The sequence below is a fragment of the Streptomyces sp. NPDC053673 genome, from assembly GCF_055585225.1.
Genome location: NZ_JBVJKN010000043.1, coordinates 1 through 50057, shown reverse-complemented (window position 1 = coordinate 50057; position 50057 = coordinate 1). Strand labels below are relative to the sequence as shown.

Annotated in this window: 40 protein-coding genes and 1 tRNA gene; 18 read left to right on the top strand and 23 right to left on the bottom strand. The window is 70.4% G+C overall.

Annotated elements, in window-relative coordinates:
- Positions 1-134: 134 nt before the first annotated feature.
- The 6 genes from ACZ6ZQ_RS34650 to ACZ6ZQ_RS34625 all read right to left on the bottom strand — a co-directional run bounded on the left by ACZ6ZQ_RS34650 (position 135) and on the right by ACZ6ZQ_RS34625 (position 8312).
- Positions 135-761 carry a chaplin gene (locus ACZ6ZQ_RS34650; protein WP_469772490.1) on the bottom strand — a complete coding sequence of 209 codons (627 nt, stop codon included), beginning with the start codon at positions 759-761 and terminating at the stop codon, positions 135-137.
- Positions 762-901: 140 nt separating this feature from the next.
- On the bottom strand, positions 902-2338 hold the full coding sequence (locus ACZ6ZQ_RS34645) for an amidohydrolase (protein WP_469772489.1): 1437 nt from the start codon (positions 2336-2338) through the stop codon (positions 902-904).
- Positions 2322-2762 (bottom strand): hypothetical protein, encoded by a 441-nt coding sequence (locus ACZ6ZQ_RS34640; protein ID WP_469772488.1) that lies wholly within the window; start codon positions 2760-2762, stop codon positions 2322-2324. Before ACZ6ZQ_RS34640 ends, ACZ6ZQ_RS34645 begins: the two co-directional genes overlap by 17 nt.
- A 56-nt stretch (positions 2763-2818) precedes the next feature.
- Positions 2819-4180: an SWIM zinc finger family protein gene (locus tag ACZ6ZQ_RS34635; protein WP_469772487.1), complete on the bottom strand. Its 1362-nt coding sequence runs from the start codon at positions 4178-4180 to the stop codon at positions 2819-2821.
- Positions 4177-7254, bottom strand: coding sequence for a DEAD/DEAH box helicase (locus tag ACZ6ZQ_RS34630; RefSeq protein WP_469772486.1), 3078 nt, complete (start codon positions 7252-7254; stop codon positions 4177-4179). Before ACZ6ZQ_RS34630 ends, ACZ6ZQ_RS34635 begins: the two co-directional genes overlap by 4 nt.
- Positions 7255-7307: 53 nt before the next feature.
- Entirely contained in the window at positions 7308-8312 is a 1005-nt protein-coding gene (locus ACZ6ZQ_RS34625) for a slipin family protein (protein WP_469772485.1), read from the bottom strand.
- A 165-nt stretch (positions 8313-8477) separates the two neighbouring features.
- Here ACZ6ZQ_RS34625 and ACZ6ZQ_RS34620 point away from each other — a divergent pair, with 165 nt between their 5' ends.
- Positions 8478-8813: a hypothetical protein gene (locus ACZ6ZQ_RS34620; protein ID WP_469772484.1), complete on the top strand. Its 336-nt coding sequence runs from the start codon at positions 8478-8480 to the stop codon at positions 8811-8813.
- 54 nt (positions 8814-8867) lie between these two features.
- Here the strand turns inward: ACZ6ZQ_RS34620 and ACZ6ZQ_RS34615 are convergent, their stop codons facing one another.
- Positions 8868-9299, bottom strand: coding sequence for a DoxX family protein (locus tag ACZ6ZQ_RS34615; RefSeq protein WP_469772483.1), 432 nt, complete (start codon positions 9297-9299; stop codon positions 8868-8870).
- A 241-nt stretch (positions 9300-9540) separates the two neighbouring features.
- Between ACZ6ZQ_RS34615 and ACZ6ZQ_RS34610 the strand changes: the two genes are divergently transcribed.
- Both ACZ6ZQ_RS34610 and ACZ6ZQ_RS34605 read left to right on the top strand, forming a co-directional pair.
- Positions 9541-9816: a DUF6343 family protein gene (locus ACZ6ZQ_RS34610; protein ID WP_469772482.1), complete on the top strand. Its 276-nt coding sequence runs from the start codon at positions 9541-9543 to the stop codon at positions 9814-9816.
- Positions 9817-9976: 160 nt separating this feature from the next.
- Positions 9977-11065 carry a MerR family transcriptional regulator gene (locus ACZ6ZQ_RS34605; RefSeq protein WP_469772492.1) on the top strand — a complete coding sequence of 363 codons (1089 nt, stop codon included), beginning with the start codon at positions 9977-9979 and terminating at the stop codon, positions 11063-11065.
- A 76-nt stretch (positions 11066-11141) separates the two neighbouring features.
- On the opposite strand, the gene ACZ6ZQ_RS34600 is transcribed toward ACZ6ZQ_RS34605, so the two are convergent.
- From ACZ6ZQ_RS34600 to rpsA, 4 genes are all read right to left on the bottom strand, one after another.
- Positions 11142-11504, bottom strand: a complete 363-nt coding sequence (locus tag ACZ6ZQ_RS34600; RefSeq protein ID WP_453658730.1) for a tetratricopeptide repeat protein — start codon at positions 11502-11504, stop codon at positions 11142-11144.
- Between the two features lie 198 nt (positions 11505-11702).
- Positions 11703-12305 (bottom strand): dephospho-CoA kinase, encoded by a 603-nt coding sequence (gene coaE / locus ACZ6ZQ_RS34595; protein WP_469772481.1) that lies wholly within the window; start codon positions 12303-12305, stop codon positions 11703-11705.
- 219 nt (positions 12306-12524) lie between these two features.
- A complete protein-coding gene (locus ACZ6ZQ_RS34590) occupies positions 12525-13463 on the bottom strand; it encodes a PAC2 family protein (protein WP_469772480.1) in 939 nt (312 codons plus the stop codon).
- A 269-nt stretch (positions 13464-13732) separates the two neighbouring features.
- On the bottom strand, positions 13733-15229 hold the full coding sequence (gene rpsA, locus ACZ6ZQ_RS34585) for a 30S ribosomal protein S1 (RefSeq protein ID WP_453658727.1): 1497 nt from the start codon (positions 15227-15229) through the stop codon (positions 13733-13735).
- 371 nt (positions 15230-15600) lie between these two features.
- Between rpsA and ACZ6ZQ_RS34580 the strand changes: the two genes are divergently transcribed.
- Together ACZ6ZQ_RS34580 and ACZ6ZQ_RS34575 are read left to right on the top strand one after the other, a co-directional pair.
- Positions 15601-16407 carry a class I SAM-dependent methyltransferase gene (locus ACZ6ZQ_RS34580; protein WP_469772479.1) on the top strand — a complete coding sequence of 269 codons (807 nt, stop codon included), beginning with the start codon at positions 15601-15603 and terminating at the stop codon, positions 16405-16407.
- Between the two features lie 4 nt (positions 16408-16411).
- On the top strand, positions 16412-19006 hold the full coding sequence (locus ACZ6ZQ_RS34575) for an ATP-dependent RNA helicase (protein WP_469772478.1): 2595 nt from the start codon (positions 16412-16414) through the stop codon (positions 19004-19006).
- Between the two features lie 66 nt (positions 19007-19072).
- On the opposite strand, the gene pgfA is transcribed toward ACZ6ZQ_RS34575, so the two are convergent.
- The 3 genes from pgfA to ACZ6ZQ_RS34560 form a co-directional block, all read right to left on the bottom strand.
- The gene (pgfA, locus tag ACZ6ZQ_RS34570; RefSeq protein ID WP_469772477.1) at positions 19073-20065 is read right to left on the bottom strand and encodes a cell envelope lipid trafficking protein PgfA; all 993 of its coding nucleotides are present in this window, start codon (positions 20063-20065) and stop codon (positions 19073-19075) included.
- A 17-nt stretch (positions 20066-20082) separates the two neighbouring features.
- Complete coding sequence (locus ACZ6ZQ_RS34565) at positions 20083-20220, bottom strand: SPW_0924 family protein (protein ID WP_469772476.1); 138 nt, start codon at positions 20218-20220, stop codon at positions 20083-20085.
- Between the two features lie 229 nt (positions 20221-20449).
- Positions 20450-22147, bottom strand: coding sequence for a lytic transglycosylase domain-containing protein (locus tag ACZ6ZQ_RS34560; RefSeq protein ID WP_469772475.1), 1698 nt, complete (start codon positions 22145-22147; stop codon positions 20450-20452).
- Positions 22148-22371: 224 nt separating this feature from the next.
- On the opposite strand from ACZ6ZQ_RS34560, the gene ACZ6ZQ_RS34555 reads away from it, so the two are divergent.
- Complete coding sequence (locus ACZ6ZQ_RS34555) at positions 22372-23220, top strand: DUF4184 family protein (RefSeq protein ID WP_469772474.1); 849 nt, start codon at positions 22372-22374, stop codon at positions 23218-23220.
- Positions 23221-23443: 223 nt separating this feature from the next.
- On the opposite strand, the gene polA is transcribed toward ACZ6ZQ_RS34555, so the two are convergent.
- Positions 23444-26101 carry a DNA polymerase I gene (gene polA / locus ACZ6ZQ_RS34550; protein ID WP_469772491.1) on the bottom strand — a complete coding sequence of 886 codons (2658 nt, stop codon included), beginning with the start codon at positions 26099-26101 and terminating at the stop codon, positions 23444-23446.
- 180 nt (positions 26102-26281) lie between these two features.
- Between polA and ACZ6ZQ_RS34545 the strand changes: the two genes are divergently transcribed.
- Together ACZ6ZQ_RS34545 and ACZ6ZQ_RS34540 are read left to right on the top strand one after the other, a co-directional pair.
- Complete coding sequence (locus ACZ6ZQ_RS34545; RefSeq protein ID WP_469772473.1) at positions 26282-28603, top strand: FdhF/YdeP family oxidoreductase; 2322 nt, start codon at positions 26282-26284, stop codon at positions 28601-28603.
- A gap of 85 nt (positions 28604-28688) precedes the next feature.
- Complete coding sequence (locus tag ACZ6ZQ_RS34540; RefSeq protein ID WP_469772472.1) at positions 28689-29180, top strand: PaaI family thioesterase; 492 nt, start codon at positions 28689-28691, stop codon at positions 29178-29180.
- Between the two features lie 4 nt (positions 29181-29184).
- On the opposite strand, the gene ACZ6ZQ_RS34535 is transcribed toward ACZ6ZQ_RS34540, so the two are convergent.
- Positions 29185-31134, bottom strand: a complete 1950-nt coding sequence (locus ACZ6ZQ_RS34535; RefSeq protein WP_469772471.1) for a Xaa-Pro dipeptidyl-peptidase — start codon at positions 31132-31134, stop codon at positions 29185-29187.
- A 159-nt stretch (positions 31135-31293) separates the two neighbouring features.
- On the opposite strand from ACZ6ZQ_RS34535, the gene ACZ6ZQ_RS34530 reads away from it, so the two are divergent.
- From ACZ6ZQ_RS34530 to ACZ6ZQ_RS34500, 7 genes are all read left to right on the top strand, one after another.
- Positions 31294-31701 (top strand): hypothetical protein, encoded by a 408-nt coding sequence (locus ACZ6ZQ_RS34530; RefSeq protein WP_469772470.1) that lies wholly within the window; start codon positions 31294-31296, stop codon positions 31699-31701.
- Positions 31698-32303, top strand: coding sequence for a Tat pathway signal sequence domain protein (locus ACZ6ZQ_RS34525; RefSeq protein ID WP_469772469.1), 606 nt, complete (start codon positions 31698-31700; stop codon positions 32301-32303). Before ACZ6ZQ_RS34530 ends, ACZ6ZQ_RS34525 begins: the two co-directional genes overlap by 4 nt.
- A 213-nt stretch (positions 32304-32516) precedes the next feature.
- A complete protein-coding gene (locus ACZ6ZQ_RS34520) occupies positions 32517-33755 on the top strand; it encodes a branched-chain amino acid ABC transporter substrate-binding protein (protein WP_469772468.1) in 1239 nt (412 codons plus the stop codon).
- A 103-nt stretch (positions 33756-33858) separates the two neighbouring features.
- Entirely contained in the window at positions 33859-34788 is a 930-nt protein-coding gene (locus ACZ6ZQ_RS34515; RefSeq protein ID WP_469772467.1) for a branched-chain amino acid ABC transporter permease, read from the top strand.
- A gap of 5 nt (positions 34789-34793) precedes the next feature.
- Positions 34794-36620: a branched-chain amino acid ABC transporter permease gene (locus ACZ6ZQ_RS34510; RefSeq protein ID WP_469772466.1), complete on the top strand. Its 1827-nt coding sequence runs from the start codon at positions 34794-34796 to the stop codon at positions 36618-36620.
- Positions 36621-36622: 2 nt separating this feature from the next.
- Complete coding sequence (locus ACZ6ZQ_RS34505; RefSeq protein WP_469772465.1) at positions 36623-37633, top strand: ABC transporter ATP-binding protein; 1011 nt, start codon at positions 36623-36625, stop codon at positions 37631-37633.
- A complete protein-coding gene (locus tag ACZ6ZQ_RS34500; RefSeq protein ID WP_453658711.1) occupies positions 37630-38346 on the top strand; it encodes an ABC transporter ATP-binding protein in 717 nt (238 codons plus the stop codon). The genes ACZ6ZQ_RS34505 and ACZ6ZQ_RS34500 overlap by 4 nt, the downstream gene beginning before the upstream one ends.
- 109 nt (positions 38347-38455) lie before the next feature.
- On the opposite strand, the gene ACZ6ZQ_RS34495 is transcribed toward ACZ6ZQ_RS34500, so the two are convergent.
- Positions 38456-39121: an ANTAR domain-containing response regulator gene (locus ACZ6ZQ_RS34495; protein WP_469772464.1), complete on the bottom strand. Its 666-nt coding sequence runs from the start codon at positions 39119-39121 to the stop codon at positions 38456-38458.
- Positions 39122-39212: 91 nt separating this feature from the next.
- On the opposite strand from ACZ6ZQ_RS34495, the gene ACZ6ZQ_RS34490 reads away from it, so the two are divergent.
- Positions 39213-39298, top strand: a tRNA-Leu gene (locus ACZ6ZQ_RS34490).
- 82 nt (positions 39299-39380) lie between these two features.
- Entirely contained in the window at positions 39381-40169 is a 789-nt protein-coding gene (locus ACZ6ZQ_RS34485; protein ID WP_469772463.1) for a helix-turn-helix domain-containing protein, read from the top strand.
- 14 nt (positions 40170-40183) lie between these two features.
- Here ACZ6ZQ_RS34485 and pyk read toward each other — a convergent pair whose 3' ends face one another.
- Together pyk and ACZ6ZQ_RS34475 are read right to left on the bottom strand one after the other, a co-directional pair.
- Positions 40184-41617, bottom strand: a complete 1434-nt coding sequence (gene pyk, locus ACZ6ZQ_RS34480) for a pyruvate kinase (RefSeq protein WP_469772462.1) — start codon at positions 41615-41617, stop codon at positions 40184-40186.
- A 139-nt stretch (positions 41618-41756) separates the two neighbouring features.
- Positions 41757-42464 carry an SIMPL domain-containing protein gene (locus ACZ6ZQ_RS34475; RefSeq protein WP_469772461.1) on the bottom strand — a complete coding sequence of 236 codons (708 nt, stop codon included), beginning with the start codon at positions 42462-42464 and terminating at the stop codon, positions 41757-41759.
- Positions 42465-42574: 110 nt separating this feature from the next.
- Between ACZ6ZQ_RS34475 and ACZ6ZQ_RS34470 the strand changes: the two genes are divergently transcribed.
- On the top strand, positions 42575-44368 hold the full coding sequence (locus tag ACZ6ZQ_RS34470) for a bifunctional metallophosphatase/5'-nucleotidase (RefSeq protein ID WP_469772460.1): 1794 nt from the start codon (positions 42575-42577) through the stop codon (positions 44366-44368).
- 26 nt (positions 44369-44394) lie between these two features.
- Here the strand turns inward: ACZ6ZQ_RS34470 and ACZ6ZQ_RS34465 are convergent, their stop codons facing one another.
- The 4 genes from ACZ6ZQ_RS34465 to ACZ6ZQ_RS34450 form a co-directional block, all read right to left on the bottom strand.
- Entirely contained in the window at positions 44395-45831 is a 1437-nt protein-coding gene (locus ACZ6ZQ_RS34465) for a lysine N(6)-hydroxylase/L-ornithine N(5)-oxygenase family protein (protein ID WP_469772459.1), read from the bottom strand.
- The gene (locus ACZ6ZQ_RS34460) at positions 45828-47210 is read right to left on the bottom strand and encodes a pyridoxal phosphate-dependent decarboxylase family protein (RefSeq protein ID WP_469772458.1); all 1383 of its coding nucleotides are present in this window, start codon (positions 47208-47210) and stop codon (positions 45828-45830) included. The genes ACZ6ZQ_RS34465 and ACZ6ZQ_RS34460 overlap by 4 nt, the downstream gene beginning before the upstream one ends.
- A 51-nt stretch (positions 47211-47261) precedes the next feature.
- A complete protein-coding gene (gene pepN, locus ACZ6ZQ_RS34455) occupies positions 47262-49769 on the bottom strand; it encodes an aminopeptidase N (RefSeq protein WP_469772457.1) in 2508 nt (835 codons plus the stop codon).
- 79 nt (positions 49770-49848) lie between these two features.
- Positions 49849-50057: hypothetical protein (locus ACZ6ZQ_RS34450; protein ID WP_469772456.1), on the bottom strand; the 209-nt coding region annotated here is incomplete at its 5' end.

Below are 50057 nucleotides of genomic sequence, written 5' to 3'. Positions count from 1 at the left end.
ACCGCCTTGCGATGCGTCCCCTCGGCCCTCCGGGCCTGGGGAGACCCCATGCATCTGACGCCGCGGCCTGGTCCTCGAAGATCGCCCGGACAGGAGCTAGTGCCGCGACAGGGCAAAGCTTGCCGGGAGGGGCACTAGACGTCGTCGGCCGTGCCTCGGAAGCGGCGGTAGAGGATCGCGCCGCCCAGGATCAGGGCCGCGCCGACCGGGGCCGTGAGGCCGACGACGGACGGAGCACCGGTCTCTGCCAGTTCGACCGGGCTCCGGGGCACGTGATGAACCGGTGCTGCCGGTCTCGCCTTCGGCGGGGTCGCCGGCCTCGGCGCGGCCGGGGGCTTCCCGGACGAGTTCGAGGACGAGTTGCCGACGGCCGCGTTGCCGACGCCGACGACGTTGACGGAGTTACCGGTGACATTCACCGGCACATCGACGGGAATCTGGATCCCGTTGCCCGAGAGCACACCGGGAGAATCCTTTCCGCTCCCCTTGGCGACGGCGCCGCCGCCGTTTCCTTCGTTCTCGCAGCTGTTGCCGACCGCCGGGTTCAGCAGGCCGATCACATTCACGGTGTTGCCGCACACATTGACCGGGACGTGCACCGGGAGCTGCACCGTGTTCCCGGAGATCAGTCCCGCCGACCCGGCCGCGCGCCCGTGCGCGTCCGAGTCGGCACGGGCCGCCCCGGCCCCTGCCCCGGCCGCGGCGAGGGCGCCGCCCGTGACCATCGCTGCGATCAGACCTGTTCGGCGAATCTGCCTCATGGGTTCCTGCCTTCCGGAGGATGAACACGGGTGCTCACCCGCACCGGAAATAACGCGATGGAGCCATTCGGGTTATGGCCGACAATCGTTTCACCCCATCGAGTGGAGTGATGTCGAACTGTCCTACACCGTCCGGGCGTTCATGACCCGGCGTCGTAATCCTGAATACGCCGCCCATGATCCCGGTCCGTCAGATCAGTCAGTCGCGCTTCGAGTTCGACCGCGATCTCGTCCACGTCGAGCGTCAGAAGTCTCCGGTCACGCATCAGAACCCGGCCGTCGACGATCGTGGTCAGGACATCCGCCGACCGTGCGCTGAAGACGAGAGAAGCGGCCATGTCGTGTATCGGGCGCACATGGGGTCCGGTCAGGTCCACCAGGATCAGATCGGCGCGCCGCCCCGGGGCAAGCGCGCCTACCGTCGTCCGGCCCTCGGCCGGGGGGACCACCGTTTCGTGTCGCTCGCCCAGTCCGACGACCTGCGCGCTCTGCGTGGTCGCGTGATCCAGCGCCTGGTCTGCCGTCAGCCAGCGCGGGTCCCTCTCCGCCGACTTCTGGACGAGCGCGGTGAGCGCCATGCTCTCCCACACGTCGAGCGTGTTGTTGGACGCCGCTCCGTCCGTGGCCAGGCCGACCGGGATGCCGATCTCACGCAGCGATCTGATGGGCGTCGTGTCCCAGCCGAACTTGAGGTAGCCCTTGGGCGCCGTCGCAACCCCGACCCGGCCGGTGGCCCGCGCGAGGACCGGAAGGTCGCTCTCGACGATGCCGGTGCCGTGCGCCACGAGGAGGTCCACATCGAGCAGTCCGGCACGCTGCAGAGTCTCGACGGGCGTACGGCCATACCGCTCAAGGCTGCTGTCCGTCTGCGCCCGGTTCTCGGCGGCATGGATGTGGACGGGCAGCCCGTGCTCACGCGCCAGCTCTGCCGCGGTCGCCAGATCCGCGTCATCGACGGTGTACGGGGCATGCGGCGCCAGCGAGGTGGTGATCCGGCCGCCTGCGTCACCGTTCCGGCGCAGCGCGAAGCCCAGGGAACGCTCACGCCCGTCCGCCCCCTGACTGGAGAAGTACGCCCAGCCGAGGTTGGCGCGCAGCCCGCTCCGTACGACGGCGTCGGCGACGCGGTCCATCGAGAAGTAGTGGTCGGCGAAGGTCGTGACCCCGCCCCGGATCATCTCCGCGCAGGCGAGCAGCGCTCCGAGCTCCACGACCTCATCGGTGAGGTTGCTCTCGATGGGCCAGACCCAGTCGTTGAACCACTCCTCTACGGGAACGTCCTCCGCGATGCCGCGCAGGGCCACCATCGAGGCGTGGGTGTGGCAGTTGATCAGCCCCGGCATGGCCAACTGGCCGCGGGCGTCGATCCGTTCGCGGGCGGGCAGTGCGGCCACGGCGCCGGAGGAGGTGACGTCCGCGATGACTCCGTCACGTACGACGACGGCCCGGTCCTCCTCGAACCGGATCGCGCCTTCCGCACCGTGCAGGAGCGCGGTGCACCCCTCGATGACGAGATCCGCGGGGCCGTCCGCCTGCTCCGTTCCCGCCGTGTTCGAGAGGTCACCGGCTCCGGTCAACGCCGTCCCCGCGATTGACGTTCAGGCCTCCGACCGGGCCCGTTTGCAGCATGACGCCGTGCTGGACACTCCTGCTCATGACGTTGTGCACTGTTGTGTGAGGCGCGGCCGGGGGCTCGGGCGTCAGCTCGTCGAGAAGCGCACGAAGTTCGGCCGCGCTCTCGGGGTCCGCCCGCAGGGTGCGGCGCATGCGGTTGCGCCACTCGGCGGTGATGTCGGCCGCCGTCTGCTCCTCGGCCCCCTCCTCGACCAGTTCGGCGTGGGCGAGGTCGAGGTCCGCCGCGACGCTCTCCTCGTCCGCGGTGCCGTGCCGGGCGAAGAACGCGACCATCCGCTCCTTGGCCCGCGTCCATCCGTCGGTCGTCATCTGCTGGACGAGCGCGGTCGCTCCCGCTGTCGCCAGCGCCACCAACTCCGCTTCCATCAGGCTCCCTTCAGCGGCTCCCCCGCCCGTCGGACGAGCTTTTCCGAGCGTACCCGTCAGCGGCCGAGCAGCGTGGTGAGCGCCCCGACCGGGTCCTGGTCGGGTATGCCGCGGGGCCACCAGTCCTCGCGGCCGGGGTCCGATTCGTACCCGTACCAGAGGCCGTCCCGTCCGAGGCGCAGCTGCAGGGAGGTGGTGGAGAGGCGGTTGTGCCGGGGGCGGAAGTGCGGAAAGTCCGCGGCGGTCAGGGCGGGGCGGGCCCGGTCGAAGGGTCCGGCCGGCGGGTCCCACTCCTCCTCCAGGACCGCCAGCCCCGCGAGGCCTCCCTGCCGCCAGGCAGCCACGGCACGGGCGAGGTCGGTGACGGTGCGGTCGGTGGCCCGGGCGAGCGCGGTGTACAGGGCGCGGGTGGAGGCGGTGAGGCCGGAGCCGGGGTGCGCGGCTGCGAGCCGGACGGCGTCCTGCCAGAGGGTGAGGCCGGCGACGGGATCCCGGCCGGTCTGGAGGGTGGCGAGTGCGCGGGCCGCGGCCTCGGTGGCGAGGAGGTCGAGGGCGAGCGCATCGAGACGGTGGTGACCCCGGCCGAAGGCTGAGGGAGCATCCGGGGATCCGGCGGCCTGCGGGTAGACCGGCGGGCGTCCGGGGTGCGGGGGCACCGGCAATGGGGCCGGAAGGGGTGGCAGCGTGCGCGGGGCGAGAGCCTCGCGCGCGGTGACCGTCGCAAGGACCGGGGTGGTGCCGTGCCCCTGCTCCGTGGTCCGCTCGTCCGACGCCGAGAGGGTCGCGTTGCGCCGGGTGAGCTCGGCGAGGATCTCCTGCTCGCCGAGCCCGCGCATCAGGAACAGTACGAACGGGTCCTCGTCGAGGATCCGTGCCGTCTGGTAGCACAGGGCGGCCGCATGCTTGCAGGGGAAGCCGTCGTCGGGGCAGGAGCAGTCGGGAATCAGATCTCCGGGAGCCGGCAGCAGGTCGGCGGCGTCCGCGAGGGCGTGCGGGACGTCCTTGTCGAGCAGGGCGGCGATGTGGTCGGGCCGGGCGGCCGCCAGGCCGAGCAGCCGGTCCCAGTCGGCGTCGTCGAGGGTGCGCAGCCGGATCTCCGTACGGTACGGGCGCGGCCGGGTGCCGTGGACGTACGCCGTGACCCGACCGGGCATGACGGTGATCGCGTCGACCTGGCCGCGTCCGGCATAGGCGCGGCCACGGGCGAGACGGGCCGGGTCGAGGGCGGTGTCCTCCAGCGCGTCCACCCAGGCGTTGCCCCACCAGGAAGCGGCGAAGGTCTGCTCGCCGGAGCGCGGGGCGAGCACCGGGAACGTGCGCCGACGGTCGTCCGGCCGGCGCAGGGCGTCCCGGCGGAGCCCCGCCCTGCGGCGAGGGTCCTGCGCACCACGGGGGCGACCGGGCAGGGCGGGGCTCATGACGGCCTCCTCAGGGAGACGAGATCGGCCAGCTCCCGGTCGCTGAGCTCGGTCAGCGCCGCCTCCCCGGAGCCGAGCACCGCGTCCGCCAACGCCCGTTTGGAGAGCAGCATTTCGGCGATGCGGTCCTCGACCGTGCCCTCCGCGATGAGGCGGTGGACCTGGACGGGCTGGGTCTGGCCGATTCGGTAGGCCCGGTCGGTGGCCTGGTCCTCCACCGCCGGGTTCCACCAGCGGTCGTAGTGGACGACATGGCCGGCACGGGTCAGATTCAGTCCGGTGCCGGCGGCCTTGAGCGAGAGGACGAAGACGGGGATCTCGCCGGACTGGAACCGGTCCACCATCCGGTCCCGGTCCGCCACCGGGGTGGCGCCGTGCAGCAGCTGGGACGGGATCGCCCGGGCCGCGAGGTGTGCGGAGATGAGCCGCGCCATCGTCACGTACTGGGTGAAGACCAGCACCGAACCGTCCTCCGCGAGGATCGTGTCGAGCAGCTCGTCGAGGAGCGCGAGCTTCCCCGAGCGGGCGGTGAGGCGGGCGGTGTCCTCCTTCAGGTACTGCGCCGGGTGATTGCAGATCTGTTTGAGCGAGGTGAGCAGCTTCATGACGAGGCCGCGGCGCGCCATGCCCTCGGCGCTCTCGATCTGTGCCATGGTCTCGCGCACGACCGCCTCGTACAGCGATGCCTGCTCCCGGGTGAGTGGCACGGGATGGTCGGACTCCGTCTTGGGCGGCAGCTCGGGCACGATGCCGGGATCGCTCTTCTTCCGGCGCAGCAGGAAGGGACGGACGAGGCGGGCGAGACGCTCCACGGCCGCCTCGTTCTCGATGTGCTCCTGGTTCTCGACGGCGCGGGCGTGGCGGGCCCGGAAGGACTTCAGCGGGCCGAGCAGCCCGGGTGTGGTCCAGTCGAGGAGGGCCCAGAGCTCGGAGAGATTGTTCTCCACCGGGGTGCCGGTCAGGGCGACTCTCGCCGGGGCGGGGATGGTGCGCAGCGCCCTGGCCGTCGCGGAGAAGGGGTTCTTGACGTGCTGCGCCTCGTCCGCGACGACCATGCCCCACTCCCGGTCGGCCAACTCGGCTGCGCTCGTGCGCATCGTGCCGTAGGTGGTGAGGACGAAGCCGTCAGGGCCGACGTCGAGGCTGCGCTCCTGACCGTGGAAACGGCGCACGGGCACGCCCGGCGCGAATCGGGCGATCTCCCGCTGCCAGTTGCCGAGCAGCGAAGCCGGGCAGACGACGAGCGTGGGCGCGCTGCGGTCGCGGTGCCCGGCACGCTGCTCGGCACCGGGTCGGACGTCCTGCTCGGCGCAGTGCTGGACAGCCTGCACGGCACCAGGTCGGACAGCCTGCTCGGCACCGTGTCGGGCACGCTGCTCGGCGCGGTGGAGATGGAGTGCGATCACCGTGACCGTCTTGCCGAGGCCCATGTCGTCGGCGAGGCAGCCGCCGAGTCCGAGCGAGGTCATCAGATCCAGCCAGGCGAGGCCGCGGAGCTGGTAGTCGCGCAGGGTGGCGTCGAGGCCCGTCGGCTGGGCGAGGGCGGCGGGGCCCTCGGTGAGGCGGTCGCGCAGAGCGGCCAGCGCACCTTCCGGAACGGCTTCGACCGTCTCGCCGTCCACCTCGGCGGTACCGGTGAGCGCCACGGCCAGCGCGTCCACGGGCTCCAGCAGCCCCAGCTCCCGTTTGCGCGCCTTGCGCACGAGGTCGGGGTCGACGACGACCCACTGGTCGCGCAGCCGGACGATGGGGCGGTGCGCCTCGGCGAGCGCGTCCATCTCGCGCTCGGTCAGCGGGTCCCCGTCGAGCGCGAGCTGCCAGTTGAACCTGAGGAGCTGCTCGCTGTCGAAGAACGGGGTGCCGTCGGTGGCGGAGCCGGGAGCGGGCGGCCGGACGACGGCGGCCGCGCTGAGTGTCCGGGCCAGCTCCTTGGGCCAGTGGACGGCCACTCCGGCGGCGACGAGGCGGGCCGTGGCCTCGCCCAGCAGTTCGTACAGCTCGTCCTCGGTGAGCGGCAGCACGTCGGGGACCTCGCGCTCCATGAGCCGGCCGAGCGGTGGCCACACACGGGCCGCCCGGCGCACGGCGAGCACGGCGTCGATACGGGCGCGCGGTCCGAAGTGCTCGTCGCCGTCGCCCGCCCAGAGCCGGGCGGCGTCGAGGACGAGCGTCGGATCGGCGAGGCTGTGCACCTGGAGGAGAGCGGCGCCAGCCTGCCGCTCGTCACCGCCTTCCTCGGCCAGGTCGAACAGTTCGTAGGCCGACAGGTCGAGGCGGAGCGAGATCCGTACGCCCGCGTCCATCCCGGCCGCGACCTCCGCCGCCCAGTCACGGGCGTCCGGCAGGTGCTGCGGCGCCATGGCGGCGAACGGCCGGCCGGCCGCGTGCTCGGCGGCCGGGGTACGGGGCAGGGTGTCCGCGACCGCGTCCAGGAACGACCTGATCAGGGCTTCGGGGTCGGGCAGCTGAAGGGGGCGCAGGTCCGGCAGCGGGGTGGCGTGCGCCTCGGGAGGCATGGCGGCGGCGATCGCCCTGAGCTGGGCGATGTCCTCCGCGTCCAGCGGGCCCGCCCGCCAGGCGTCGTGGTCGTCGGGGGTCAGACCGGGCAGCAGCCGGCCACGCGCGGCCAGCTGCAGGGCGTGCAGGGCGGCGGCTCCCCAGCATGCCGCGGCGGGGTGGGCCGCCGCGTCGTGCCGGGCGCGGACAAGCACCGGTACGGCGTCGGCGACGCGGAGCAGCACGGCGGGGACGGTGCGGCTGCGGACGCTCTTTCCGTGCGGCCGTACGACCGTCAGCTCGCCGGACTCGCCGGCACCTCTGTGCCCGGCGGACTCACGGGCACCTCTGTACCCTCCGGACTCGGGGGCGCCCCCGTACCCGCCGGCACTCCCGGCCTCGCCGGCCACCCCGAGAGCACCGGACTCGACCGGAAGCGCGCCTCCGTCCGGTCTCCAGAAGGCGACCCGCCCTTCTCGCGGCAGCACGGCCGGCACGAACACCGCGGCACAGGTGTGCAACACGTGCGGGGCACCTCCCCTCCCACTCACTGGTCGAGTCCTTGGAACCACGACCATACGGGCGGGGTCTGACAATGCCCCTCACCGGCCTGCGGCCTGCGCGGTGACGATCACCTGGGCCTGTCGACCGCGTCCTGAGGGTCCACCTCACGCTCCAGCGACGTATCCGATGCCTCCTCCGACGCCTCCGGCAGTTCCGACACCGGCAGATCCAGGCTCGCCAGCGCCGCCAGCCCCTCCAGAGCCGCAGGCTGCTGCTCGTCCAGTTCGTTCGACGTGGCGGGCTCGTTCGACGTGACCGGCTCGTTCGACGAGTCGGCCTGCGCCGGGGCCTTTGGCGCGGCCTCCGGGGCGACCTGCGAGCCGCGCTCCAGGAACCGCAACAGCTCCACCGGAATGGGCAGCACCAGCGTGGAGTTCTTCTCGGCGGCCACGGCCATCACCGTCTGAAGCAGCCGCAGCTGCAGCGCCGAGGGCGCGTCGGCCATCTGGTGCGCCGCCTCGGCCAGCTTCTTCGATGCCTGGAGTTCCGCGTCGGCGTTGATGACCCGGGCCCGGCGCTCCCGGTCGGCCTCCGCCTGCCGTGCCATCGAGCGCTTCATCGTCTCCGGCAGCGACACGTCCTTGATCTCCACCCGGTCGACGCTCACTCCCCAGCCGAGTGCCGGGCTGTCGATCATCAGCTCCAGGCCCTGGTTGAGCTTCTCCCGGTTGGACAGCAGATCGTCCAGTTCGCTCTTTCCGATGATCGAGCGCAGCGACGTCTGAGCCATCTGCGAGACGGCGAAGCGGTAGTCCTCGACGCTGATGATCGCGTCGGCCGCGTCCACCACCTTGAAGTACACGACGGCATCCACCCGGACCGTGACGTTGTCGCGCGTGATGCCCTCCTGGGCGGGCACCGGCATGGTCACGATCTGCATGTTCACCTTGTGCAGCCGGTCCACGATCGGAATGATCATGGTGAATCCCGGGTCGCGCACACGGCTGCGGAGCCGCCCGAGACGGAGCACCACGCCCCGTTCGTACTGCTTGACGACCTTGGCCGCGGCCAGTCCGTACACCAGGAGGGCGGATCCAGCCGCCACACCCGCCGCCACCAGCTCTTCGACCATTACGGCACCCCCTGCCGTCCGCTCGGTCCCCGCTTCAACGGTATTCCTGTCGTGACCCCCGGTCGAGCGTCCGGATCCCCTGTGCGGCTGCACCTGGGGTGCCGCCGTGCCGGTTGTCCGGCAGGGTGGCGAGCACGAGTCCGGCACCACAGACGAGGACCAGCCATGTCCGATCACCGGCGTCCCGGCATCGCCGCCGGGGCAGTGCTCCTGACCCTCGCCGTCGCGGGCTGTTCCGGCCTTGGCCGGACCGCGTTGGGCACCGTCAACTACCAGACCGAGGGGGGCCAGGCCGTCACAGTGTCGAATCCCGAGGTCGACGGGTGCCACGAACTCTCGGCGGGCGGTGCCTTCCGGATCGAGAACGCCACCCTGGTCGACCTCGTCGCTTATCCGACGCCGGACTGCAAGGGCGGCAACTCGGCGTACATCCCGACGACGCTGTTCGACAACATCGTTCCCGGTACGCCGCCCTGGCGCAGCTACGGCTTCGTCCACTGAGCCAGGGACAGCGAGGGGGTACGGGGCGTAGGGACGGGGAGGGGCACGGCCGGGCTACGCCCGCCGGCGGACGAGCGCGACGAGCTCGGCGTTGTGCTGCCGCCTGACCCAGGCGATGACGACGAGCGGCACCGCCACCAGCACCGGAGTGATCGCGTACTGCCCGTCGAAAACGGTCAGCTGGGTCACGAACGCGCCGATCATCAGCCCGATCAGCGCCAGCGCGGAGATCCCGGAGAGGATCGGAATCACCAGGGCCACCGCACCGGCCAGCTCCAGAGCGCCGGTGGTGTACATGAACCAGTCGCCGAAGCCGATCTTGTCGAAGGCCTCCGTGGCGGAGGAGTGAGCGATCAGCTTCGGCACAGCGCTGGGGATCGCGAGGAACAGGGCGAGAACGATCTGCAGCGTGCGGACGGTGAGGTGCGTGCGGCGGCTGATCCCGGCGGTCCCGACGGAGGCGGGCGCGGAGGTGGCGGCGGACATGGAGATCTCCCTCGGACGAGCGTTCTGTGTGGGCGTCGCGTGCCGACGATCCGTGCACGCACCGCGCGCAGGCACTGCGCGCACAAACCGCGTGCACGCGTTCCGTGCGAGCACTCGGTTTCGCTTTCACAGAGTCAGACCGGGAGCGCCCTCCGAACTCATCGCTGTTCGCACCATCGTCCGGACTTCCGCGTGCGGCCGGGCCCTCCGGGTACATCCTGGAGTGGGAGAGGCGATTGCCATGCGCACTGGGAGTGAACCCACGACCGCACGCAGTCCCCTGCGGATGCGGTTCTGGCTGAGTGTATGGGGCCTGATCTGGGCCGTCGTGGGCCTGGGTACCTTCGCGGTCACGGAGCACCCCGGCTGGGCGATCACCTGTGCGGTGCTCTGCGTGATCATCATGGCCGATCTGCTGATGGTGGTGCACCGTCTCCACCAGGGGCCGCACTACCAGCCCGGCCCGGACATCCCTCCGTACGAACCTGACCGCGGCGGTCCACGAGCACGCGGCTAGGCCGTGTTTTTGGCCTAGGGCGTATTGCAACTGTCGCCCTGAAGCTACTGGCCGGCGCGGCGGTGGAGCCGCGCGCGGTACCAGGAGCGAAGCGCTTGACCCTCACGTGGCGTCATGCCGCATTGTCGGTGGCGTGGAGGAACTCCTGACCGTGGGACGCGTGGCCGAGCTGGCCGGCGTGAGCGTCCGCACACTGCATCACTACGACGAGATCGGCCTCGTGCAGCCATCCGCGCGGACCTCGGCCGGATACCGGGCCTACTCGGCGGCCGACGTGGAGCGACTGCGGGAGGTGCTCGCCTACCGGCGGCTGGGCTTCGGATTGCGCGAAATCGCGGATCTCGTCGACGACCCGGCCACCGACGCGGTCGCGCACCTGCACCGGCTGCGCGGCCTGCTGCTGGACCAGCGCGACCGCGCTGCTGCCATGGTGACGGCCATAGACCGGGAGCTGGAGGCACGGGCAATGGGGATCAGGACGACGCCGGAGGAACAACTGAAAGTATTCGGCGCGCAGTTGTACGAAGCCATCGGGTCGGCTTATCCGGCGACGCGCCGCACCGAGCCGCGGATCGCCGCGAGGATCTGGGATGCGCTCGAAGACGCACGGACGGTACTGAACGTGGGCGCCGGCACCGGCTCCTACGAACCCCCGGACCGCGACGTGACCGCGGTGGAACCGTCGGCGGTCATGCGGGCGCAGCGTCCCGCGAGTGCGGCGCCGTGCGTGGCCGCCGTCGCGGAGAGCCTCCCGTTCGAGGACCAGTCCTTCGACGCCGCGATGGCCTTCAGCACCGTTCATCACTGGCAGGACCCGATCGGCGGGCTGCGCGAGATGCGGCGGGTGGCGCGGCGCGTGGTGGTGTTCACGCACGACGCCAGTGACACCGGCTGGCGTCACCGGTTCTGGCTCACCCGCGACTACCTGCCTGAGGTCGCCGGCCTGGTCGCCGGCCGGCCCTCGGTGGACCAGCTGGCCGGCGCGATCGGGGCCCGTATGGAGCCGGTGCTCATCCCGTGGGACTGCGCTGACGGCTTCTTCGAGGCCTACTGGCGCCGGCCCGAGGCGTACCTGGACGAACATGCGCGCCGCGCGGTATCGGTATGGACCAGAGTCGGGCCGGAGGCCGAGCAGCGGGCGGTGAACAGCCTTCGCGACGACCTTTCCTCAGGCCGGTGGGCCGAGCGCAACCGCGACCTCGTCGCCCTCGACGCGGCCGAGCTCGGCCTCCGCCTCCTCGTAGCCTGAAGCAACGTGCGCGAGAACGCCGAAAGGCGCTGCTGAAACCTGCCGCGCCGCGGTTACGCCTCGAAGCGCGCCGCGGTTACGCCTCGAAGCGCGCCGCTGCCACGTATTCGGGCTTGGGGTCGAGCGCCGCCGCCAGCCGGAAGTGGCGCAGGGCCTCGTCCGGCCGGCTGGTGCGTTCGAGGGTGCGGGCGAGCGCGAAGTGGGCGTAGGCGTTGTCCGGTTCGCGCTCCACGATCAGGCGGAACTCACGCTCGGCGGAGCGGAGCATGGCCGCCGCGAAGTACGCACGGGCCCTCAGGAGGCGGGCCGCAAAGCTCTCGGGATGGGCCGCGATCACCGAGTCGAGCAGCTTCACCGCACCGCGCGGGTCCCGCGCCGCCAGCAGTTGCTCGGCCGCGCGGAAGTCGATGACGTGAGTCTCCGGGTTCGTCTCGGGCACGCTCGCATCCTTCCCAACGCTTCGCGGATTCAACATTCCGCGCGACATCGGTATTCCGATGATCACAGCAGTGGTCCGGCGATCACGAAACCCCGGTCGATGCGGGGGCGCCCATGGCCGGGCAGGAGGACCTCGCGCGGGTCGCCGCGGTCGTACGAGTCCCGGCCGTGGAGCCGCGGACGGAGCCGGGGCTCAGCGTCAGCTGCGACGCGCGCGCTCGGTCAGGTCCCCCCAGACCTTCCGTACCTGAGGTTCCAGCGCTTCGAGCGGCCCGTCATTGTCGATGACGAGGTCGGCGATGGCGCGCCGCTGCTCACGCGTGGCCTGCGAGGCCATCCGCGCCCGTGCCTCGGACTCGGTCATGCCACGGAGCCGTACGAGCCGGTCCAGCTGGGTCTCCGGCGCCGCGTCCACGACGACGACCAGGTCGTAGAGGGGGGCCAGAGCGTTCTCGGTGAGCAGCGGTACGTCGTGGATCACCACCGAATCCGGTCCCGCCGCGGCCTCCAGCTCCGCAGACCGCGCGCCGACGAGCGGGTGCACGATCGCGTTGAGCTGCGCCAGCCGGTCGGTGTCCGCGAACACGATCGAGCCGAGCTTCGGACGGTCCAGGGTCCCGTCGGCGGCGAGGATCTCCGGCCCGAACGCCTCCACGACGGCCGCGAGCCCGGGCGTCCCGGGCTCGACCACCTCGCGAGCGATCTTGTCGGCGTCGATCAGCACGGCTCCGTACGAGACGAGGAGCCGGGACACTTCACTCTTGCCGGCGCCGATCCCGCCGGTCAGGCCCACCTTCAGCATGAGCGGAAGCTTAGGGGTGCCGCTGCCGAGCTAGGGTCTGTCCGGCGGATCTTGCTGGGCTCGCGACGCCCTGCGACTCCGTCTCCTGCGTTGTCCTCAGTCGGCATGGCTCCGCCATGACTCTCCCCCTGCCTTCGGCGGGGGGACCCCCATCCTCCGCCTTGGATCCGAAGCCCCATGACGCCGCTCGCTGATCCAGCCCGATCCACCGGACAGACCCTAGGAGTCGCCCTCCCGCTCGGCCAGGAACCGCTCGAACTCGCGGCCGATCTCGTCCGCGGAAGGCAGATCAACCGGCTCCGCGACCAGGCTCCCGCGCGACTCGACGCCGGCGATGGCGTCGTACTGGTGCTCAAGCCCCTGCACCAGGGCAACCAGCTCTTCGTCACCCTCGCCGATCTGCCGGTCGATCTCGGTCTGGGTGCGCTGTGCCTGCGTGCGCAGGGAGTGTGCGACACCCGGCAGGACCAGTCCGGTGGCGGCGGTGATCGCCTCCAGGGCGGTGAGCGCGGCATCGGGGTAGGAGGAGCGGGCGACGTAGTGAGGTACGTGCGCGGCGACACCGAGGACATCGTGCCCGGACTGCATCAGCCGGTACTCGACGAGCGACTCGGCGCTGCCCGGCACCTGGGCTTCGTCGAAGGGGCTGCGGTGGCCCGGCATGAGATCCGTGCGGTTGCCGTGCGGCGTGATGCCGACCGGGCGGGTGTGCGGCACCCCCATGGGGATCCCGTGGAAGTTCACCGAGAGGCGTACGCCCAGACGCTCGACGATCTGCCGGACGGCGACGGCGAACCGCTCCCACTCGACATCGGGTTCGGGTCCGGAGAGCAGCAGGAAGGGTGCGCCGGTGGCGTCCTGGACCAGCCGGACCTCCAGGGCCGGGGTCTCGTAGTCCGTCCAGCGGTCGCGCCGGAAGGTCAGCAGCGGGCGGCGCGCCCGGTAGTCCACGAGCCTGTCGTGGTCGAAGCGGGCGACGACTTGGTGCGGAAGCGAGTCCAGCAGCGTCTCGGCGATCTGTTCGCCGGTCTCTCCCGCGTCGATGTATCCGTCGAAGTGGTACAGCATGACCAGCCCGGCCGACTCCTGCGCGAGGGCCACGTCGACGACTGCCAGGCCCTTCTGATCCCACTCGTACAAACCCTGCGGATCAAGCACGATTACCGCCCCTCCTCCATGTCACATCTGCCAACATCACGGCGGGTGCGGTCATTCCCGGAGCGCGCATCCGATCCGTCGTCGTCGGGCTGGACGAACCGGCTGGGTGCGAATCCTTGAGTGCGAATCCTTGAGTGCGAGTCCTTGAACGGGAGTCCTTGAACGGGAGTCCATGAGCACGAGTGAGGCCCGCTCCCCTGAGGGGAACGGGCCTCATTCAGCTGCTGTCAGCCGTGCGGCGAGCGCTGGAAGCGCTCGGCGTCAGAGCGTCAGCTCTGGCCGCCCGCCAGCTTCTCGCGCAGGGCAGCCAGGGCCTCGTCGGAGGCCAGGGCGCCGGAGGTGTCGTCCGACTCCGAGGAGTACGAACCACCCGTGGCACCGGCAGCGGCCGGAGCGGCCTGGCCACCCTCGGCAGCGGCGGCCTCGTCGGCCTCGCGGCTCTTGATGACCTGCGCCTGGTGCTGCTCGAAGCGCTGCTGCGCCTCGGCGTACTGGCGCTCCCACTCCTCGCGCTGCTTCTCGAAGCCCTCGAGCCAGTCGTTGGTCTCCGGGTCGAAGCCCTCGGGGTAGATGTAGTTGCCCTGGTCGTCGTAGGACGCGGCCATGCCGTACAGGGTCGGGTCGAACTCGACCGACGCCGGGTCGGCACCGAAGGACTCGTTGGCCTGCTTCAGGGACAGCGAGATCCGGCGACGCTCGAGGTCGATGTCGATGACCTTGACGAAGATCTCGTCGTTGACCTGGACGACCTGCTCCGGGATCTCCACGTGGCGCTCGGCCAGCTCGGAGATGTGGACCAGACCCTCGATGCCCTCGTCCACGCGGACGAACGCACCGAACGGAACCAGCTTCGTGACCTTGCCCGGGACGACCTGGCCGATCTGGTGGGTGCGGGCGAACTGCTGCCACGGGTCTTCCTGCGTCGCCTTCAGCGACAGGGAGACACGCTCGCGGTCCATGTCGACGTCGAGAACCTCGACGGTGACTTCCTGGCCGACCTCGACAACCTCGGACGGGTGGTCGATGTGCTTCCAGGACAGCTCGGAGACGTGGACGAGACCGTCGACGCCACCCAGGTCCACGAAGGCACCGAAGTTGACGATCGAGGAGACGACGCCGGAACGGACCTGACCCTTCTGCAGGGTGGTGAGGAACGTCTGGCGGACCTCGGACTGGGTCTGCTCGAGCCAGGCGCGGCGGGACAGGACCACGTTGTTGCGGTTCTTGTCCAGCTCGATGATCTTCGCCTCGAGCTCCTTGCCGACGTACGGCTGGAGGTCGCGGACGCGCCGCATCTCCACGAGGGAGGCGGGGAGGAAGCCGCGGAGGCCGATGTCGAGGATGAGACCACCCTTGACGACCTCGATGACGGTACCGGTGACGATGCCGTCCTCTTCCTTGATCTTCTCGATGGTGCCCCAGGCACGCTCGTACTGCGCGCGCTTCTTCGAGAGGATCAGGCGGCCTTCCTTGTCCTCCTTCTGGAGGACCAGGGCCTCGATCTCGTCGCCGACGGCCACGACCTCGTTCGGGTCGACGTCGTGCTTGATCGAGAGCTCGCGGCTCGGGATGACACCTTCGGTCTTGTAACCGATGTCGAGCAGGACCTCGTCCCGGTCGACCTTCACGATGACGCCGTCGACGATGTCGCCGTCGTTGAAGTACTTGATCGTCTCGTCGATCGCGGCGAGGAAGGCTTCCTCGTTACCGATGTCGTTGACCGCAACCTGCGGGGTGGTGGCGGTGGTCTCGGTGCTGCTCGTCATGTGGGAAAGGGCTCCGGTACGGACATTGAAGTCGTAGGTACTGCTACGCCGAGAGCCCGTATCGCAGCTGAAGAAGCCGGACAGCCAAGGAAGCGCCAACCCGAGAGGAAAGGCGCCTCGAAAACCGAGGGGACATACAACAGATGCGAGCGCGGCCTGCTCCGTCTGAGGCGCGCAAGCCCGCAGCGCAACCTTTAGCATAAGGGCGCGGCAGGGCACGGTCAATGCGCGAAGGCCCCCACCCGGGGCGGATCGTCGCATACCCGGCACAACTAAGGTTTGCCGAGGCCACGATGGCCACGCCTCGCTCATCCGCGACACGTCCGCGGCGCTTACCGGCGAGGTCTCAGCAACGTACAACGACGGGCGAGATGATCCAAGAGTACGAACCGGAAGCGACCCGGCGTGACGCCGGTGACGCGGAGAGCAGCCGGGCGAGTCGTGGCTGGTGGGACCGGAACGCGGATGAGTACCAGAGCGAGCACGGGACGTTCCTGGGCGACGACCGGTTCGTCTGGGGTCCGGAGGGGCTGGACGAGGCGGACGCGGCGCTGCTGGGTCCCGCGGAGTCCCTCAGAGGGCTGGATGTCCTGGAGATCGGTGCGGGCGCGGCGCAGTGCTCGCGCTGGCTGGCGGCACAGGGCGCGCGGCCGGTGGCCCTGGACCTCTCGCACCGCCAGCTCCAGCACGCACTGAGGATCGGCGCCGACGGCGTGTCGCTCGTGGAGGCGGACGCGGGGGCGCTGCCGTTCGCCGACGCCTCCTTCGACCTGGCGTGCTCGGCGTACGGGGCCGTGCCGTTCGTCTCCGACCCGGTGAAGGTGTTCCGTGAGGTGCGGCGTGTCCTGCGGCCGGGCGGACGGTGGGTCTTCTCGGTCACGCATCCGATCCGCTGGGCGTTCCCCGACGAGCCGGGCCCCGAGGGGCTGAGTGTGGCCGCCTCCTACTTCGACCGCACGCCCTACGTCGAGCAGGACGAGCAGGGCCGTGCCGTGTACGTGGAGCACCACAGGACGATCGGCGACCGGGTGCGGGACGTGGTGGCCGGGGGCTTCCGGCTGGTGGACCTGGTCGAGCCGGAGTGGCCTGCCTGGAACAGCCAGGAGTGGGGTGGCTGGTCGCCGCTGCGCGGGAATCTGATCCCGGGAACGGCGATCTTCGTCTGCGTACGGGACTGAGTGCGTGATCCGCGAAGACGCCCTGGCTCAGCTGCCTGTCCGTACGGTCCTGCCCGCTCTGGAGCGGGCACTCGACACGCACGGGACCGCCGTGCTGTGCGCGCCGCCCGGGACGGGCAAGACGACCCTCGTACCGCTCGCGCTGGCCGGGCTGTCGGGTGGCGCGGCGAACAGCGCTTCGAGCAGGGCCGGCGGCCGGGTCGTGGTCGCGGAGCCGCGGCGGATCGCGGCACGGGCGGCGGCGAAGCGGATGGCGTGGCTGCTGGGTGAGAAGGCCGGCGGCCGGGTCGGGTTCACCGTGCGCGGCGAGCGGGTCGTCGGGCGGGACACGCGGGTGGAGGTCGTCACCACGGGTGTGCTGCTGCAGCGGCTGCAGCGGGACCAGGAGCTGGCCGGCGTCGATGCGGTGATCCTCGACGAGTGCCACGAGCGGCATCTGGACGCGGACACGGTGGCGGCGTTCCTGCTGGACGTACGGGCGGCGCTGCGGCCGGAGCTGCGGCTCGTGGCGGCCTCGGCGACCACGGACGCCCAGGGGTGGGCGCGGCTGCTCGGAGACGCGCCGGTCGTGGCGGCCGAGGGCGTCGCGCATCCCGTGGAGGTGGTGTGGGCTCCCCCGGCCCGGCCGGTGCGGCCGCCGCACGGGATGAGGGTGGATCCGGCACTGCTGGCGCACGTGGCGTCGGTGGTCCTGCGGGCGCTGACCGAGCGCTCGGGCGATGTGCTGTGTTTCCTGCCCGGTGTCGGGGAGATCGCACGGGTCGCCGGACTGCTGTCGGACGTGGACGCCGAGGTGCTGCAGGTGCACGGGCGGGCGCCGGCGGCGGTGCAGGACGCGGTGCTGGCCGGCTCCGCCGCCGGCCGCCGGGTCGTGCTGGCGACGTCGGTGGCCGAGTCGTCGCTGACCGTGCCGGGAGTGCGGGTCGTGGTGGACTCGGGCCTTGCCCGGGAGCCGCGTACCGACCATGCGCGGGGCATCGGCTCGCTGACGACGGTACGGGCCTCGCAGGCTGCGGCCCGCCAGCGCGCGGGCCGGGCGGGCCGCGAGGCGCCGGGCGCGGTGTACCGCTGCTGGTCCGAGGCGGAGGACGTCCGGCTGCCCCGCTTCCCCGCGCCGGAGATCCAGGTCGCGGACCTGACCGCGTTCGCCCTGCAGGCGGCCTGCTGGGGCGACCCGGACGCCTCCGGTCTCGCCCTGCTGGACCCGCCGCCGGCCGGCGCGATGGCCGCGGCCCGCTCGGTCCTCTCCGCGATCGGTGCCGTCGGACCGTCGGGCACCGCCACGGACCGCGGCGTGCGCATGTCCCGCCTCGGTCTCCACCCCCGCCTCGCCAGGGCGCTGCTGGACGGCACGCCCGAGGTCGGTGCCCGCCGCGCCGCCGAAGTGGTGGCGCTGCTGAGCGAGGAGCCGCCACGGGAGTACGGCGACGACCTCGCTGCGGCCTGGCGCACGGCCCGCCGCGGCGGCGACGCGTACACCGCGCGCTGGCGCGCGGAGGTGCGGCGGCTCGCGGGTGCGGCCGGGGAGTCCTCCCCCGCCCTCCCCCTCGCTCCGCCGGGGGGACCCCGCGTTCCGCGTCCGGCCCCCGGCGCGTCCGGCGCGGGGGCACCCTCGGTCGCCGGGCGGGCCGCACATCCGGCCCCGCCGGGGGAGGGGCACCTCGCCGACGACACCGTCGCCGGGTTCGTCACCGCGCTCGCCTTTCCCGAGCGGGTCGCGCGGGCGCGCGGCGAAGCGGCGTACCTGATGGCGTCCGGGACCGGTACGGAGCTCGGGGAGGGGTCGCGGCTGCGGAGTGCGCCGTGGCTGGCGGTGGCCGTGGCGGACCGGGCCGCGCAGGCCGCGTCCGCGCGGGTGCGGCTCGCCGCCGTCGTGGACGAGGGCACCGCGCGCACTGCGGCGTCCCATCTGCTCGCCGAGGGCGAGGAGGTGCATTGGGAGGACGGCGACGTCGTCGCCCGGCGCGTGGAGCGGCTGGGTGCGGTGGAGCTGTCCGTACGGCCGCTGAAGGAGCCGGACCCCGGGCTCGTACGGGAGGCGCTGCTGGAGGGTCTGCGGCGCGAGGGGCTCGGGCTGCTCATGTGGTCCAGGGACGCCGGGGCCCTGCGGCAGCGGCTCGCGTTTCTTCACCGGGTACTGGGCGCGCCCTGGCCAGATGTGTCGGACGCCGCCCTGCTGGACCGCACGGACGAATGGCTGGAGCCGGAGCTGTCCCGGGCGAGCCGCCGGGCGGGCCTGGCCCGTATCGACGCCGGACAGGCGCTGCAGCGGCTGCTCCCCTGGGCGACCGGCGACGCGGTGCGCCTGGACGAGCTCGCTCCGGAACGGATCGAGGTGCCGAGCGGATCTCGCATCCGGGTCGACTATGGCGGTGAGCAGCCCGTGCTGGCCGTGAAGCTCCAGGAGCTGTTCGGCCTTCAGGAGACTCCGCGTCTCGCCGGAGTACCCGTACTCGTCCATCTCCTCTCCCCCGCCGGGCGCCCGGCGGCCGTCACCGCCGATCTGGCCTCGTTCTGGCGCGACGGATACCGCGCGGTGCGGGCCGAGTTGCGCGGGCGCTACCCGAAGCATGCCTGGCCCGAGGACCCTCCCTCATAGCCTTCGGCCTGGGAGACCCCACCTCGCTCCGCTTGCGGCGGAGCCTCCCGTGGGGTCGGCCGCGGGTCAGGCGTTGACCGGCTCCGGCTGTCGCCGCTCCGCAGCAGGCCCCTCCGGCCGGCGCGACCGTGCCTCCAGGTACAGGGAGAGCGCCAGCAGGCCCACGCCGAGGGTCAGGAATCCCCACGGCAGGTACGAGACGAGCAGCAGCACCGTCGTACGGTTCGAGGACACCAGGTCGACGGTGTAGTCGACGTAGTCCTCGCGCATCTTCACGTGCCCGGAGAACACGGTGACCTTGTCCCGGCCGCCGAGCAGCGAACCGCCGCGCAGCTCCTCGGTGTGGATCTCCTCGCCGTTGACGGGCGCGCCGGTGACCGGCTCGACCCAGAACATCCGCTTGGTCGTGTACCAGCGGGTGGTGCCGGTCGTCTTCTCCAGGGTGCTCGCGTCGATGCCCGGCATCGGCATCGTCTTCGGGTACGGCACCTTGGTCCACGGAATCGTCTGCTCGAAGTAGTAGACCTCCAGGCCCCGGAAGGTCCTCGTCCCCTTGTAGTGGATGGGCGCCGAGGTCCGGGGCTGGGCGTCGAAGTACTCGTAGTCGCGCTTCTCCGTCAGGAAGGGCCACTTGAACTCGATGCCCTCGCGCCGCACGGGGTCCCCGTCGACCGATTCGCCGGTGGCGTGCACGGGCGCCTGGGTGTGGGCGTCGAAGATGTAGCGCTCGGGGATCTGGGAGACCATCTTGCCGTCGGGGCCCTGGATGTACGACAGCCCGTCCCAGACGACGACATCACGGCCGGCGTCCCGTTCGATCCTCTCGGACTCCTCCACATTGCCCTTGAGGGTCTGGACGATGGTGACCTTCTCGACCTGCTTCGCCTGCATCGTGTCGTACTGCAGCAGGGTCGCGGGCTTCGCCTCCAGCACCATCTCCTGGTACTGGCTGGGCGGTATCTTCGCGAGCCGCGGGAAGGCGTACCAGCGCAGAACGGGTGCGAGGGCGGCGAAGAAGACGGCGAAAGCCAGGAGCACAAGGCTGGCTCTGCGGCGCATGGCGGCTGGTCCTCCCGCTACTGCTTGGGGCCGGGGACGGTGGTGTACAGGGGCTTGGGTGAGGTCTCCCCGGGCGGTACCTCGAGGACCGCGATGAGCAGGACGACGAGGAGCGCAGAGGCCAGCCCGATGGCGGCGGCGACGAGGGCGCGCATGGTCGGCCTCCCGGGTGCGCGGATCTGATACAGCGTCAGGACGGCAGGGCTGGGGCACCGTAGCAACGCGGCCGTGAGATGAGAACACGTTGCACCGCAAACGACACCGCCCCTTCGCCGTGCTGCGGCGAAGGGGCGGTGTGCGTACGGGAAGGGACCAGGTTCTGGCCCTTGTCCCGGCCTGGGCGAGGAACCAGAGCCCGGGCCTGGGCCGCGCCTGGGCCCGGGGCTAGGCCGGGGCGGCCACCTTCAGTTCGACGGTGAGCGTCCCGCCGCCCGGTGCGGTGAGGCGCAGCAGGAACGTGCCGGTCTGGTCGTCGGCGAAGATCTTCGGGAGGACGAGCGCGCCGTTGGCGTCGGTCTTCAGGTCGGTCAGGGTGCGGACCGGCTTGCCCTCCGCGTCCTTGAAGTAGGGGCCCTTGGTGTTCTCGACGCTGCTGCCCGCCGGGTCGTCGGCGGCGGTGATCATCGTGGCGGTGACCGCCACACCCGCGGCGGCGGCACCCTTGAGGGTGGCCTTGACCTCGACCGGGTCGGCGAACTCGGCGCCGGGCGCGGCCGTCAGCTCCTTGTCGCCGGTTCGTACCAGCGCGTCCGCCTGGCGGGGGCCGACGGTCGCGGTGTAGTCGAGGCCGGGCAGCGCACGTCCGGCGACGGTGGCGCGGACGGTGAAGTCACCGGTCTTCTCGCCCGCTGCCAGCGCGGGGGCGACGGCGATCCCGTCCGGGCCGGTACGGACGACCACCGCGGTCCTGGCGCCCGAGAACCGGGCATCGGTGTCGCCGACGATCTCGAAGACGAGATCCGCGCTGACGACGGACTGGCCCGCGCGGTTCTTGGCACGGACCTTGATCCGCTCCGCGAAGGCGCCGCCGGCGGTGGCGGCGAGCTGTCCGGTGTCCGCGTCCTCGATCCGGTACACCATCTCCGTGGGCGAGGGGGTGGGCTTCGTGGTCGGGGGCGGGGTCGGCTTGGGGGTGCCGCCGGGGGTGGAAGGGCTTGGGCTCGGGCTGGTGGTGCCGCCGGGCTTCGAAGGGCTCGGGCTGGGGCCGGGGGTGGCACCGGGCGTGACGGGAGCGGTGGGCGTGGGGCTCGCTCCGGTGCCGCCGTCGCTGCGGTCGGCCGGCAGCACGCCCGTACCGTCCGGCACTTGGTGGGTGCCGCGCTTGTAGTAGTCGAACCACGACATGACCGTCCGCAGGTACTCCCGCGAGTGGTTGTAGCTCAGGATCGCCTTGTCCAGATCGGCCTGGACGGACAGGTCGCGGCCACCGGCGCACAGATACTTTCCGGCGGCGAGGGCTGCGTCGTAGATGTTGTTCGGGTCCTTGCGGCCGTCGCTGTTGGCGTCCTGGCCCCAGGTGGCCCAGGTGGACGGGATGAACTGCATGGGGCCGACGGCCCGGTCGTGGGTGCGGTCGCCGTCGTAGGCGCCGCCGTCGGTGTCGGAGATGTTGGCGAAACCGGCGCCGTTGAGGACCGGACCCAGGATCGGGCTGAATGTGGTGCCGTTGGCGTCGACGCGGCCGCCGCGGGCCTGGCCGGACTCGACCTTGCCGATCGCGGCGAGCAGCTGCCAGGGGAGACGGCAGGCGGGGTCGGAGCTCGCGAGGGTCTGCTCGGCCTGCTTGTAGGCGGCGAGCACGGTGGCCGGAATGCCCGCTTCCGAGGGACCTGTCACCGGCAGGTCGGCTGAAGCACCCGGCTTGTTAGGGGTGTTGAGCGGGGGCAGGTCCGTGTAGTACGGGGAGTTGCCGGTCGCCGAGGTCCCGGACGACCCGGTCGAACCGGACTCCTGGCCGTCACCGCCGGTGGAGGCGGGCGTCACGCCCGGCGCCTGGGATGCGGAGAGCGCTGCCACCGCGACCGCTGCCACCGCAGTGGTGGTGGCCCCCTTGCGCAGTCGGCGGCCGAATTGCGCTGCCATACGTCTGTTCCCTCCCCGTCGACGGCCGTTCGCGCTCCCCGCGCATTGACTCGGGTGACACTACGGCAACTCCCAGCCCCGGAACACCGCTCCCCCGGCCGCTCTTGCCTGATGTTCACGTCCCGGCCATGCACGGCCTGCGGAGCATCGCGTTCGCATGGCGGGCAGTCAGCATCGCGCATACTGGGCGCCATTGGTCGAAGACGGTCGCACAGGGGGACTCCATGCCGTTCACACTCAGCCATGCCGCGGCGGTCCTGCCGGGCATACGGAGGAACGGGACGGCGCGCGGCCCGCTGTTCGCCTCGGCGCTCGTCGCGGGTTCCTTCGCACCCGATACGACGTACTTTGCGGCGAGCGTTCTTCCGGGAGCGATGGAGTTCGGGGATGTGACGCATGGGCCACTTGGTGTGCTGACGGCCGATGTCGCCATCACGGCGGCGCTCGTCGGCCTCTGGCTGATGGTGCGTGACCCGCTGCTGGCGCTGCTGCCGCGCGCGTGGCAGGGGCGGGTGCACACCTTCCTGCGGGGTCGTCCGTGGCGGGAGCGGCCACCGCTGGCCGCGGCGCTCTGGTTCTACGTGTCGGCGGCGCTCGGCGCGACGACGCACATCGTGTGGGACGCGTTCACCCACTTCGACCGCTGGGGCACGCGGATGCTGCCGGTGCTCGGCGAGGCCGTCGCCGGTTTCCCCCTCTACACGTACACGCAGTACGGAAGTTCGGCGGTGGCCCTGATCGCTCTCGTCTGGTTCACGGTCTCGGCGCTGCGCCGGCTGCCGGCGACGACTGCCCCGCCCGCGTCCGTGCCGCCGCTCGACCGGCGCGGGCGGCGAGCGGCCGGCGCGCTGCTCGCCGTGTGCGTACTGGCCGGGACCGTGCACCGCTGTGTGCGCTGGTATCTGTACTGGGGCCGGATCGACACCCCCCTCGACATCATCCCCACGGCATGCTTCGGCGCGGGCGCGGGGCTCGTGGTGGGCGTCGTGCTGTACGCCGCGACGGTACGGCTCCGGGCACGCCGCGCCGCGACGACGACGGTGCCCGAAGCCGACCGCGCGGGCGTCGCCTGACCGGATCCGGGCAGAGTCGGGCAGAGCCAAGTCAGAGCCAGTCAGAGCCGGGCGTGCACCGACGTGAGCGCACCGGCGGGAGCGCAGGCGTCCCCGCACCCCGCACCCCGGAACCCCGAAAAGCGCCGCACCCCGCCACCCCGGAACCCCGGAACCCCGCGCCAACAGGCCCGGCCCCGCCCCGGAGGGGGCTGACGGGGGGCCGTCGGCTCCCCGTCACTGATCAGTGCGCTGCGGACTCCCAGTCCGGGCCCACGCCCACCGAGACATCCAGCGGCGCCCGCAGCTCCACCGCCGTCGACATCTCATGGCGGACGATCTCCTCGACCCTGCCGCGCTCGCCCGGGGCGAGTTCCAGGACGATTTCGTCGTGGACCTGGAGCAGCATCCGCGACGTGAGCCCGGCTGCCCTCAGTGCGTTGTCGACGCGGAGCATGGCGACCTTGACGATGTCCGCCGCGGTGCCCTGGATCGGCGCGTTGAGCGCCATGCGCTCGGCCGCCTCACGACGCTGGCGGTTGTCGCTGTTGAGGTCGGGGAGGTAGCGGCGGCGGCCGAGCATCGTCGCCGTGTAGCCCGTGGCCCGCGCCTCGTCCACGACGCGCCGCAGATAGTCGCGGACCCCGCCGAACCGCTCGAAGTACGTGTCCATCAGCGCCCGCGCCTCGGCCGCCTCGATGTTCAGCTGCTGGGAGAGGCCGAACGCCGAGAGGCCGTACGCCAGTCCGTACGACATCGCCTTGATCTTGCGGCGCATCTCCGCGTCGACCGCCGACCGCTCGACACCGAACACCTGGGAGGCCACCGTCGTGTGCAGGTCCTCGCCGGAGGTGAACGCCTCGATCAGGCCCTCGTCCTCCGACAGATGGGCCATCACACGCAGCTCGATCTGGCTGTAGTCCGCGGTCATCAGCGACTCGAAGCCCTCGCCCACCACGAACCCGCGGCGGATCGCCCGGCCCTCGTCCGTACGCACCGGCACGTTCTGCAGGTTCGGGTCGGTCGACGACAGACGCCCCGTCGCCGCGACCGTCTGGCTGAAGGTCGTGTGGATCCGGCCGTCCGCCGCGATCGTCTTGACCAGGCCCTCGACCGTGGAGCGCAGCCGGGCCTGCTCACGGTGGCGCAGCATGATCACCGGCAGCTCGTGCTCGGTCTGGGAGGCCAGCCAGGCCAGCGCGTCCGCGTCCGTCGTGTAACCGGTCTTGGTCTTCTTCGTCTTGGGGAGGTTCAGCTCACCGAAGAAGACTTCCTGGAGCTGCTTGGGCGAGCCCAGGTTGAACTCGTGGCCCACGGAGGCGTGCGCCTCCTTCACCGCCTGCTGCACGGCGCCGGCGAACTGCTGCTCCATCGCCTCCAGATGGGCGCGGTCGGCCGAGATGCCGTGCCGCTCCATCCGGGCCAGCAGCAGGGACGTGGGCAGCTCGACATCGTGCAGCAGCCCGGTCGCGCCGACTTCCCCGAGCTTCTCGCCGAACGCCTCGCCCAGGTCGAGTACCGCGCGGGCCTGTGCCATCAGCGCATCGGCCTCGGCCTGCTCCTCCTCGGTGCCGAAGGCCAGCTGCCCGTCGGCGGCGGCCGGGGCCAGCTCGCGGTGGAGGTACTCGACGGACAGGGCGTCCAGGGCGAAGGAGCGGCGGCCGGGCTTGACCAGATACGCGGCGAGGGCGGTGTCCATCGTGACGCCCGCGATGTCCCAGCCGTGCTCGGGGAAGACCCGCAGCGCCTCCTTGGCACTGTGCATGACCTTCGGCCGGGCCGGGTCGGCGATCCAGGCGGCGAAGGCCCGCTCGTCGGCCTCGTCGAGCTGGGTGGTGTCGAACCAGGCGGCCTTGCCGTCGGCGGCCGCCAGCGCGATCTCACTGACGCTGCCGACTCCGAGCGCCCAGGCGGCGACCGTCGCCACACCGAGCGGCTGCCCGCCGTGCTGCTCCAGCCAGGGGGCCAGCTCGCCCGCGCCGAGCACGCTGCCGTCCAGCTCGACGCCGGCCTCGGGAGCCGGGGCCTCGTCCTCCACCGCGCCCGGGTCGACCGCGAGCAGCCGCTCGCGCAGGCTCGGGTTGCGGATCTCCAGGACCTCCAGGAACCCCTTCAGCGCGGTCCTGTCGTAGGGCGCGCGCTCCAGCTCCGCGACGGACCTGGGCAGCTCGACGTCGCGCACCAGCTCGGTCAGGTGGCGGTTGAGCTTGACGGCCTCCAGGTGGTCGCGGAGGGCCTGTCCGACCTTCCCCTTGACCTCGTCGGCACGCTCCACGAGCTCCGCGAACGAACCGAACTGGTTGATCCACTTCGTGGCGGTCTTCTCGCCGACGCCGGGGATGCCCGGCAGGTTGTCGGACGGGTCGCCGCGCAGGGCCGCGAAGTCCGGGTACTGCTGCGGAGTCAGTCCGTACTTCTCCTCGACCTTCTCCGGGGTGAAGCGGGTCAGCTCGGAGACGCCCTTGGTCGGGTAGAGCACGGTCACATGGTCCGAGACCAGCTGGAAGGAGTCCCGGTCCCCGGTGACGATGAGCACCTCGAAGCCGGCGGCCTCGGCCTGGGTGGCGAGGGTGGCGATGATGTCGTCCGCCTCGAAGCCGTCCACCGCGAACCGCACCGCGTTCATGGTGTCCAGCAGTTCGCCGATCAGCTCGACCTGGCCCTTGAACTCGTCGGGGGTCGAGGAGCGGTTCGCCTTGTACTCGGGGAAGTCCGCCGAGCGCCAGGTCTTGCGGGACACGTCGAAGGCCACGGCGAAATGCGTGGGCGCTTCGTCGCGCAGCGTGTTCGCCAGCATCGACGCGAAGCCGTAGATGGCGTTGGTCGTCTGGCCGCTCGCGGTCGTGAAGTTCTCCGCGGGCAGCGCGAAGAACGCCCGGTACGCCAGGGAGTGCCCGTCCATGAGGAGCAGGCGCGGTCGGGTTTCGTCTGGGGTCTTCTTCGATGCTGTCTCGGCCACGGACACGATCCTGCCACGGACCACTGACATTCCTGTCCGCCCCGGAGCGGGCTCCCCCGCTGCCGGTGGCACGTGACAGGATCTGGCGGGTACGAATCCGCCCCGCGCTCGAAGAGGAGCAGGATGGCCAGCAAGCCGCCCGCAGGTGACCCGGTCCAGGACGCCCCGCAGGTCGAGGCGCCCCAGCACGCCGCAGCCGGCCTTCCCGCGATCGGGCACACCCTCAGGATCGCGCAGCAGCAGATGGGGATGCGCCGCACCGCGCAGACCCTCCTCAAGGTGAATCAGAAGGACGGATTCGACTGCCCGGGCTGCGCCTGGCCCGAGGGCGACAAACGCCATGTGGCGGAGTTCTGCGAGAACGGTGCGAAGGCGGTCGCCGAGGAGGCGACCCTGCGCCGGGTCACGCCCGGCTTCTTCGCCGCGCACCCGGTCGCCGACCTCGCGCAGCGCAGCGGGTACTGGCTGGGTCAGCAGGGCCGCATCACACAGCCGATGTATCTCGCGGAGGGTGCCGAGCGGTACGAGGCGGTGACCTGGGAGCGGGCCTTCGCGATCATCGCCGAGGAGCTGAGGGCGCTCGCCTCCCCCGACGAGGCGCTCTTCTACACCTCGGGCCGCACCAGCAACGAGGCGGCGTTCCTGCTGCAGCTCTTCGCCCGCGAGTTCGGTACGAACAATCTGCCGGACTGTTCCAACATGTGCCACGAGTCCTCGGGCTCGGCACTGACCGAGACCATCGGCATCGGCAAGGGCAGCGTCTCCCTGGAGGATCTGCACCAGGCGGACCTGATCATCGTGGCGGGGCAGAATCCCGGTACGAACCACCCGCGCATGCTGTCCGCGCTGGAGAAGGCCAAGCAGGCGGGCGCGAAGATCATTTCGGTGAACCCGCTGCCCGAGGCGGGCCTGGAGAAGTTCAAGAATCCGCAGACCCCGCAGGGCATGCTCAAGGGCGTCTCCCTCACCGACCTCTTCCTCCAGATCCGGATCGGCGGCGACCAGGCGCTCTTCCGCCTCCTCAACAGGATGATCCTCGAAGCCTCCGACAGCGCCTCCGGCGCGGGCTCCGGGGCCGTCGACGAGGAGTTCGTACGGGAACACACACACGGCTTCGAAGAGTTCGCCGCCGCCGCGCGGGCCGCCGACTGGGACGAGACGCTCGCCGCGACGGGACTGGACAGGGCGGAGATCGAGCAGGCGCTGCGGATGATCCTGGCCTCCCGGCGCACGATCGTCTGCTGGGCGATGGGCCTGACCCAGCACAAGCACGCCGTCGCGACCATCAGGGAGGTCGTCAACCTGCTGCTGTTGCGGGGCGACATCGGCCGGCCCGGTTCCGGGGTCTGTCCGGTGCGCGGGCACTCGAATGTGCAGGGCGACCGCACGATGGGCATCTTCGAGCGGCCCGCGCCCGCGTTCCTCGACGCGCTGGAGAAGGAGTTCGGCTTCGCACCGCCGCGTCACCACGGCTTCGACGTCGTCCGTTCCATCCGGGCGCTGCGCGACGGCGAGGCCAAGGTGTTCTTCGCGATGGGCGGCAATTTCGTCGGCGCCACCCCCGACACCGAGGTCACCGAGGCGGCGATGCGCCGTGCCCGTCTCACCGTGCATGTGTCGACGAAGCTCAACCGCTCGCATGCGGTCACGGGCAGGCGCGCGCTGATCCTGCCCACGCTGGGCCGCACCGACAAGGACGTGCGGAAGAGCGCTCCCGGCAAGAAAGACACAGTGCAGTTCGTGACCGTCGAGGACTCGATGGGCATGGTGCACGCCTCGCGCGGCAATCTGCCGCCCGCGAGTCCGCATCTGCTCTCCGAGCCGGCGATCGTGGCGCGCATGGCGCGGGCCGTGCTCGGCGCGGACTCGCAGACGCCCTGGGAGGAGTTCGAGAAGGACTACGCGACGATCCGCGACCGGATCTCCCGTGTGGTCCCCGGCTTCCAGGACTTCAACGCGAGGATCGCGCGGCCGGGCGGTTTCACCCTGCCGCACGCCCCGCGCGACGAGCGCCGCTTCCCCACCGCCACCGGGAAGGCGAATTTCACCGCCGCGCCCGTGGAGTACCCCGAGGTTCCGGAGGGCCGGCTGCTGCTGCAGACCCTGCGCTCCCACGACCAGTACAACACCACGATCTACGGCCTGGACGACCGCTACCGCGGCATCAGGGGCGGCCGCCGCGTCGTCCTGGTGAACCCGGACGACGCCCGGGAGCTGGGCCTCGCGGACGGTGCGTACACGGACCTGGTCAGCGAGTGGAAGGACGGTGTGGAGCGCCGGGCGCCCGGATTCCGGGTGGTGCACTACCCGACCGCGCGGGGCTGCGCCGCCGCGTACTACCCGGAGACCAATGTGCTGGTGCCGCTGGACGCCACCGCCGACACCAGCAACACCCCCGCCAGCAAGTCCGTCATCGTGCGTCTGGAACAATCACCGTCCGCCTAAGCGTTTGCTCAGGTGCAGAAGCGTTTGCTCAGGTGCAGGCGTAGCCAGGACAGCCAGACACGTACGACGATCGGAGCCGGACCCCATGGGCGAGCAGACGACGGTGAAGTTCCCGCAAGAGGTCATCGACGAGTACGCCGCGCTCGGCGTCGACCTGCCCGCGCTGTTCTCCGCCGGGGATCTCGGCAACCGGATGGGCGTGCAGATCGTGGAGGCCTCGGCGGACCGCGTCGTCGGCACGATGCCCGTCGAGGGCAACACCCAGCCCTACGGGCTGCTGCACGGCGGCGCCTCCGCCGTCCTCGCCGAGACGCTCGGTTCGGTCGGCTCGATGCTGCACGGCGGGGTCTCCAGAATCGCCGTCGGCGTGGATCTCAACTGCACGCACCACCGGGGTGTCCGCTCCGGCATGGTCACCGGAGTGGCCACCCCGGTGCACCGGGGCCGCTCGACAGCCACGTACGAGATCGTGATCACCGACGAGCAGGACAAGCGGGTCTGCACGGCCCGCCTGACCTGCCTGCTGCGTGACGTCGGCGCCAAGGACGCCGAGCACGTCCGGGGTACCTCCGGCTGACGGCCTACCGGCTGACCGGCAGGGTGATGCTGCTGAGCCCGGCGCGGACGGACAGCTCCGTCCCGGCCGGGTACCGCAGCGTGTAGTCGTAGTCGGTGGAGATCAGCACCACACCCAGCCGGTGTCCCTTCCTGAAGACGTAGTCCTGCGGCTGCATCCCCCACTCCAGGGCGTACTCCCGTCCTTCGACGACCTTGCTCTGCCACTCGATGGAGTGCCGGTTGCGGATGTCGAGCCAGCCGCGGGACACGATCTTGAAGTCGGCGGTCTCGGTGCGGTGCCTGGTCCGGTAGGCGCAGCCGGTGTCACCGGGGATGCCCTCGCCGTAGCAGACGAGCTGCGAGGTGTCCGCGACGGTCCCGGCGGTCGCGCGGGTGTCGGTGCCGTAGTCGACCAGCAACGCGGTCACATACGGTGACGAGCCGGCGAGCGAGGCCCGCACGGACATCTCCGGGACACCGTTGACCCGCAGGTCCGCCGGGAGCGGCCCGGTCGTGTACGCGAGCCGGTCCGGGCGGGCCGTGCCGGGGGCCGCGACCAGCTGCTCGGCGGGGACCGTACGGCCCGCGTCGGTCATCGACTGCCGCACCGGCGGCCCGGGCAGTGGCGAGAGCCCGCCGGCGTTCAGCCGCAGGGTGAGGTCGCGGGTGGAACGGTCGGGCCACTCCGACTGCTGCCGCCAGGTGAAGTCGGCCTGCTCCACATCGACGCGCGGCGCGGTCAGGGCCCCGTTGTCCAGCCCGTACAGCCAGTGGTCGAACCACTGGTGCAGCTGCTTCAGCCACTCCTCCATGCGCAGCGGCATCGGATTGCTGTGGCCCGCCTGGTGCAGCCACAGCTTGCGCGGTACGTCGTGCCGCTTCAGCGCCTCCCACAACTGACCGAAGTGCTGCGTCTTCACGTTCCAGTCGTTGCCGCCGTGCACGACGAAGACACCGGCCTGGATCTTCTGCACGTCCTGCAGATAGTCCCGCTCCTTCCAGAAGCGGGTGAAGTCCCCGGTCACCCGGTCCTGTTCGGCGGTCAGCCGGTCCAGTACGGGCTTGCAGACCTCCCGGTCGGCACGGCTGTAGACGGCCTTCGCCAGGACGTCGGTGTCCTCCCCCTGGAAGCCGCCCGGCGCGACCACCCCGCCGCCCGCGCGGTAGTAGTCGTACCAGGAGGAGATCCCGGAGATCGGCACGATCGCCTTGAGGCCCTCGACTCCGGTCGCCGCCACGGCCGTCGGGAGAGTGCCGTTGTACGAGATCCCCATCATGGCCGTGTTGCCGGTCGACCAGGCGGCGCCGATCGGCCTGCCCTCCAGGTCCCAGCCCCGGGCGCGGCCGCCCAGCCAGTCGACGGCCGCCTTCGCCCCGAGGGTCTCGTTACGGCCGCCGGAGGTCGGGCACCCGGTGGAGCCGCCGGTGCCGAGGCTGTCGAGCTGCGCAACGGCGTAGCCGCGCGGCAGGAAGTAGTTGTCGGTGTATCCGGACCAGGGGACGGAAGGGCCGGAGAGCGCGTACGGGCCCACGAGCCCGGGTACCCGTTCCTGCGGCACGAGCCGCCTGCCCGCCGGCAGACCGTCCTCGTCCACATCGACGTTGTGGAACGGCACGTCGTTGCCGCCGCCCCAGTAGGGGCTCGCCTCGACGATCGTGGCCACCTTCAGCCCCGCGTCCGTCTCCTTCGGCCGCAGGATCCGCATCCGTACGGTGTCGCGCCGGCCGTCGCCGTCACTGTCCACCTCGGTCTCGATGTCGACCTGTTGATGAATCGCGTCGGCCCGGGAGAAGACCGGCTGGGTCTCGTCGCCCCCCCGCCATACGACGCTCAGCGCGGGAGTCCCCGCCTGCGCTGCCGGGGCAGGCAGCGCCGTCAGCAGGGAGGCGGCAAGAACCGCCGTGGCCCCTGTCCGTAATCCCCGCAGAAAGTGGGATCCACGAGTCGTACGTGTACCGGTGGGTCTCGCCATCGTGCCTGCCTCCACGGGCCGGAGTGGGTGACGATCACGCGGGAAGCGCACGCATATTCCACCGCTTGCGGCTCAGCGACACCAGACCGCAACAGCCGTGTCGCCCGCCCCTGTTGCCGTGCTGTTGTGTCCCCACCGGCGACGGCCTAGCGTTCCCTCATGAGGCACAAGGCGTACCGCCCGGCCAGGACTGCCGTCTGTGCGGCCCTGACCGCCGGTCTCCTCGCGACCGGGGCCGGCTGCTCCGACGACGCGGACCGCGGGGCCGACGGGCCGCGTCCGGCCCCTTCACCACGCACCACATCGCCCCAGGAGCTGTGCACGACTCTGATCACCCGGTGGGGGCAGCAGCTCCTCGCCGCCGGCGACAGCGGCTACGGCGACTACCAGTCGATGGGCCTGTCCAACGCCCAGTACGAGATCCTGCGCCACGTCCTGGATGCCGCCCGTGCCGAGCGACACCGCAACGGACCCGACTCCGCCGACAAGTTGATGAGACGTCAGGCCGATGAGCTGTGCGCGGAGCGCTACCGCGACGGCGTCCCGACCGGCGGGCCCTGGCAGTGAGCGGCGTCGGCCCCGTCGAACCCGGCGAGGACACCTACGCCGCCGACGCCTCACCGCGGCCGCCGCGCCGGGGACCGGCCCGGCCACTGACGGCATTCACGGCACGCCACCGCAGGATCCTGCTCCCGGCCCTCCTCCTCGCCGCCGTGATCGCCGCGGCGGCGACTCTCCACGCCACCCGGCCGCGCCCCGATCCCGGCCCCTGGCCCGCCCAGGTGGTCTCCATGTCGTACGAAGGCGCGGACCTCGGGGCCGGCGCCCGGGCGGGCGGCGCGCTGCGTTTCTCCGTACGGATCGTCACCGCCTCGGGCCCTCCCGTCACGGTGGAGAAGATCGGGCAGCCCTCCGAGGGCCTGGGTCTCGCCGCGACACCGAATCCGCCCTTTACGGTGAAATCCGGGTCTTTCCGCACCGTTGCGATCGCGATCAAGGTGAGCGACTGTGCAAACGCGCCACGGAATGCCGGACTGCCTTTCCTCGATGTAACGCTGCGTAATGCGCGCGCAAAACAGGACCAGAGTTTCATCCTGGGCGACCGGTACGCCCGGGACCTGGCCCGGGCCGTGACCGACTACTGCGAGCAACCACCACGGCTGTCATGACCAAAAACAGAAAACAGTCATGCACTGCATGCCGCAAATCCGATCGGGATAACAAGAGCGTCACAGCCTTGCCCAGACCCGTGCTGAATTCCCATTTACCCGCTTAGAGTCACCGCCAGTCACCGCGCCACCGGATTCCTTGCCAGTAAGGCTCCAGCGCTCGACTCGGCTCTCCATGAGGGGCAGCCGTGCCAGGTGAAAGGACCCAGCATCGTGCGTCAACGTTCGCTCATAGCCATAACCGCTGCTCTTGCCGCGGGGGCACTCACCCTCACCGCCTGTGGCTCGCGCGACGACAACGGCGGAGACTCGGCGGCCGGTGGCGACACCACCGTGGTCATCGGAGTCGACGCGCCGCTCACCGGCGACCTCTCGGCGCTTGGGCTCGGCATCAAGAACTCCGTTGACCTCGCCGCCAAGCAGGCCAACGAGAAGAAGTACGTCAAGGGCGTCACCTTCAAGGTGGAGGCGCTCGACGACCAGGCGCAGCCCTCCTCGGGCCAGCAGAACGCCACCAAGCTCGTCGCCGACAAGGACGTCCTCGGCGTCGTCGGCCCGCTGAACTCCTCGGTCGCCGAGTCGATGCAGAAGGTCTTCGACGACGCGAAGCTCGTCCAGGTGTCGCCCGCCAACACCAACCCGGCCCTGACCCAGGGCCCGGCCTGGAACACCGGCACCAAGAAGCGCCCGTACAACTCGTACTTCCGCACGGCCACCACGGACGCCATCCAGGGCCCGTTCGCCGCGCAGTACCTGTTCAACGACGCCAAGAAGAAGAAGGTCTTCGTCGTCGACGACAAGAAGACCTACGGCGCCGGCCTCGCGGCCACCTTCAAGGCCGAGTTCACCAAGCTGGGCGGCAAGGTCGCCGGCGAGGACCACGTGAACCCGGAGACCAAGGACTTCTCCGCGGTCGCCACCAAGATCAAGAACTCGGGTGCGGACGTCGTCTACTACGGCGGCGAGTACCCGGCGGCCGGTCCGCTCAGCAAGCAGATCAAGAAGGCCGGTGCCAAGATCCCGCTGGTCGGCGGCGACGGCATCTACAGCGCCGAGTTCATCAAGCTCTCCGGCAAGGAGGGTGAGGGCGACCTCGCCACCTCCGTCGGCGCGCCGGTCGAGACCCTCCCGTCCGCCAAGGAGTTCGTCGCGAACTACAAGGAGGCCGGTTACAAGGAGGCCTTCGAGGCCTACGGCGGCTACTCCTACGACTCCGCCTGGGCGATCATCGAGGCCGTGAAGAAGGCCGTCGACGACAACGGCGGCAAGCTTCCCGAGTCCAAGGAAGCCCGCAGCAAGGTCCTCGACGCGATGAAGGGCGTCTCCTTCGACGGCGTGACCGGCAAGGTCGCCTTCGACGAGTTCGGCGACGCCACCAACAAGCAGCTCACCGTCTACCAGTACAAGGGCGGCGCCTGGGCTCCCGTCAAGTCCGGTACCTTCGCGGGCTGAACCGGCTGAACAACACTCCGCATCACATTCATGGCCGCGCGGGGCGCTGCACCAAGCGTCCCGCGCGGTGTCATATCCGGCGAAAGACTTCGGAGGACCTGCGGTGAACGAGCTGCCGCAACAGCTGGTCAACGGCCTGCTACTCGGATCGATGTACGGGCTGGTCGCCATCGGCTACACGATGGTCTATGGCATCGTCCAGCTCATCAACTTCGCCCACGGCGAGATCTTCATGACCGGAGGCTTCGGTGCCCTCACGGTCTGGCTGATGCTCCCGTCGGGCACCACCATGTGGGTGGCCCTGCCACTCATGATCATCGGCGCGATCATCGTCGCCACCACCATCGCGGTCGGAGCGGAACGCTTCGCCTACCGGCCGCTGCGCAACGCGCCACGACTCGCACCGCTCATCACGGCCATCGGCCTGTCCCTCGCCCTCCAGCAGGCCGTATGGGCGTGGTACCCCGGCGCCAAGTCCTCCCTGTCCTTCCCGGAGATCCCCGGTGGCCCCTTCCACCTGGGCAGCGTCACCATCCAGACCGGTGACGTCTTCCTGCTGATCGCAGCCCCCGTCTCCATGGCGATCCTGGGCTACTTCGTCATGAAGACCCGCACCGGACGCGGTATGCAGGCCACCGCCCAGGACCCCGGCACCGCCAAGCTCATGGGCATCAACACCGACCGCATCATCGTGGTCGCCTTCGCCCTCGGTGCCGCCTTCGCCGCCATCGGAGCCGTCGCCTACGGCCTCAAGTACGGCGAGGTCAACTTCAAGATGGGCTTCCTGCTCGGCCTCAAGGCCTTCACCGCCGCCGTCCTCGGCGGCATCGGCAACATCTACGGCGCCATGATCGGCGGCCTCGTCCTCGGCATCGCCGAGACCATGGCCACCGCCTTCATCGCCGACGTCCCTGGCATGCAGCAGCTCGGCGGACAGGCCTGGGCCGATGTCTGGGCGTTCGTACTCCTCATCCTCGTGCTGCTCTTCAGGCCCCAGGGCCTGCTGGGCGAGCGCGTGGCGGACAGGGCGTGATCAACATGACTACTGAGACCACCACCGCGGAAACCCCGCGCAAGAACGACGTCAGCGCGAACACAGGCCTCATCGCCCTGCCCCCGCGCATCGCCCGGGCCACCGCCACCGCCGGCGGCGCCCTCGCCGTCGTCTCGGCCTTCATGTCCTGGACCTGGACCGCCGCGTTCCCCGGCAACCTCACGGTCTACGGCTACCCGGGCGGGCTCCAGTGGCTCGTCCTCATCGGCGGCGCCCTGACCGCCCTGTTCGGCCTCGCGTCGTACGGCGTCAAGGGCACCCGCTGGCTCGCCCCCGCCGGGGCGGACGGGGCCATCAAGCTCGCCGCGGTCGGCACCTTCGCCACCGCCTGGTACACGGTCATCGCGATCAGCGTCCAGCTCGGCGGCCTCGTCAACCTCGAGCCCGGCGGCATCCTCGTCGCCGTCGCCTCCCTCGCCGCCCTCATCGGCGCGCTGGCCCTGCCGTTCGAGCGGCCCGTGACCGAGCCCGCCGACCCCGACGACACCCGCGTCGACCAGTTCAAGCACAACGCCGGCAACGCGTGGACGACCTTCAAGGCCGCCTTCGCCAGCGGCACCGCCACCCCGGCACCCAAGCTGCCCGGCTGGGTCGAGATCCTCATCCTCAGCGGTGTACTCGCACTCGGACTCGCCGTCTTCACCTACGGCATCGGCACCGAGTACGACGAGCTGTTCATCGGCTTCCTCCTCACCGCCTGCTTCACATTCGCCTCCCTCAACAAGGCCGGACTCGCAGCACGCGTCTCCGCGATCGCCGCACGCCACCGCAACGTGGCCATGGTCGGCGCCTTCGCCGCCGCCGCGGCCTTCCCCTTCACCCAGTCCGACGACCAGTACGCGACCATCGGCGTCAACATCCTGATCTTCGCCACCGTCGCCCTGGGCCTCAACATCGTCGTCGGCCTCGTCGGCCTGCTCGACCTCGGATACGTCGCCTTCCTCGGCGTCGGCGCCTACGCCGCCGCCATGGTCTCCGGCTCCCCGTCGTCGCCGTTCGGCCTCCACCTGCCCTTCTGGGCCGCCATCCTCGTCGGCGCCGCCGCCTCCATGATCTTCGGCGTCCTCATCGGCGCCCCGACCCTGCGACTGCGCGGCGACTACCTCGCCATCGTGACGCTCGGCTTCGGTGAGATCTTCCGCATCGCCGTCAACAACATGGACGGAACCTCCGGTCCCGACATCACCAACGGCTCCAACGGAATCTCCTCCATCCCGAACCTCAACCTCTTCGGGATCGACTTCGGCGCCGAGCACACCATCGCCGGATTCACCATCGGCCGGTTCGCCAACTACTTCCTGCTCATGCTGCTGATCACGCTCGTCGTCGTGGTGGTCTTCCGCCGCAGCGCCGAGTCCCGCATCGGCCGCTCCTGGGTCGCCATCCGCGAGGACGAGACCGCCGCCGAAGCCATGGGCATCAACGGCTTCCGCGTCAAGCTCATCGCCTTCGCCCTCGGCGCCTCCCTCGCCGGCCTCGCCGGCGCGGTCCAGGCCCACGTCACCTACACCGTGACGCCCGAGCAGTACCAGTTCGCCCACGTCGTGCCGCCCAACTCGGCCTTCCTGCTCGCCGCGGTCGTCCTCGGCGGCATGGGCACCATCAGCGGTCCGCTCGTCGGCGGCGCACTGCTCTACCTCATCCCGAACAAGCTCCAGTTCATGGGCGAGTACCAGCTCTTCGCCTTCGGTGTCGCGCTCATCCTCCTCATGCGCTTCCGCCCCGAGGGCCTGATCCCCAACCGCCGCCGCCAGCTCGAGTTCCACGAGAACGAGGAAGCGCCCGCCACCCTCACCAAGGCAGGTGCCTGAACATGACCACCGACACCACCACGAAGGCGCCCGCAACCAGCGGCGAGACCGTCCTCGACGCCCGAGGCGTCACCATGCGCTTCGGCGGACTCACCGCCGTACGCTCCGTCGACCTCACCGTCAAGAGCGGCGAGATCGTCGGCCTGATCGGCCCCAACGGCGCCGGCAAGACCACCTTCTTCAACTGCCTCACCGGCCTCTACATCCCCACCGAGGGCGAGGTCCGGTACAAGGGCACGGTCCTGCCGCCGAAGTCCTTCAAGGTCACCGCCGCCGGCATCGCCCGCACCTTCCAGAACATCCGGCTCTTCAGCAACATGACCGTGCTGGAGAACGTCCTCGTAGGCCGCCACACCCGCACCAAGGAAGGCCTCTGGTCCGCCCTGCTGCGAGGCCCCGGCTTCCACAAGGCCGAAGCCGCCTCCCGCGAGCGAGCCATGGAACTCCTGGAGTTCGTCGGCCTCGACGCCAAGGCCGAACACCTCGCCCGCAACCTCCCCTACGGTGAGCAGCGCAAGCTGGAGATCGCCCGCGCCCTCGCGAGCGAGCCCGGACTGCTCCTGCTCGACGAGCCCACCGCGGGCATGAACCCGCAGGAGACCCGGGCAGCCGAAGAACTCATCTTCGCCATCCGGGACATGGGCATCGCCGTCCTCGTCATCGAGCACGACATGCGGTTCATCATGAACCTCTGCGACCGCGTGGCCGTCCTCGTCCAGGGCGAAAAGCTCATCGAGGGCGACAGCGCCACCGTCCAGAGCGACGAGCGCGTCATCGCCGCCTACCTCGGCGAGCCCTTCGAAGGCGCTCCCGGCGCCGAAGAAGCGGCAGAGGTCGCGAAGGCGGAGGCACAGGCCGAGCAGGCCGAGGCCGAGGCTGAGGCTGAGGAGGCGGACGACGCCGACGCCGCGGACGACGCGGACGACGCCTCGACCGACGGCGACAACGACAGCGACGACGCCGACAGCACCACCGCCCAGGCCTCCGGCTCTGGCAAGGAGAACGACTCATGACCGCACTGCTCGAAGTCGAGGACCTGCGCGTCGCCTACGGCAAGATCGAGGCCGTCAAGGGCATCTCGTTCAAGGTCGAAGCCGGCGAGGTCGTCACCCTCATCGGCACCAACGGCGCCGGCAAGACCACCACCCTGCGCACCCTCTCCGGGCTCCTCAAGCCCGTCAGCGGCCAGATCAAGTTCAACGGCAAGTCGCTGAAGAAAGTCCCCGCCCACCAGATCGTCTCGCTCGGACTCGCCCACTCCCCCGAGGGACGGCACATCTTCCCGCGCATGACGATCGAGGACAACCTGCTCCTCGGCGCCTTCCTCCGCAACGACAAGGAAGGCATCGCCAAGGACGTCCAGCGCGCCTACGACCTCTTCCCCATCCTCGGGGAACGTCGCAAGCAGGCGGCAGGCACCCTCTCCGGCGGCGAACAGCAGATGCTCGCCATGGGCCGGGCCCTCATGTCCCAGCCCAAGCTGCTCATGCTCGACGAGCCCTCCATGGGCCTCTCCCCGATCATGATGCAGAAGATCATGGCAACCATCGCCGAGCTCAAGGCCCAGGGCACCACCATCCTGCTCGTCGAGCAGAACGCCCAGGCCGCACTCTCCCTGGCCGACCACGGCCACGTCATGGAGATCGGCAAGGTCGTCCTCTCCGGCAGCGGACAGGACCTCCTCCACGACGAGTCCGTCCGCAAGGCCTACCTCGGCGAGGACTGAGCACACCCGTACGACACAAGGAGGCCCGCACCCCCAGCCAGGCGGTGCGGGCCTCCTCGCATGCACGTCCTCGTTATGTACGCGCACAGCGGTACGCGTACAGCCGGGGCTACTGCTCCTTCGCGGCCTTCTTCTCCTCGGCGTCCTCGATGACCGCCTCCGCCACCTGCTGCATCGACAGCCGCCGGTCCATCGACGTCTTCTGGATCCACCGGAACGCGTTCGGCTCCGTCAGCCCGTACTGCGTCTGCAGAATCGACTTCGCCCGGTCCACCAGCTTCCGCGTCTCCAACCGCTGGGCAAGGTCCGCGACCTCCTTCTCCAGGGCCCGCAGCTCCGCGAACCGCGACACCGCCATCTCGATCGCCGGCACCACGTCACTCTTGCTGAACGGCTTCACGAGATACGCCATCGCACCGGCGTCCCGCGCCCGCTCCACGAGATCGCGTTGCGAGAACGCGGTCAGCATCAGGACCGGCGCGATCGACTCCTCCGCGATCTTCTCCGCGGCGGAGATCCCGTCCAGGATCGGCATCTTCACATCGAGGATGACCAGGTCCGGCCGGTGCTCCCGGGCGAGCTCGACGGCCTTCTGCCCGTCACCGGCCTCGCCGACGACCTGGTAGCCCTCTTCCTCGAGCATCTCTTTGAGGTCGAGGCGGATGAGCGCCTCGTCCTCGGCGATGACGACACGGGTCGTCAGCGGCGGGACGTGCGACGTGTTCGCGCCGACGTCGGCGACGGGCTGGGGCGACTCGGGCTCGGGGGCGGTCACGGTACTCCTCGCTGCGGGGCAGGTGCTCTTCAAAAGCCTACCTAGCTGAAGCGCTCACTGGTCACCGGGTACACTGCGACAGGCGAACCTGGCCGGGTTGGCGAAATGGCAAACGCTGATGTCTCAAACACATCTGCCCGAGAGGGCTTGCGGGTTCGAGTCCCGCACCCGGTACCACGCCAGGAAGCGGATGTTCACGTTCTCGTGAACATCCGCTTTTTGCTACTCGGCGCCACGATCAGTTGCCCAGAGTGGCCGTATGAACTTCCACGGCACTGATGTGCGCCAGAAGGCCCTCTCGCTGCTGCGCAGCGGGGCAAGAAATGCGGACGTTGCGCGCAAGCTCCAGGTACCCAGTGGCACGATCAGCTACTGGAAGCACATGGATCGAGCGAAACGCGGCGAGTGCCCTGGCAAACACGATCCGAAGTGCCCCCGGTGCGACGGGCGAGAGCTGGTCGAGCCCGCGTACGCCTACCTACTCGGCCTGTATCTCGGCGACGGTCACATCATCCAGTACTCCGGGCACCGCGTACCCAGCCTCATGATCACCTGCGCCGAGGACTGGCCGGGCCTCATGGACAAGTGTGAGGCGGCGATGCGTGCCGTCTTTCCCGACAACTCGGTCTGCCGGGTGCGCAGGACGGGCTGCCGCAACGTAAAGGTGTACTCCAACCATCTCTGGTGCATGTTCCCGCAACACGGCCCTGGCAAGAAGCACGAGCGCCAGATAGCCCTCGACCCCTGGCAGCAGGAGATCGTGGACGCCCATCCGTGGGAGTTCATCCGCGGGCTGATTCACTCGGACGGGTGCCGGATCACCAACTGGACCACCCGCCTGGTCGGCGGCGAGCCCAAGCGCTACGAGTACCCGCGGTACCTCTTCACCAACGTCTCGGACGACATCCGGCGGCTCTACACCGACACCCTCGACAAGCTCGGCGTCGAGTGGAAGCACTGCACCCGCAACGGGCAGCCGTACAACATCTCCGTAGCCCGACGCGCATCCGTCGCCCTCATGGACACCCACGTCGGGCCGAAGTACTGACCCGGACCCGGCCCCTACCTCGGGCTGTCGTCCTCGCCGATGTGGTGCACCCGCACCAGGTTCGTCGAGCCCGGCACTCCGGGCGGGGAGCCCGCCGTGATGACCACGATGTCGCCCTTCTCGCAGCGGCCGATCTTCAGGAGCTGCTCGTCGACCTGGGCGACCATCGCGTCGGTGGAGCCGACGTGCGGGCCGAGGAAGGTCTCCACGCCCCAGGTGAGGTTGAGCTGGGAGCGGGTGGCCGGTTCCGGGGTGAAGGCGAGCAGCGGGATGGGTGAGCGGTAGCGGGAGAGCCGGCGGACGGTGTCGCCGGACTGGGTGAAGGCGACGAGGAATCTGGCGCCGAGGAAGTCGCCCATTTCGGCGGCTGCGCGGGCGACGGCTCCGCCCTGGGTGCGGGGTTTGTTGCGTTCGGTGAGTGGCGGGAGGCCTTTGGCGAGGACGTCTTCCTCGGCGGCTTCGACGATGCGGCTCATCGTTTTGACGGTTTCGATGGGGTGTTTGCCGACGCTGGTCTCGCCGGAGAGCATGACGGCGTCGGTGCCGTCGATGACGGCGTTGGCGACGTCGGAGGCTTCGGCGCGGGTGGGCCGGGAGTTGTCGATCATCGAGTCGAGCATCTGAGTGGCGACGATGACCGGTTTGGCGTTGCGTTTGGCGAGTTTGATGGCGCGCTTCTGGACGATCGGGACCTGTTCCAGGGGCATTTCTACGCCGAGGTCGCCGCGGGCGACCATGATGCCGTCGAAGGCGGCGACGATGTCGTCGATGTTGTCGACGGCCTGGGGCTTTTCGATCTTCGCGATGACGGGGAGGCGGCGGCCTTCTTCGTCCATGATGCGGTGGACGTCCTTGATGTCGCGTCCGCTGCGTACGAAGGAGAGGGCGATGACGTCGGCGCCGAGTCGGATTGCCCAGCGGAGGTCTTCGATGTCCTTCTCGGAGAGTGCGGGGACGGAGACGGCGACGCCGGGGAGGTTGAGTCCTTTGTGGTCGGAGATGACTCCGCCTTCGATGACGGTGGTGCGGACGTGGGGTCCGTCGACGGCGGTGACTTGGAGGGTCACGCGGCCGTCGTCGACGAGGATGCGCTCTCCGGTGGTGACGTCGGTGGCGAGGCCGGAGTAGGTGGTTCCGCAGGTGTGGCGGTCGCCTTCGACGGATTCGACGGTGATGGTGAATTCGTCGCCGCGTTCAAGCAGTACGGGTCCTTCGCGGAAGCGTCCGAGGCGGATCTTCGGGCCTTGAAGGTCGGCGAGGACGCCGATGCTGCGGCCGATTTCGTCGGAGGCTTTGCGTACGTGCTGGTAGCGCTCCTCGTGCTCGGCGTAGGTGCCGTGGCTGAGGTTGAATCGGGCGACGTCCATTCCGGCCTCGACCAGTGCCTTGATCTGGTCGTATGAGTCGGTGGCGGGCCCCAGTGTGCAGACGATCTTTGCTCGGCGCATGGTTCGAGCCTATGGCTTACCCGCGGGTAGAGAATTGGTTGCGCATGACTACTCAACAACCTTTGCGTGAAGGGTTATTGACAAGTATTGAATTGTGCATGGGGGTGCTCTTTTGAGCAATTAAACGGCCGGGGCGCTGCTACAGCTGCGGCGGCGTCATCGTGAAGCGGGCGTTGACCTGGGCGTAGACCGTCTGGCGCTGGGGTTCGAGGTCGAGGGCCGGGGCGGATTCGTCGGCGGCGGCCGTGAAGGCGGCGGTGCGCATGGCGCCGGGGGCCGGGGGCATGCCGTAGGGCGTCGGGGCCTCCGCGCCCAGGTCGGCGAGTTCGACGAGGGCGGCGAGGCGGGCGCCGAGGGCGTCTGCGTATTCGCGGGCGCGCTGTACGGCTTCGTGGACGGCTTGGCGGCGGGCTTCGCCGTGGGCCGGGGAGTCGGGGCGCAGGGACCACCAGGGGCCGTCGACGCGGGTGAGGTCGAGGTCGGCGAGGCGGGTGGTGAGTTCGCCGAGGGCGGTGAAGTCGGCGAGGACGGCGGTGATGTGGACGCGGCCGTGGTAGGCGCGGACGCGTTCGCCGCGGCCGTGCTTGGTGAGTTCCGGGCTGATGGAGAACGCGCCGGTCTCGAGCTTCTCCACGGAGTCGCCGTAGGACTTGATGAGTTCCAGTACCTTGCTGTTGCGGCGGGTGAGGTCTTCCAGGGCGCTGCGCCGGTCGGTTCCTCGGGCGCTGACGGTCACGCCGATCCTGGCGATTTCCGGGTCGACTTCCAGCCGCGCTTCGCCGCGCACCGCGACTCGCGGTGTCTCGGGGGTTCCGTAGGGTGCCGGTGCTGCGGTGTCGCTGGTCATGGTGAGCTCCCTCGCTGTTGTCCTCGAATGACTTTCGCACGGGGGCACTCTGCGCCAGACTCTACGCGCGTTGTGCCACGCGCGTAGTTCCACTGAACGAGGGAGATCACATGCCGCTGAATCGCAGGACGTTCCTGGGCCGTTCGGCCGCCGCCGGGGCCGGGGTCGCCATGGCCGGGAGCGTCGCCGTCCCGGCCGAGGCGCATGGCCGCGGAGAGCGGCGGAAGCGGTACTCGTTCACCGTGATGGGCACCACCGACCTGCACGGCAACGTCTTCAACTGGGACTACTTCACGGACAAGGAGTTCGACGACAAGAACCACAACGACGTCGGGCTGGCGAAGATCTCCACTTTGGTCAATGAGGTCCGTGCGGAGAAGGGGCGGTGCAACACGCTCCTCATCGACGCCGGTGACACCATCCAGGGCACCCAGCTGTCGTACTACTACGCCAAGGTCGACCCGATCACGGCTCGCCGTGGTCCGGTCCACCCCATGGCCCAGGCCATGAACGCGATCGGCTACGACGCCGCAGCGCTCGGCAATCACGAGTTCAACTACGGCATCCCGGTGCTGCGCAAGTTCGAGGAGCAGTGCGATTTCCCGCTGCTCGGCGCCAACGCCCTGGACGCGAAGACGCTGCGTCCCGCTTTCCCGCCGTACAGCATGCACCGGATACGCACCCCGTTCGGGCGGGATGTGCGCGTCGCGGTCCTGGGGCTCACGAATCCGGGTATCGCGATCTGGGACAAGGCCAATGTCAGCGGCCGGATGGTGTTTCCCGGTCTTGAGGAGCAGGCCGCGAAGTGGGTGCCGAAGCTGCGTTCCATGGGCGCCGATGTGGTGATCGTGTCGGCGCACTCGGGGTCCAGCGGCACGTCCTCGTACGGTGATCAGCTGCCGTACGTCGAGAACGCCGCGGGGCTCGTCGCCGAGCAGGTGCCGGGTATCGACGCGATCCTCGTCGGGCATGCGCACACGGAGATCGCGGAGTACTTCGTCACCAACAAGCAGACCGGCAAGCAGGTGGTGCTGTCCGAGCCGCTCAAGTGGGGTCAGCGTCTGACACTGTTCGACTTCGATCTCGCGTGGGAGAAGGGGCGCTGGACCGTGGAGAAGGTGGCCGCGAAGGTCCTCAACTCCAACACCGCCGCCGAGGATCCGAAGATCGCCGGGCTGCTCGGTGACGAGCACAAGAAGGTCGTCGCGTACGTCAATCAGGTCATCGGCGCCTCGGCCGTGGCCATGGCCACGGCCGAGGCGCCGTGGAAGGACGAGCCGATCATCGATCTGATCAACCATGTCCAGGCGGAGACGGTGAAGGCGGCGCTGGCGGGCGGGCAGTACGCGGCGCTGCCGGTGCTGTCGCAGGCGTCGTGTTTCTCCCGTACGGCGGCGATCCCGGCCGGGCAGGTGACCATCAGGGAGGCGGCCGGTCTCTACCCGTTCGAGAACACGCTGGAGGCGCGGCTCATGACCGGCGCGCAGCTCAAGGACTATCTGGAGTACTCGGCTCGGTATTACGTGCAGACGCCGGCCGGGGCGCCGGTGGATACGGCGAAGCTGACGAATGCCGACAGCATCCCGGACTACAACTACGACGCGGTCTCGGGTCTGACGTACGAGATCGACATCGCGAAGCCGGCCGGCTCCCGGATCGTGAATCTGTCCTTCGAGGGCAAGCCGCTGGATCCGGCGGCGCAGTTCGTGCTGGCGGTGAACAACTACCGGGCCAGTGGCGGTGGCGCGTTCCCGCATATCGCGAAGGCGCAGCAGGTGTGGGCGAATTCGGATGAGATCCGTAACACGATCATTCAGTGGGTGCAGGGGAAGGGGACGGTGGATCCGGCCGCGTTCGCGACGGTCGGGTGGAAGCTGACCCGGGACGGCGCTCCCGTGTTCTAGGACGTGTTGCCTTAGCGAGGCTCGGCTTAGCGCCGGTCCTCGAGTGGAGTGAGTGGGGGCGCCTGGCCCGGGATGCCGGGCGCCTCTCGCCGTTCCAGGCCGAAGCTGGTGAAGGCGGTTCGCCGCGGCAGCGGGTAGGGCTCCTTGCCGGTGAGGGAGTTCAGGATCGTGGCGCTGCGCCAGGCGGCGAGGCCGAGGTCGGGGGCGCCCACGCCGTGTGTGTGCCGTTCCGCGTTCTGCACGTACACGGAGCCGGTGACGGTGGGGTTGAGGACGAGGCGGAACTGGTCGTCGATGCGTGGCCGTTCGGAGGAGTCGCGGAGCATGTACGGGTCGAGGCCGGCCAGGATCCGGTCGAGGGGGCGCTCCCGGTAGCCGGTGGCGAGGACGACCGCGTCGGTGGTGAGCCGGGAGCGGGTGCCTTGCTGGATGTGTTCGAGGTGGAGTTCGACCTTGGTGGTGGCGACGCGGCCGGCGGTTCTGACCAGGACTCCGGGGGTGAGGACCGCGTCGGGCCAGCCGCCGTGGAGGGTGCGGCGGTAGAGCTCGTCGTGGATGGCGGCGATGGTGTCGGCGTCGATGCCTTTGTGGAGTTGCCACTGCTGGGGGACGAGTCCGTCGCGTACGGATTCGGGCAGGGCGTGGAAGTAGCGGGTGTAGTCGGGGGTGAAGTGTTCGAGGCCGAGCTTGGAGTACTCCATGGGGGCGAAGGCTTCGGTGCGGGCCAGCCAGTGGAGCTTTTCCGTTCCGGCGGGTCGGGCGCGCAGCAGGTCGAGGAAGATTTCGGCGCCGGACTGGCCGGAGCCGATGACGGTGATGTGCTCGGCGGCGAGGATCTGCTCGCGGTGTTCGAGGTAGTCGGCGGAGTGGTGGACCGGGACGGTGGGGGCTTCGGCGAGGGGTTTCAGCGGTTCGGGGACGTATGGTTCGGTGCCGATGCCGAGGGCGATGTGGCGGGCGTGGGCGCGGCCGAGTGACTCGGCTCCTCCGTTGGTGTCGAGCTGGGTGAAGTCGATTTCGAACAGGGATCGTTCGGGGTTCCAGCGCACTGCGTCGACCTGGTGTCCGAAGTGGAGTCCGGGGAGCCGGCCGCTGACCCAGCGGCAGTACGCGTCGTATTCGGCGCGCTGGATGTGGAAGCGCTCGGCGAAGTAGAAGGGGAAGAGCCGGTCCCGGGTCTTGAGGTAGTTGAGGAACGACCAGGGGCTTGCCGGGTCGGCGAGGCTCACCAGGTCGGCGAGGAAGGGCACTTGGAGGGTGGTGCCGTCGATGAGCAGGCCGGGGTGCCAGTGGAAGTCGGGGCGTTGCTCGTAGAAGGTGGTGGCGAGGGCGCCGCCGTCTGCTCCGTGGGGCAGCCCGTGGGCGAGGGCGGCGAGTGAGAGGTTGAACGGCCCGATGCCGATGCCCACGAGGTCGTGGGGCTGGTCGAGGTCTGGGGCGCCGGGGGCGGGCGTGCCGGTCATCGGGGGGTGCTGCCTTCCACGAGTGCGGTGAGTGTGCGGAGGTCGTCCGGGGTGGTGTGGGGGTTGAGCAGGGTGGCTTTGAGCCAGAGCCGGCCGTCGGCGCGGGCTCGGCCGAGGACGGCGCGGCCTTGGTGCAGGAGGCGGCGGCGGATGGTGGCGACGGTGTGGTCGTTCGCGCCGCGCGGGCGGAAGAGGACGGTGGAGAGGACGGGCCGTTCGTGGAGCTCCAGGGCGGGGTGCTTCTCGATGAGGTCGGCGAGGTCCTGGGCGGCGGCGCAGGCGTGGTCGACGAGGGCGGCGAGTCCGCTGCGGCCGAGGGCGCGGAGGGTGACGGCGATCTTGAGGATGTCGGGGCGTCGGGTGGTGCGCAGTGAGCGGCCGAGGAGGTCGGGCAGTCCGGCTTCGGTGTCGTCGTCCGGGTTGAGGTAGTCGGCGGTGTGGCCGAGGGGGGCGAGCAGGGCGCTGTCGGGGACGGCGAGGAGGCCTGCGGCTACCGGCTGCCAGCCCAGTTTGTGCAGGTCGAGGGTGACGGACCGGGCCCGGTCGAGGCAGCGCAGCAGATGGCGGTGGCGGGGGCTGAACAGGAGGGGTCCGCCGTAGGCGGCGTCGATGTGGAGTTCGGCGCCGTGCCGGTCGCAGAGGGCGGCGATGTCGGGGAGCGGGTCGATGCGTCCGGTGTCGGTGGTGCCGGCGGTGGCGGTGACGAGGACCGGGATGCGCGGGCCTTGCTGTTCGGTGAGGGCGTCGTCGAGGGCGGTGAGGTCGGTGGTGCCGCCGGGGGCGGGGACGGTGACCGGTTCGGGGAGGCCGAGCAGCCAGGCGGCGCGGCGGACCGAGTGGTGGGTGTGGGTGCCGCAGACGACCTGGACGGAGCCGTGGCGCTCGCGGGCGAGGAGCAGGGCGAGCTGGTTGGCTTCGGTGCCGCCGGTGGTGACGAGGGCGTCGGGCCGTTCGCCGTGCGGATACACCTCGCGGGCCAGGGTCCGGGTGACCTCGGCTTCCAGTGCGGAGGCGGCGGGCGCCTGGTCCCATGAGTCCAGGGACGGGTTGAGCGCGGATGCGGCGAGGTCGGCGGCGACGGCGAGTGCGAGCGGCGGGGTGTGCAGGTGGGCGGCGCACCGCGGGTCGGCGGGGTCGGCGGCGCCGTAGGCGAGGGCCTGTACGAGGGTGCTGAGCGCTTCCTCGGCGCCGCGGCCGTCGGCGGGGATGACGGGTGTGACGGTTTCCCACACGGCCCTGCTCACCTCGCCGGGCCCGCCCGGGGGAAGCGGCCCGCCGCGGGCGACCGCTCCCGCCCTGAGCGAGTCGAGCACGACAGTGAGCAGGGGCCGCAGGGCGTCGGGCCCTGCGGCCCCTCCGGCGAGGGGCGGGATGGTCATGCCCCCAGCGTGGACGTGACGGGGGCGTTGTGCCCGGGCTCCGCCGCGATCTCAACCCGAAAGGAGGACTGTTCCGCGAACCGTCAGCGCCCGGCGCAGGTCGTCGAGTTGGTCGACGAGCTTGCGGCGCAGGGCCGGGATCATCTCGGTGTCGCGGAGGCAGTCCTCGCCGAGGCGGAGGGCTTCGGTGTCCACGGCGTGGACGGGGAAGGCGTAGCGCCCGGCGGCTTCGGCGATGGCGGGGCCGCGGCGGGCGGCGACGGCGATGGCGGAGGGGTAGAAGCGGGGCACGTACTCCCGTACGAGTTCGGCCTGTTCGGGCTGCCAGAAGCCCTGGGCGGTGGCGGTGAACAGGTAGTTGGAGAGGTCGTCGGAGTCGAACATCCGGGACCAGGCGGCTGCCTTGGCCTGCGGGGTGGGGAGGGCGGCACGGCAGCGGGCGGCGCCTTCCTGGCCGGTGGCGCTGGGGTCGCGGTCGAGTTCGGCGGCGATCTCGGTCTCGTCGGTGGCGCCGAGGACGGCGAGCCGGGCGAGGATGCGCCAGCGCAGTTCCGGGTCGAGGTCGGGGCCGCCGGGGACGCTGCCGCTGCCGAGCCAGTCGTGGAGTCCGTTCGGCTGGGCGGCGGCGTCGATGAAGTGGCGGACGGCGGTGAGTCGCAGGCTCGGGTTGTGGCCGTCCTCGGTGCGGCGGATCAGGTCGCGGGTGAGGTCGGTGAGCAGGGCGAGCGCGGCCGGGCGGGCCTCGGGGGCGAGGTAGCGGTCGGCGATGTGCGTGGTGGCGAATGTGAGGACGCCCTGGACGACGGCGAGGTCCTGCTCGTGCGGGAGGTGGGCGCGGGCGGCGTCCAGGTAGGCGGTGGGGGCGAGTTCGCCGTCGCGGACCATGTCGCGTGCGGCGTTCCAGACGACGGCGCGGGTGAGCGCGTCGGGGAGGCCGGAGAGGGAGCGTACGGCGCTGTCCCAGGAGGTGGGGTCGAGGCGGACCTTGGCGTATGTCAGATCGCTGTCGTTGAGGACGACGAGGGCGGGGCGGCGGCCGGCCGAGGTCGTGGGGGCGGTCTGCGGGATGTCGGCCTCGAAGCGGTCGCGCAGGACGAGGCGGCCGGGCTCGACGGGGTCCTCGTCGTAGGCGCCGACGGCGATACGGTGCGGGCGGCTGCCGTCCTGGGCGATGTCCAGGCGCCAGGTGCCGTCGGCCTCGGCGACAGCGGGGGTGAGGGTGTCGACGCCGGTGGTGCGCAGCCACTGGTCGGCCCAGACGTGGACGTCCCGGTCGGTGGCCTCGGCAAGGGAGTCGATGAAGTCGGCGAGGGTGGCGTTGCCGAAGCGGTGCCGCGCGAAGTGGATGTTGATTCCGGCGAGGAAGTCCTTCTCGCCGAGCCAGGCGACGAGCTGGCGGAGCGCGGAGGCGCCCTTGGCGTAGGAGATGCCGTCGAAGTTGAGCAGTGCGGAGGCGGTGTCGGGCACGGCGTCGGGGTCGGGGGCGACGGGGTGGGTGGAGGGGCGCTGGTCGGCGTCGTAGCCCCAGGCCTTGCGCACGATCCCGAAGTCGGTCCAGGTGTCGGTGAAGCGGGTGGCTTCGGTGAGGGTCTGGTAGCCCATGTACTCGGCGAAGGACTCGTTGAGCCAGATGTCGTCCCACCAGCGGAGCGTGACGAGGTCGCCGAACCACATGTGGGCCATCTCGTGGGCGATGACCATGGCGCGGGTCTGGCGTTCGGTGTCGGTGACCGCGGAGCGGTAGACGAATTCGTCGCGGAAGGTGACCAGGCCCGGGTTCTCCATGGCGCCGGCGTTGAACTCGGGGACGAAGGCCTGGTCGTAGGAGTCGAAGGGGTACGGCTCGTCGAACTTCTCGTGGTAGCGGTCGTAGCAGTCGCGGGTGATGGAGAGGATCTCCTCGGCGTCGGCGTCCAGGTAGGGCGCGAGCGACCGGCGGCAGTGGATGCCGAAGGGCAGCCCGGCGTGCTGGGTGCGTACGGAGTGCCAGGGGCCGGCGGCGACGGCGACGAGGTAGGTGGAGATCAGCGGTGTGGGCGTGGCGGTCCAGCGGCCGTCCGCCTGGTGCGTCGTGATGCCGTTGGCGAGGACCGTCCAGCCCTCGGGGGCGGTGACGGTGAGTTCGAAGACCGCCTTGAGGTCGGGCTGGTCGAAGGCGGCGAAGACGCGCTGGACGTCCTCCATGAAGAGCTGGGTGTACGTGTACGTCTCGCCGTCGGCGGGGTCGGTGAAGCGGTGCATGCCTTCGCCGGTGCGGGAGTAGCGCATCGCGGCGTCGATGCGCAGTTCGTGCTCGCCCGCGGTGAGGCCGGTGAGCGCGAGCCGGTTCCCGTCGAGTGCCTCGGGGTCGAGGTGGTGGCCGTCGAGGGTGACGGAGCGCAGGGTGGCGGGCTTGAGCTCGACGAAGGTGTCTCCAGCCGCGCGGGCCGTGAACCGGATCACGGTGTGGGAGTCGAAGGTGTCTTCTCCGCCGGTCGTCAGATCGAGGTCGATCGTGTACCGGTGGACGTCGAGGAGCTGGGCTCGGGTCTGCGCTTCGTCGCGCGTCAGTACGGACATGAGGGCCATGCTGCCTGATGGGCCGGGGCGCGGTCAGGGGGGTGGCGTTGCGCTGAGAGCGCACGCGGGGGGCGACGCTTCACGGCAGGCCGTTCCAGCGGCTGCCCGCGAAACGGGACAGCGCGGCGTCGGGCTCCGGTGGCACGTCGGGCTCGAAGCCCAGGTGCCGGAGGGGGACCCGGCCGTCCCCCGCGAGGGCGAGGTGGCCGGTCGCTAGGACGTCGTGGTTGGCGAACGGCGGCTCGTAGATGCGGTGCGTTCGGCCCAGTCCGAAGACCCACTCGGCGG

What these genes read in the sequence shown, in the direction of transcription:
- ACZ6ZQ_RS34650 (WP_469772490.1), bottom strand. Translation starts at nt 761, where the DNA reads ATGAGGCAGATTCGCCGAACAGGTCTGATCGCAGCGATGGTCACGGGC.
- ACZ6ZQ_RS34640 (WP_469772488.1), bottom strand. Translation starts at nt 2,762, where the DNA reads ATGGAAGCGGAGTTGGTGGCGCTGGCGACAGCGGGAGCGACCGCGCTC.
- ACZ6ZQ_RS34635 (WP_469772487.1), bottom strand. Translation starts at nt 4,180, where the DNA reads ATGAGCCCCGCCCTGCCCGGTCGCCCCCGTGGTGCGCAGGACCCTCGC.
- ACZ6ZQ_RS34630 (WP_469772486.1), bottom strand. Translation starts at nt 7,254, where the DNA reads ATGGTCGTGGTTCCAAGGACTCGACCAGTGAGTGGGAGGGGAGGTGCC.
- ACZ6ZQ_RS34625 (WP_469772485.1), bottom strand. Translation starts at nt 8,312, where the DNA reads ATGGTCGAAGAGCTGGTGGCGGCGGGTGTGGCGGCTGGATCCGCCCTC.
- ACZ6ZQ_RS34620 (WP_469772484.1), top strand. Translation starts at nt 8,478, where the DNA reads ATGTCCGATCACCGGCGTCCCGGCATCGCCGCCGGGGCAGTGCTCCTG.
- ACZ6ZQ_RS34615 (WP_469772483.1), bottom strand. Translation starts at nt 9,299, where the DNA reads ATGTCCGCCGCCACCTCCGCGCCCGCCTCCGTCGGGACCGCCGGGATC.
- ACZ6ZQ_RS34610 (WP_469772482.1), top strand. Translation starts at nt 9,541, where the DNA reads ATGCGCACTGGGAGTGAACCCACGACCGCACGCAGTCCCCTGCGGATG.
- coaE (WP_469772481.1), bottom strand. Translation starts at nt 12,305, where the DNA reads ATGCTGAAGGTGGGCCTGACCGGCGGGATCGGCGCCGGCAAGAGTGAA.
- rpsA (WP_453658727.1), bottom strand. Translation starts at nt 15,229, where the DNA reads ATGACGAGCAGCACCGAGACCACCGCCACCACCCCGCAGGTTGCGGTC.
- ACZ6ZQ_RS34580 (WP_469772479.1), top strand. Translation starts at nt 15,601, where the DNA reads ATGATCCAAGAGTACGAACCGGAAGCGACCCGGCGTGACGCCGGTGAC.
- pgfA (WP_469772477.1), bottom strand. Translation starts at nt 20,065, where the DNA reads ATGCGCCGCAGAGCCAGCCTTGTGCTCCTGGCTTTCGCCGTCTTCTTC.
- ACZ6ZQ_RS34565 (WP_469772476.1), bottom strand. Translation starts at nt 20,220, where the DNA reads ATGCGCGCCCTCGTCGCCGCCGCCATCGGGCTGGCCTCTGCGCTCCTC.
- ACZ6ZQ_RS34560 (WP_469772475.1), bottom strand. Translation starts at nt 22,147, where the DNA reads ATGGCAGCGCAATTCGGCCGCCGACTGCGCAAGGGGGCCACCACCACT.
- ACZ6ZQ_RS34555 (WP_469772474.1), top strand. Translation starts at nt 22,372, where the DNA reads ATGCCGTTCACACTCAGCCATGCCGCGGCGGTCCTGCCGGGCATACGG.
- polA (WP_469772491.1), bottom strand. Translation starts at nt 26,101, where the DNA reads ATGGACGGGCACTCCCTGGCGTACCGGGCGTTCTTCGCGCTGCCCGCG.
- ACZ6ZQ_RS34545 (WP_469772473.1), top strand. Translation starts at nt 26,282, where the DNA reads ATGGCCAGCAAGCCGCCCGCAGGTGACCCGGTCCAGGACGCCCCGCAG.
- ACZ6ZQ_RS34540 (WP_469772472.1), top strand. Translation starts at nt 28,689, where the DNA reads ATGGGCGAGCAGACGACGGTGAAGTTCCCGCAAGAGGTCATCGACGAG.
- ACZ6ZQ_RS34535 (WP_469772471.1), bottom strand. Translation starts at nt 31,134, where the DNA reads ATGGCGAGACCCACCGGTACACGTACGACTCGTGGATCCCACTTTCTG.
- ACZ6ZQ_RS34530 (WP_469772470.1), top strand. Translation starts at nt 31,294, where the DNA reads ATGAGGCACAAGGCGTACCGCCCGGCCAGGACTGCCGTCTGTGCGGCC.
- ACZ6ZQ_RS34510 (WP_469772466.1), top strand. Translation starts at nt 34,794, where the DNA reads ATGACTACTGAGACCACCACCGCGGAAACCCCGCGCAAGAACGACGTC.
- ACZ6ZQ_RS34505 (WP_469772465.1), top strand. Translation starts at nt 36,623, where the DNA reads ATGACCACCGACACCACCACGAAGGCGCCCGCAACCAGCGGCGAGACC.
- ACZ6ZQ_RS34500 (WP_453658711.1), top strand. Translation starts at nt 37,630, where the DNA reads ATGACCGCACTGCTCGAAGTCGAGGACCTGCGCGTCGCCTACGGCAAG.
- ACZ6ZQ_RS34485 (WP_469772463.1), top strand. Translation starts at nt 39,381, where the DNA reads ATGAACTTCCACGGCACTGATGTGCGCCAGAAGGCCCTCTCGCTGCTG.
- pyk (WP_469772462.1), bottom strand. Translation starts at nt 41,617, where the DNA reads ATGCGCCGAGCAAAGATCGTCTGCACACTGGGGCCCGCCACCGACTCA.
- ACZ6ZQ_RS34475 (WP_469772461.1), bottom strand. Translation starts at nt 42,464, where the DNA reads ATGACCAGCGACACCGCAGCACCGGCACCCTACGGAACCCCCGAGACA.
- ACZ6ZQ_RS34470 (WP_469772460.1), top strand. Translation starts at nt 42,575, where the DNA reads ATGCCGCTGAATCGCAGGACGTTCCTGGGCCGTTCGGCCGCCGCCGGG.
- ACZ6ZQ_RS34465 (WP_469772459.1), bottom strand. Translation starts at nt 45,831, where the DNA reads ATGACCGGCACGCCCGCCCCCGGCGCCCCAGACCTCGACCAGCCCCAC.
- ACZ6ZQ_RS34460 (WP_469772458.1), bottom strand. Translation starts at nt 47,210, where the DNA reads ATGACCATCCCGCCCCTCGCCGGAGGGGCCGCAGGGCCCGACGCCCTG.
- pepN (WP_469772457.1), bottom strand. Translation starts at nt 49,769, where the DNA reads ATGTCCGTACTGACGCGCGACGAAGCGCAGACCCGAGCCCAGCTCCTC.